Raw genomic sequence first — 56501 nt, forward strand, 5'->3', positions numbered from 1 at the left:
CGCGCGGGCGATGGTGCGCACCGAAAGGCCGGTCCCTCCCACATCCTCCCACAGTCCCAGAACTGCGTCTATAATTCGATCTTTCGAGGAATATTGCGCCTCCATGGAGGGCGCCAACCGGTCGTGCATCAGGATCTCCCTGGCGCAGCATAGCAAGACCCCGACCAGGAGAGGAGGTAAAAAATACCCGATACAGATGTAACATGAAAGACATACAGCCGTTCTAATTGGCCGCCGACTTATGAGGGGACAGCATATGAAAAAGTCGGTTGGAAAACTATTTTACGCCTCGGCATTGGCCGGAAGCGCGCTGTCCGCAGCGCTGGTTCCCGGCATGGCCTTGGCCGATACATCCGCTATAGCGGCGGCCCCGGCGGCCGACGCCATGGGGGACGCAGGATTGGCCGCGATCGTGGTCACGGCGGAAAAGCGGCAGACCGATCTGCAGGACACGCCGATCGCCATTGCGGTGATGAACGCCGACGATCTGCGCAACCGCCACATCCTGTCGCTGGAGGATCTGGGCGACGGGTCGATCCCCTCGCTCCGCATCGCTCCCTTCTTTTCGCGCAAGTCGGCGTTGACGCTGGGCATACGCGGCGTCGGCGCGCTGGGCGACGCCAATCAACCGGCGCGCGACCAGGGCGTGGGCGTCTATGTCGACGGCGTCTATATGGGCCGCGCCCAGGGCCTTGGCGCCGCGCTGTTCGACGTCGAGCAGATCGAAGTGCTGAAGGGACCGCAAGGCACGTTGTTCGGCCGCAATACCGAAGGCGGCGCCGTCAGCATCGTCACTCGCAAGCCGAGCGGCGCGTTCCATATGAACGCCACCGCCGGCGTCAGCAATTATGGCGGCTATGAAGGCGTCGTCCATCTCGATCTGCCCAGTTTCCACAATATCAGCGTCAAACTGGACGGACTGGTGCAGCGCCGCGGCGGGACGGTGGACAATCCCATGTCGGGCGAGGCCGATTTCAACAGCTATGACCGGCGCGGCCTGCATGTCGCGGTCAAATGGGAGCCGACGTCCACCTTCACGGCGCTCTACAGTTTCGACACAAGCTATGACGCGACCACGCCCTATTATCTGCAATTGCTGTCCAAAGGATCGCTGGCGCTGGCGCCGATCCTAAAATTGCAGCCCGATCGCGCCAAGACCGCCAATGTCGGCGTGCCGTTGCAGGAAAGCGTCGGCAAGACCTGGGGCCATCAGCTCAACCTGGACTGGGAGGTCGCCGATAATCTGACGCTGCGATCGATCAGTTCCTATCGCGACCTGACGCAGAGCCAATATGACAATGGCGCCACCGTGCTGTCGGTCTTCTCGCCCAACGCCAATTTCAGCCGCTACAGCCTGGCCAATTTCGATCAATATCAATATAGCCAGGAGTTCCAGGCGATCGGCGAATTGGCCGACATCACTTATGTCGCTGGCCTATTCTATTATCATGAACATGTCAGCGACGACGCCTGGTCGCCCAATACGCTGAAGTTCAATGCCGACGGCACAGCCTACACCGTGCTGCCGTCGCCGACCGCCTCGACCATCTTCCCCGATCGCGCCAGCACCGCGACCACCGACAATCTGTCCGCTTTCGGACAGTTCACCTGGTCCCCGGCCGCGCTGGACAATCGTTTCCACCTGACGATGGGCGGACGGTACAGTCATGACAAGAAGAAGGGCGAGTTGACCAAGGTCAATGGCGCAACGCCGACCGTCAACGGCGTCACCGGCGACGTGCCGATGGCATTCAAGTCCGATCGTTTCGATCCGCTGGTCACGCTTGCCTATGATGTGAGCCGCCATATCAATGTCTATGGCAAGTGGAACACCGGCTACAAGGCGGGCGGCGCCAATTCGCGCTCGCTCACCTATCGCAGCTTCGGGCCGGAATCGGTGTCCAGTTTCGAAATCGGGTCGAAGATGGACCTGCTGGACAATATGGTCCGCCTCAACCTTGCGGCCTATACGACCAAGTATAAGAATGTGCAGATCGATTTCAACGCGGTGACGCCGGGTGTCAACCGCACCACATTGGAAACGGTCAATGTCGACGGGTCGGGCCGGATCAAGGGGTTCGAAGCGGACTTGACGGTGGCGCCAGCGACCGGCCTGACGCTGACCGCCAGCTACGCCCTGACCGACATCCGCCTGCCCCAGGCGCATAACCCCTTCATTGCCGGCAATCCGCTGGTCACCGTCTATCCGGTCTATGTGCCCAAACACTCGTCCAGCGGCGCGATCGATTACAGCCTGCCGGTCGCCGGGGACGCGAAGATCCTCGCGCATCTCGACGCCAATTTCGCCAGCCGCCAATATAGCAGCGCCAGCGATCCCACGCTCAACGACCGCACCTTCCTGGTCAATGGCCGACTGTCGCTGGCCGACATCGATTTGGGCCGGGACAATGCGAAGCTGCGCGTGTCGCTATGGGCGCGCAACCTGCTCGACAACCAGTTCGTGTTCCTGCGCAACTACAGCGCCGCGCTGGGCACATACGCCATCTATAACGAGCCGCGCACATTCGGCGGCGAAGTGAACGTCCAGTTCTGAACGAGAGGATAGAGCTATGAAGAAAATCATTCTGGCCCTGGCCGGCCCGTCCCTGATCGTCCTGTCTTTCGCCGCCATGCCTGCATCAGCCCGCGTCGCCGATGCGACGGCGGAGCGGCTGGCCGGCGACAAGATGCAATTGCGCTGGTCGGGCGCCGCCAAAGTCGACGTCTATGCCGCCGATCGGGCGGATGCGGACATCGCGTCGGCGCGACTGCTGTCGGCCGCCGATGTCGACGGCGGCGAGATCGTTCCGGTCGATGCAGTCAAGCGGCCCTATTTCCTGCTGCGCGACCGGGCCGACAACAAGGTCACGATCCTGTCCGAACGATTGGTGCCCTTGGCGCAGGGGTCCAACTTCCGCGATCTGGGCGGGTATCGGACCAAGGATGGCAAGCAGGTCAAATGGGGCCTGCTCTATCGGTCGGGCGGATCGGCCATGCTGACCGCCGACGACAAGGCGCGGGTCCAGGCGCTGGGCCTGCGCAACATGGTCGATCTGCGATCGGACGAGGAACGGCAGTTCGCACCGTCGCAGATCGACGGCGTCCCCTACTCCACGATAGGCTATTCAATGGCGGCGATGATCAAGGGCGACCTGCGCAATGGCGGTGCGCTCTATCGGAACTTCCCTGAACAGCTCGCGCCGCAACTGCGCATCCTGTTCGACATATTGAAGCGCAACGAAGGGCCGGTGGAATATAATTGCTCCGCCGGGCAGGACCGCACCGGCTTTGCGAGCGCGATGATCCTGTCCGCCCTTGGCGTGCCCCGCGACGTCATCCTGGCGGATTATCATCTGTCGACCAGCTATCGGCAGCCGCAATATGAGGTGCCCCCGATCAATGCGGCGCTCTACCCGGACAATCCGGTCGCCCAGATGTTCGCCCGCTATCAGAGCAATCCCGCCTATGCCAAGGCGCAACCGCTCAAGGATGCCGACGGCAAGGCGTTTCTGGCCAGCGCGTTCGAGGAAATCGACGCCCGCTGGGGTTCGGTCGACAATTATCTGAAGCAGGAGATCGGCGTCACCGCCGTCGATATCGCGGCATTGAAGCGCGCCTATCTCCAGTAACCGGGCGCATCGCACCGATGGGCGGGCAGGATATGGACCGTTCGTCCATCGGGGCGCTTCCGGTGTTTACGGGCCGGGGCGGTCGGCGCTAGAGCGCGTCGATGACCATCATTGCAACGATCATGAACAGCGCCACCGGCCAAGCCATCCAGAAGATGAGCTTTGGCCGGATGCCCAAGCCGTGGGCGACATTCCACCTGGAAACCGGTGAGCGGGTCACCGCCGACCGCATTCATGTCGGCAAGCCCGCGCCCGGCAAATTCGTCGCACCGGTCGAGATATGGGTCACGCCCAAGGGCTGAAACGTCCCATTGACGGCCCGCGCCCCTGGCTTGACCCGGCGCGATCAACGCTGCGCGAAGCGCACCGCGGGCTTGTGGCTGATGGTCAGCCCCGCCTGCGCCCATTCGCTCTTGCTGCGGCACTGGGTCACGGGGATCAGCGATCCGGTCACCACCTGCTTGAAACAATAACGGTCGGTCTTGACGTCATAGCGCACCTTGGCGGCGCCGAAATTGCCCTGGGCCTGAGCGAAGGCGGGCGTGCTGGCGGCCGAAACGGCGACGGTGGCGACGGCAATGGCGGCGATGAAAGCAATGGTCTTCATGATGATGTCCTTCCCTGAGTATGTGGCCCTGAGCGTCTGGCCCTGAGCGTCTGGCCGAAACCTGCTCGCAGGCTCTGTCCGCCATATTGCAGAGAGCGTGCCAGTTTGCGGAAAGTGCTGAAATCCAACCCTATCCCGGCCGCGCGCGGGATTGTCGCCGATAAATAATCCCGCTTATTGGGATTTTTCATCAACCATTCGGGAATATTGCATGGATTGCGGCATTTTGGCCGTCAGGCGACCGCCCGGCCCTCATCCTGCACATCTTCGGGACCGCAAAATTGCACCTGCGCCTTTCCCTTGGCCTTGGACCGATAGAGGGCCGCGTCCGCACATCCCATCAGCCTTTCCATGTCGAGGCCATGTTCGGGCGTCAGGGCGATGCCGATACTGACCGAAATGCGCATGGCGACGCCGTCAATGACATAGGGTTCGCTCAATTGCCGGATCACCCTGCGCGCGAGCAGTTCGGCCTGATCGGCATGGTGCACATGGGATTGGATCAGGAGGAATTCATCGCCGCCCAGCCGCGCCGCGACATCCTGCGTTCGAATCGCCGACGCCAACCGATCCGCGACCTCCACCAGCATCCTGTCGCCGACGGGGTGGCCATATTGATCGTTGATCGCCTTGAATCCGTCCAGGTCCAGATAATGAATCGCCAGCTGGCTGGTCGCATGGGCGGATTTGAGCTTGGCCTGAAAGGATTCGCGCAGGAGCAGTCGATTGGGCAGGCCGGTCAACGGATCGAAGCGGGCGAGCTTGCCCAGATCATGTTTGGCGGTGAGATGTTCGACGGATGCGCCATAGAGATGCCGCGCCGACGCCAGGCTCATCAACCCCACCGTGATGAGGAGCAGGGCTTCGAGCGTGAAAAATTCGGTGTGCAGCCTCTCGCCATCATCGCTTGCGGCATGAACGAACATCGCGAACGCGACGGGCAGCACCGCCAACGACACGCTGATCGCGCATAATGTCGGCCGACCGGCGTTGCGCGACACGATGCCTGCGCCAAAGGTGAAGACCAGGCTGACCGTCGCCAGATGGACGAGTGGTTCGTGCGCCATCAGGACGCACAGGTTCAGCGCGGCGATCAGCAGCGCGAAGGCATAAGTGAGGATGGCGTAGCGCCCTTCCCAACGCCCCAGGCGCGCAACGTCCTGATCCGCGCCGCCGGCGCGATGATAGGCGCGGATCAACAGGACGCGCCCGATCGTCACCGCAATCGCAATGCCGGTCAGGGCGGCGATCCAGCCATCGTGCCACTTGATGTAGATGAGCGATCCGACCAGCGCATAGAGGATGCCAAATCCCGCGATCGGCGCAGTCATGGTGAAGAGGGCGGAGACGAGGTCGCGATAGACCGCATCGGGCAAGGCAGGCGCGGCGGCGCGGTTGAACCAGGTCCGCACCGGTCGTCCGCCGTCAATCTCCTGCCTTCTCTCCATGGCGCCTTTCTTCGACAGGAAAGTTAACAGTTCCCTATCGATGCGACGAGACGAGGCGGACGCCGGCCATGGAGACAGCATTCCCCCGCTCTGCGCAGCGATAGCCCTAGCCGATGGCGATCTGCTTTGGTGGCATTTTGCGCGCAGTCGTGACGCCACAGGCCGATCGTGCCGATCCACGATATTGCCCCAAGCCGGTCAAGCGGCACCGCGCAGCGCCCTCCCCCTGGCTGCTAAGCGGTTTCGGATCGATCAAGCCGTGCTTAAAAGCAGTCTGCGCCCAGCGCCATGATCGACGCTTCGCCAGCCGCGATGCTGACCGCCAGGCTCTGCGCCTGCGGCAGCATCCGCTGGGCGAAGAAGTCGGCGACGATACGCTTGCCGGCGTGCAACACATCGTCGCCCTGCGCCGCCACGGCCATGCGCGTCCACATCCATCCCATCGAAACCAGCGCGAAAAGGCGCAGATAATCGACCGCCGCAGCGCCCGCAGCATCCCCATGCGCGCCTTGCAGCGATGCCGTGGTGGTACGCAACAAAGCCAACGCCGCGCGCGTCTTGATCGCGATATCAATAGCGCCGGCCGCGTCCACATCCGCCGCGATAAGGTCGAAATAGCCGTCAACCACGGCGCCGCCCGCCATCGCCAGCTTGCGCCCGACCAAATCCATCGCCTGCACGCCATTGGTGCCTTCATAGATTTGCGCGATGCGCGCATCGCGCACATATTGCTCCATGCCCCATTCGCGGATGTAGCCATGGCCGCCGAACACCTGCTGCGCCTGCACCGCGCTGTCGAAACCGAAATCCGTGAAGGCGGCCTTCACGACCGGCGTCAACAGCGCGACCAGCGCGTCGGCCTTCGCCCGCTCGGCGGCGTCGGGATGATGATGCGCCCGATCGAGTTGGAGCGCGGTCCAGCCGCCCAATGCCCGCCCGGCCTCGACAAAGGTGCGGATGTTGAGCAGCATCCGCCGCACATCGGCATGGTCGATGATCGCCACCGGCCCACGCGCACCATCGGCGCTGCGTCCCTGGAGCCGCTCCTTGGCGTAACCCGCGGCCTGCTGATAGGCCGCGCCGGCGACGCCGAGTCCCTGGATGCCGACCATCAGCCGCTCCGCGTTCATCATCGTGAACATGGCGGCCAGCCCCTTGTTCGGCGCGCCGACCAGCCAGCCGGTCGCTTCGTCATAATTCATCACGCAGGTCGGCTGGGCATGGATGCCCATCTTCTTTTCCAGCGCGCCGACCGACATGCCGTTGCGCATCGTGAATTCGCCGTCCGCGTCGGGCAGATATTTGGGCACCAGAAACAGGCTGATTCCCTTCACCCCGGCCGGTGCATCGGGCAGGCGCGCCAGCACGAGATGGACGATGTTGCCGCCAAAATCATGGTCGCCCGACGAAATGAAGATTTTCTGTCCGGTCACGGCAAAGCTGCCATCGCCCTGCGGAACGGCCCTGGTCTTGAGCAGGGCGAGGTCGGTGCCTGCGCCGCTTTCGGTCAGCGCCATGGCGCCGGTCCATTCGCCGTTCACCATTCGCGGCAGATAGACCGATTTCAGCGCATCGTCAGCATGGGCCGCAATCGCTTCGCAGGCCCCGCGGGTCAGGCCGGGAAACAGGCCGAAGGACAGGTTCGTCGCCGACAGCATCTCGTCCAACCAGAGCTGGAGGATGAACGGCAAGCCCTGCCCGCCATGGGCCGGATCGGCCGACATGGATGCCCATCCCGCCGCCACGAAATCGCGCCATGCGTCAGCGAAGCCGGCGGGGGTGATAACGCTTCCATCGACCAGGCGGCTACCTTCTTCATCGCCATGGCGGTTGAGCGGGTGTAGCCGATCGGCGCACATCCGCCCCGCTTCCTCCAGCACCGCGACCGCCAGGTCGGCGTCGACCGCCTGACCTGTCTCCGCCATCGCCGCGTCAAAGCGCAGCACCTGCGTCAGCAGGAAGCGGTAATCGTCGATCGGCGGAACATAACTGAACATCGGGCCTCTCCTCAAAGCGCAGCGCCGCAACTACACCAAACATGTGTTACAGTCAATTCCAATGGGCCGGACAGGATGGCGGGTTTACAGCGAACACCCTATTCGTGCCGGAAGATCGACACGATCTGGGCGGCGATGTCGTTGGGCGCCAGACGTCCTGCGCGATACCAATTCGACGCTGAATTAAGCTGTGACAACAATAGATTGCGGTAGACGGACCGGTCGATATGCGACGGCAGCGGCAGGCCCGCGACCAGCGATCGGAAAACCTCTTCGAACCGATCACGCCGCGCAATCAGCTGTTGGCGCACCGCATCGGGCACTTCGCGAAAATCGTTCATCATCGGCATCGTCAGCGAATCCGGCGCCAGCTGGATTTCCAGCAAGGCCGCGCAGGCCGCCGCCAGCCTGGCCCATGGATCGTCCTGCGCGCGGACAGCCTGGGCGATGCTGCTCTCGGCGGCGTCCAGCGCGGCATTGTGCAATTCGACGAACAGCGCGTCCTTCGATTTGATATGGTGATAAAGCGACCCGCCCAACACGCCGGCCTGCTCGCCGATGTCGCGCATGGATGTCCCGCGATATCCCTTTTTCGCGAACAGTTGCGCCGCGATCTCCAATATCTGGCGACGGCGCCCCGATCCCTCGTCGTTCGAACCGCTCGCTGGATCATGCTTCTTCATCAGGACGCGCTAGCATAACTTTTCGTGGCGTCGAAGCCCCGTCCCGCAGATCGATCGATCTACCAAATCCCATGTAAAATAGCGATTTGTATCCCTTGGCAGACATTTTGTGGATGCACGGCGATGTCGGGGGTAAAAGACGATGATGCCGGGCGATACGGTGATAAAACAGGGAGAGAGATGATGTCGAAACTGCGAAAGCATATGTCTATTTCGGCGTCTGCGATGGCGCTGGCCATGGCGCAAGCCACGAAATCATCGTGACCGCGCAAAAGCGCGCGCAGTCGTTGCAGGATGTCAGCGTCGCGGTATCGGCGGTGAGCGCCGTCCGTCACCTTCGGCAACGACTTCGACCAGGCGAAGGTCTTTATCCGCGCCGTGGGCGCAAATACGTCCACCACCGGCAGCAGCACCGGCGTCGCGCGCCTTGCGCCGCTTTGTCCGGCCGGTATCGCGACCAAACCCCGCGACCTGGGCAGCGATGAACCGCCGTCGGTCAATAGCAAGAGCCAGTCATACACGGCGACCTTCAACTGGGAATTGAGCGACGCCTTTTCCATCACCAACGTCGCCGACTACCGCGATTTCAAGACTATGGCTTCCCACTCGGCTACCGCTACTGATCAGCGTGGACCGAACGAAGGCGGGAATGGGATTTCGATCCTGCCCCCTTTCTCGGTGTCCGGAAATCCGCCGTCCTGGCGCGCGGACGGGCCGGTCCATGAGAATGCCGGGAAGCTCTCTGGCAGGAGCGCAGAGCGCCAATCGAGCCGACGCGCATTTTCGCCCGACAGCGCATGATGCATCGGCCGAAGCGCTAAACTTCACCTTCTATGCCCTCAAGTCTTTCACTATAGCGCTATGGCGATCGATCGACCATTAGCGCATCGGCTGGATCACATCCGCGCTAAAAAAAGAGGGGGAGGAAGCCAGAGTGAGAATAGGTGCACCCAAAGAAGTGGCGCAAGGCGAGGCGCGCGTCGCGCTGACGCCCGACAGCGCTCTGCAATTGCAGAAACTGGGCCATATATGCCTTGTCGAAAGCGGCGCGGGCCAAGCAGCCGGCTTCGACGACGACAGTTATCGCGCTGCCGACGTGCAGGTGGTTGCAACCGCTGGCGAATTGTGGGCGGCATCTGACGTCATCGTCAAGGTGCGTCCGCCCGAAACAGAAGAGGCCGCGCGCCTTCAACCGGGCAAGTCCCTCATTTCCTTCTTTTATCCTGGACAGCGCAGCGACGAGCTGGCCGCGATCAGCGCGACTGGCGCCAATGTGCTGGCCATGGACATGGTGCCCCGCATCTCGCGCGCGCAGAAGATGGATGCGCTGTCCTCGATGGCGAACATTGCGGGCTATCGCGCCGTGATCGAAGCGGGCGCCAATTTCGGACGCTTCTTCACGGGCCAAGTGACCGCAGCGGGCAAGGTGCCGCCGGCCAGGGTGCTGGTGATCGGCGCGGGCGTCGCCGGCCTGGCCGCGATCGGCGCGGCGACGTCGCTTGGGGCGATCACGCTGGCCTTCGATGTCCGGCCGGAAGTCGCCGAACAGATTGAATCGATGGGCGCGCAGTTCGTCTATCTCGACTTTTCGGAGGAACAGCAGGATGGCGCGGCGACCGGTGGCTATGCCGCCCCGTCCAGCCCGGAATTTCGCGAAGCGCAGCTCAAGAAATTTCGCGAACTGGCCCCGAACGTCGATATCGTCATTTCCACCGCGCTCATTCCGGGGCGCGATGCCCCGGTCCTTTGGACCAAGGACATGGTCGAGGCCATGCGCCCTGGATCGGTCATTGTCGATCTGGCGGCGGAACGCGGCGGCAATTGCGAGCTGACGGTCACGGACGAGAAGATCGTTTCGCCAAATGGCGTTACGATCATCGGCTATACCGATTTCCCCAGCCGGATGGCAGCGCAGTCCAGTTCGCTCTACGCCAGCAATATCCGCCACATGCTGTTCGACCTGACGCCGGGCAAGGATGGCGTGATCGTCCATAATATGGAGGATGACGTAATCCGGGGCGCGACCATCGCCTTTGAAGGCGAGGTCAGCTTCCCGCCGCCACCGCCCAAGATCAAGGCGATCGCGGCCCAGAAGCCCAAACCCAAGGCGGAGGAACTGACGCCCGAACAGAAACGGGCGAAGGACGTCGCCGCCTTCAAGGCGCAGACCCGGTCGCAGGTCACGACTTTGATCGTCGCCGCGATCGTGCTGATCGCGGTCGGCGCCGTGGCGCCCGCCAGCTTCATGGCCCATTTCACGGTCTTCGTGCTGGCCTGTTTCGTCGGCTTTCAGGTGATCTGGAATGTCAGCCATTCACTGCATACGCCACTGATGGCGGTGACGAACGCGATTTCGGGCATCGTCGTGGTGGGGGCCATGCTCCAGGTCGGGTCATCCAGCACCATCATTCTGGTTCTGGCGACGATTTCGATCCTGATCGCGTCGATCAATATCGTTGGCGGCTTCCTGGTCACGCGCCGGATGCTGGCCATGTTCCAGCGGTCCTAAGGGGGTGGATTTCATGTTCGATACCGGTGTGGTGTCCGCAGCCTATCTCTCGGCCGCGGTCCTTTTCATTCTGTCGCTGGGCGGCCTTTCCAATCAGGAAAGCGCCAAGCGCGCCGTATGGTACGGCATTGCCGGCATGGCCCTGGCCGTGTTGGCGACGCTCTTTGGCCCTGGCGCGGCCAATCTGCCGATCGTGGCCGGCACCTTCGCCGTCGCAGCCGTCATCGGCTGGATCGTGGCGATGCGAGTCCAGATGACCGAAATGCCCCAGCTTGTCGCCGCGCTGCACAGCTTCGTGGGGCTTGCGGCGGTCTTCATCGGTTTCAACGCGCATTTCGAACTGGAAACGGTGAATGCGCTCGATCCGGCCGCGCGTGAAGCGCTCACCGGCTTTGCCGGCCTGCTCGCGCACAAGACGCCGGTGGAGATCAACATCCTCAAGGTCGAGGCGTTTCTCGGCATCTTCATCGGTGCGGTCACCTTCACCGGATCGATCGTCGCGTTCGGCAAGCTCGCGGGCAAGCTGGACGGCAAGGCGAAGAAGCTGCCCGGCGGCCATGTCCTCAACGCTTCCGCCCTGCTGGCGTCGTTGGTTCTGATGGTGATGTATGTCGGCGATATCGGCGTGGAAGGCCGCGAACTGACCGTGCTGCTCGCCATGGCGGCGCTGGCGCTGTTCATCGGCTTCCACCTCGTCATGGGCATCGGCGGGGCGGACATGCCGGTCGTCGTCTCGATGCTCAACAGCTATTCCGGCTGGGCTGCGGCCGCAATCGGCTTCACCCTGGGCAACGACCTGCTGATCGTCACCGGCGCGCTGGTCGGGTCTTCGGGCGCGATCCTGAGCTATATCATGTGCAAGGCAATGAACCGGTCCTTCGTATCGGTGATCCTGGGGGGCTTCGGCGGCACGACCGGCCCGGCCGCGGAAATCGAGGGCGAGCAGATCGCGATCGACGCCGATGGCGTGGCCTCCGCGCTCAACGATGCGGACAGCATCATCATCGTGCCGGGCTATGGCATGGCGGTGGCGCAGGCGCAGCAGAGCGTGAGCGAACTCACCCGCAAGCTGCGGGCCGCGGGCAAGAATGTCCGTTTCGCCATCCATCCCGTTGCGGGCCGCTTGCCGGGCCACATGAACGTGCTGCTGGCCGAAGCCAAGGTGCCCTATGACATCGTGCTGGAAATGGACGAGATCAACGACGACTTCCCTTCGACCGACGTCGTGATCGTCATCGGATCGAACGACATCGTCAATCCGGCGGCGCAGGATGATCCCAACTCGCCGATCGCGGGTATGCCGGTGCTGGAAGTGTGGAAGGCCAAGCAGGTTTTCGTGTCGAAGCGTGGTCAGGGCACCGGCTATTCCGGCATCGAAAACCCGCTTTTCTACAAGGACAATACAAGGATGTTCTACGGCGACGCCAAGGTCGCGGTGGACAGCCTGCTCGGCAAACTGGCCTGAACGCGCCTGTCAGGGAATATGTCGATGGTTTCGGCATATTCCCTGGACGCCTTCATCAGGATCGCGCCATCCGCGGGGTCACCCCCTACGCACCATGGTCCAGGTTATGCGCTCTGGCGCCAGATGATCCGCCAAAGTCGCAAGCGCCGCCGCCGAATCATGGCGCGCGCCGCTTAGAAAAATGTCGATGGCGGCATAGCCATGTTTGGGCCAGCTGTGGATCGACATATGCGATTCGGCGATCAGCGCGGGCTGCCAGCCGGTCTGGCTGAACAGGCGGGTCAGGACACGCCGCCAGCGCACCGACATAGTCGAAGGTCCGGGCATTATGTCATATCCGGTTACCGCACGCTGGCTTTTTCCACGGCTCAATCGTCAATAATTCGATTATAAGGCCCGAATATTCAACATGGCCGCGATCTGTTCTTCGGCCGCGGTTGCTTCAGCGACGAGCAGGCGCAAGGCCTTTGCCGTGTCGTCCAGAAGACCGGCGCCAATAGGTCGCTCGCCATTTATGAAGCGGCGAATGGCCCTCTCGTCTATCCCAAGGCGCCGCGAAAAAGCGGTGACGCCACCAAATAGTTGAACGCAATAAGCGAAATGCTCACGTTGTTCATCCTCGGAAATTGACGCAGCCATTATTTCCCTCTTTGGTTCATGGTCTGCCGCCATAATCTATCTTGGCGATGAAACGCAATCGACCCGGCCACACCCTCTTAAATTCAACGGTCGTTCAGTGGCCCCGTCCGCCCTCCACCGCCCGGGCACCGAAGTTTATGTTGATTGAGAGGGGAGCCGACAGTCGGCTTCGTCCCCACTATGACAAAATTCGCCCCGCAGATATGCCCCTGAGGTCTTCGGGCACATCAATGTCGAAACCAAGGCCCTCAGTCTCAACGATCGCCGCCTGCAATCGCTGGCTCCGATGACCGGCAAGACTGTTCGGACCAAAGGCGAACGCAAACGGATCGACATCGGCCAAAGCTACAGCATTGGTCCCCTGGCCATGGCGATCCGGCGCGAAAGCCGCGCCGGCATCTTCCGCGGCCGCCAGAAGACGCGCGATGTCGCCAGCGACCAATTTGGGCAGGTCGGCATGAACCACGACGAAACGAGATGTCCCGAACCGAAGGCGCGCCGCAGTCAGTTCGCGGTTCAATCCCCTTCCTTCATCCCGCACCCAGGCGCATGGCCAGTCAAGGGGAGCGGCCGGCGCCAGAAGGCGCACCATCCCCACCGCTTCGACTTCCGCCACGCAACCAACCACGCGCCGGGCCATATCCGCCGCCAACATCATCCTCTGTCGCGCATCTAGCACACCGCCCAACCGCGACTTGGTGTCGGGCCCTTGCTTCCAGGGGATGATCACATTCCATTGCATCAGGCGCGCAGCCGGGTCGCCAGGTCCAACGCCGCCTGCGCCACCCGCATTTTATCGGCAAGCGTCGTCATCAATGTGGCGCACCGCGCAATGGCGATGTCCGTCCCATCGCACGGATCGCCGCTGTCGATCAGCATGGCGTCGATCAATCCGGCATAATGCTGCGCAATGCTGTCATTATCGACAGGCATGTGCAGTTCGCCCATCAGTTTCGCCGTCGGCCCCTTCACCGCTTTACCATTGATCAGCGGGGAGACGGCGACGACCGGCGCAGACGTCCGCGCCAACGCCGAACGCACGCCCGGCACCGCCAGCAAGGGGTCAACGCTCAAAAAAGGATTGGAGGGCGCGATGAGCACCGCGTCGGCGGACAGGATCGCGTCCACGACGCCGGGAGCGGGCCTCGCCTTTTCAGCGCCCTCGAACAGGATGGCGCGGACGACCGGCGCGCACCGCTGTTCGACAAAGTAGCGCTGAAATTCCATCAGGCCGTCATCGGTGGCCAGCATCGTCGCAACGGGATCGTCGCTCATCGGCATGATGCGGCTCGCAATATTCCATCGGGCGGCGAAGCTGGCCGTAACCTGGGACAGGGATTCGCCCTGCGCCATCCTATGCGTGCGCAACACATGCAACGCCATGTCGCCGTCGCCCAGCGCGAACCAGTCCGGCCCGTCCAATTCCCGAACGGCCGCCATGAAAGCCCAGCTTTCCCCTTCCCGCCCCCAACCCTGCGCCGCATTGGCCTTGCCCGCCAGCGTGTAGAGCAAAGTATCAACGTCGGGCGACACATGGAGGCCCAGATGACGAAAATCATCGCCTGTATTGACGATCGCGGTCAAGGCGCCGTCGGGCAGGATATGGGACAGGCCCAGGGCCAGCTTGGCTCCGCCTACCCCGCCCGTCAGAACCACGATCTGTGTCATGCAAACAGATCCTCGTGCACCGGGCGGACCAGATCGGCGGCAGGTCGGGCCATGCCCCGCAGCGGATAGCCCCGGATCACCGCAGCGGGAATACCCTCCGCCCCCTCGCCCGTCGCCAGGCAAGCGGCGGTCGCGATAATATCGCCCAGCGCGATCTGGGTGACTTCCAGCGTGCGACCGTCGCGATCCATTTCACCCCGGCGGTCGTCGAGCGCGGGCAGTCCCGCCGCGCCGATGGCGACCGCGACCACACCCATGCGCCATGGTCGGCCAAAACTGTCCGATATGACCACCGGCATGTCCAGTTGCCGGTGCAACAGGGCCGCCGTTCCATCCGGGTCGACCGGCAGGAGCAGCGCGCGATCGCCGTTCCCTGCGCCGATATTGGACCGGTCGATGCCTGCGTTCGCCATGACATGGCCCAACCGGTGGCGGGCGATCAGAACATGTGGCACGGCCCGCAAGATAGCCGTGGATTCGTCCAGCACCAGCTGGACCAGTCGCGCATCCTTGCGGGTGATCGCCGCCAGCCGCTGCGCCTCTTGCCCCGGCACGACGTCATCCAGAACGACGAAACGCCCCTGCGCCTTCGAAACGATCTTCTGCGTGACGACCAGCACATCGTCATGATGGCGCTCCATGCCGCACCGCTGCATCGCGGCCAACAGCAAAGCCGCCAGATCATCGCCCGGACGAACCTCTCCAATCCCCGTCAAGGGGGTGATTTCTATCATGCGCGGCTATCCTTCGGCGTCACGCCTTCTCGTGCGACGCCACGGCCTCTTCGTCAACCTCGACGATGACGGGACTCACCCCCATTGCAGGTGCAGGTCGGGGACGTGCAGGATGTTGCCGACGAAATAGGGCACCTTGAACCCGTCCTTGACCCGGAATTGCGGCAACATGCCGACAAATTCCTCTACCGCGATCTGCAATTCCAGTCGCGCCAGATGCATCCCCAGGCATTTGTGAATGCCGCTGCCCAATGACATATGCGGCGCCTTGCGGTCGAACCGGATCGCCTGCGGATCTTCATAATAGGCCGGGTCGCGGCCGATGACCGGCGAACAGAAGGCGACATAATCGCCTGGCATGATCGTCTGCCCGTGAATTTCGATCACCTTGGTGGCGATGCGGAACGCCGTGACCGGCGCGAAGGCGCGCAGAAACTCCTCCACAGCCAGCACGATCAGCGACGGGTTGGCGCGCAATTCATCCTGCTTGTCGGGGTTTGCGGCCAGATAGTTGAAGATATTGCCCAGCAGCGACGTGACCGTGTCCAGCCCGCCGATATAGAGGTTGAAGCAATGGCCCAGCACCTCGTCGTCGTTCCACAGGCGGCCGTCCACCTCGAACGTCAAGATCTTGCTGATATAATCGTCGCGCGGCGCGACCCGGCGCGCCTCGATTTCCTCCATCAGGTAATTTTTGACGCTGCGCACGGCATTGCCGCGCACTTCCCAGTCATTGCTGTGGAGCAGTTCCTTTTCCCATTTCAGGAATTCTGCCATCCGCTCCTGCGGCAGGCCCAGCAGGTCCAGCACGATGAAGATCGGGAATTTCTCGGAAAAATCGGCGATGAAATCGCATTCGCCCTTGTCCTTGAATTCCTCGATCAAGGCGCGGGCGCGTTCACGCACCTGTTCCTTCATGGCGAACATCTTTTGCGGAGCGAAATGGCTATTGAGCGCCTTGCGATAGCCGGTATGGACCGGCGGATCGGCCTCGGTCGGGATCACCAGCCAGTTTTCACCGATATTCTGCGCCCATTTGCCCATGCCGTTCTTGGTGAAATTATCCGCGTCGCGCAGCATCGCCTGCACGTCGTCGGCATTTTTCAGCAGCCATCCGGGCTGGTCGCCGGGAAAGATATTGGTGACATAGGTGATCGGCGGCAATTCCGCGTGCATTTGCGGGATCAGCACGTCCTGCGGATTGTCGTAGGTCACCTTGCGCGCGAACAGCGGCAGGGCCATCGCCAGATGCGCGGGCACATGGTCCGGCAGGGGCTTTTGTGCGAGTGCGGTCATATAAATCTCCGAACGGGAACGGGATGAAAAATGTCCTTGCCAAAGACAGGTGCGGCACATGCCGCCTGCCCCAATCTGGCCGCGACGCGGATGGACCGCGACGACAGGAGGCGATGGACATGAACGAGGCAGCGACGCTGGATCTGGAACAGGCGATCCGCGACAATTACCGATTGTGGAACGAGGGCAAGCGGGACGAACTGGACCGGCTGTTCGCAGCGCTCGGACCGGACGGCTTCACCATAGAATATGTCGGCACCCCCGCGGTGGACGGACCGGCCGCCATGACCGATATGTGGACGCAATATGGCGGCCAGTGCACGACCGATCCGGTCGAGGTGATCGTCAACGGGTCGGAAGGCGCGGCCTATGTGCTCAACCGGCTCCAGACGCCGGACGGCATCGTCACCCTGCCGAGCCTGGAAACCTACAAGGTCGATGGCGGGCGGCTGACCATCCGCTATTTCCACCGGACCGCGCATTAGGGATCGGCAGGCGGCGGCCATGGTCAGTCCGCCGCCTGCATGAAAGCCAGCAGGTCGGCATAATGGGGCTGATGCACCAGCCCGCCGCCGGAAATCGAGATATTCTCTCCCGTGATGTAGCGCGCTTCGTCCGACGCCAGGAAAGCGACCAGCGCGGCTATATCTTCCGGCGTGCCGAATTCGGGCGTCAATATGTGCCGCTTGATGATGTCCTTCAGGCCCGGCACCGTCTTTTCCAGCGCCGGGGTCAACACCACGCCCGGCGCAATGCTGTTGCACCGGATATTCTGCCGTCCATGCTGGGTGGCGACATATTTGGTCAGGCCGATGATCGCGGCCTTGGACGATCCATAGGCGATGCGCGCCAGGTCGCCCGCCGTGCCCGAATTGGACGCGGTGTTGATGATCGATCCGCCACCGCCCGCAACCATATGGGGAATCGCATATTTGCACCCCAGCAGATAGCCGGTCAGGTTGACGTCCAATATTTCGCGCCAGATGCCGATGGGAATGTCGACGGCGGTGGTGTCCTGCGGGCTTTTGGCCGGGTCGGTCATCGCCGCATTATTGTGCAATATGTCCAGCCGCCCGAAATGATCGACGCAACGGTCCACCATCGCCTTGACCGACGCCGGGTCGGCGGCGTCGAACTGCACCGCCAGCGCCTTGTCGCCCAGCGGCTGCGCGGCGCGGGTAGCGGCATCCTCGAACAGGTCGGCGATCACCACGCGCGCGCCTTCCGCGACCATCCGCATGGCCACCGCCGCGCCGATGCCGCCGCCCCCGCCCGTTACGATCGCGACCCTGTTTTCCAACCGCTTCATATACCGACAATCTCCGTGTGCGAGCGTCCGGGAGAAGGCGATTGCGTCAAAGCCTTCTCCCATAGCCCCCTTTTATCCGATCAGCCGTGGCCGATCAGAATCTGAACGTCGTTTCCACGCCATAGGTGCCCGGCTGCCCGACATAGGCGGCCGCGATGCCCAGCGTCCGATAGAGATCGGGGAAGCGGCGCAGCAGATATTTCTTGTCGCCGATATTGCGGCCATAAACCGCGATTTCGACATTGGGATTTTCCAGCTGGAAGGCGATACGGCCATTGAAGATGCCGTAGCCTGGCACCCGACCCAACCGGTTTTCGACATCATAGGCCGCCTTGGTCGCCGCCGACGCCTGATCCGCCGCCTTCACCGCGTCGAAATGCTGTGCGCCGATATAGGCATAGGCACCCGTCACGGCCAGCGTGCCGCCGCCCAGCGGGATTTTCTGCGTCGCGCTGATGTTCAGCTGCTTCTTGGGCGTCTGGAGCAACGGCAGGCCGCTCAGATCGACGACGCAGCCATTGACCACGCCTTCGGGATTGGTGCAGCCGCTGCCCGCAATGACCTGAGTCTCGCTGAATGTCCCCTTGACATATTTGCCGTCCTGCAAGCTGCCATTGACGCTCAGCGTCATGCCTTCCCATGGCACGACGGTCAGTTCGTTTTCGATGCCCCAGATTCGGACCTTGCCGTTATTCTGGATATATTGGGTCACGCCGATGCCAGGGACGAAACTGTTGACGATCGCCTGATTGTCGTCCTTCCACGTATGGAAGATGGCGGTATTGAACCGCACCCGCCGGTCGAACAGGTCGATTTTCAAACCGGCTTCCACGTCCTTGACCTTTTCCGGGGCGAAGGCGGGCAGGCCGCCGGCGCGCAAATTCCATCCGCCCGCCTTGGCCGCACCACGGGTGGCGGCATAGAGGAAAATATTGTCCGCCGCCTGCCAGTCGATGCCCAGATTCCAGGCGGGATAGTTGAACTTGGCGTTCTGCACCTGGTTACAGGTCGTGGCGGTCACTGGCTCAGACGGCGTCACGGTGCAATTGATGCCGGTGGGCGTGCCCGCGACCGGGACATCATAGGGGCGACCCAGAACCTGCGCATTGTGCAGCACGCTGTCGCGCGTGTCCCAGGTATAACGGAAACCGCCGACCGCACGCAGCGTCGGTGTCAGCTCATAATAGGCTTGGGCGAACAGGCCGAACGTCTTGTTGGTGACGTCCGCGTTGGAATCGCGGATCAGACCGCCGAAAATCTGCGACCGGCTGAACTCATAGCCGCTTTCCTTGCCCGCATAGGCGCCGGTGATGAAGCTAAGGCTGTCGGTGATATTGCCGGAAATCTGCAATTCCTGCGACACATAATAGGAACCCGAACCGGCGAAGGTGCCCAGCAGCGGCACGGCCGTGCCGTCGGTATCGCTCAGGCCATAATTCATCGAATGGCGATAGCCGGTGATGGATTTGAGGTTCAACCCACCCAGTTCGACATTGATCGTCCCGGAAAAGCCATAGACTTCCAACGTGTTGAACGGCTGCACTCCGTAAAGCGCCTGCGCTTCGGGGGTCAGCGCGCCGATCCCCGCCGCGATCGACGTGCCGGTCGCGGTATTGTCCCACCAGTTCGCCTTCTTGAGCAGCCCGGCGGTCAGGCCGGGCTGGAACGGCGCCGGAACGATCGCGGGGTTGAAAGTCCACAGCGCCGTCTGCTGACCCTGGTTGGTCTGGCGATTCCAGTCGGCCGACAGCGTCACATCCCAGCCATTGCCGTCATATTTCAGCTTGCCGCGCAGGAATTTCGATTTGTTGTCCGAAAAATCGCGGTTATTGAGCGGGTTGGTGCCATAGCCTTCGCGGTCGTTGATCGCGCCGCTCACGCGGATCGCCAGATCCTGCGCCAAGGGCACGTTGACGCTCGCCGACACGCCCAGATTGTTGTAATTGCCATATTCGGCCTTGAACATGCCGCTCAGCTGATCGTCGGGATCGCTGGTGATGATGTTGATCGCGCCGCCGGTCGTGTTGCGGCCGAACAATGTGCCCTGCGGCCCGCGCAGCACTTCCAGTCGCTGAATATCCTGAAGATCGGTCATGCCAGTCGACGGACGGGGAATATAGATGCCGTCGATATAGGTGGCGACTGCCGGATCATTGGCCAAAATCGGCTGGAGGTTGCCCTGACCGCGAATGGCGACGAACACGATGCCGTCGCCGCCTGCAGAACCGCGGCCGATAACCAGGCCCGGCGCGGTGCGCTGAAGATCGACGACCGTCTCGACTTTTGCGGTGGTCAGCGCTTCGGGGTTGAGCGCCGTGACCGCGATCGGCGTGGTCTGAAGGCTTTCCTCGGTCCGGCGCGCGGTGACGACGATGTCCTGGATGCCGCTGACGGCGCCGGTCTGCGGCGCCTGCGCCAGCGCGGGCTGCGCCAGTGCGGCGATCAGCGCGCCGGTGGCGACAGTTCCCAAAGTGACAGATTTCTTCATAAATCCTCCCTGATTATTTTTTGTCGAGCGATGCTTGTGCAGTCTGGTGTTGCGAGCAGCGGTTTAACGGGGTGCGGTTTGGCCTGACAGGGACCGCATCCTGATTGACTGTGCGGCGACAGATTTTGGCCGCCGTCCGATATTTTGCCTGTCAGTGCACCTGCGTGGGCTGGCAGCGATAATCTTTGGGCGTCTGGCCGGTCGCCGCGCGAAATGCGGCGGAAAAGGCGGACGTGCTGCTGAAACCGCAGCGCCAGCTGACTTCCTTGATCCGGCTGCTGTCGCCGCGCAGCAATTCCTTGGCCAGCGCGATGCGGCTGCGCGCGACGAATTCGCCCAGGCTGACGCCGGTGCCGTCCTTGAACACGCGCGCGACATGGCGCACGCTCATATTGCATCCGCGCGCGATGTCGGCCACGCCCAACGGACCGGACAGATTGTCCATCACATAATCGACGATATGGCGCACCTGCCGCCCGCACCGCGACGCGCCGCCGCCCAGATCCTGCGGTCCCATATGCCGCACCAGTTCGACCGCCAGACCCATCATCATGGATTCGATCAGCGTCTGGCTGGCAAAGCCGGGCGAACGCAGTTCCGCCGCCAGCCCCTCGAACATCCGGCGCATCGCGATATTCTGCACATCCGCGCACGGGTCCAGCCCCTGAAGCGGGCGCCGGCCCTCGAACAATTCCTCCAGAAACATGTCGCCCAGCGCGACGCAGACCAGATGTCGTTCCTGCAAGGCGGGTTCGCCGACATATTGGCGGTGCGGCGGCATATAGAGGATGTCGCCCGCCGCCGCGCGCCGGTTCGGCCCGCCCATGCTGACGATGCTGCGGCGCGGCTGGCTGTCGAGCGAATAGTCGAGATAATGTTTTTCCGGGCTGAACACGCCGGTGCACGGCAAGACCCAGTTGAAGTGGCGCACGTCCACCCGTGCGTCACCCATCGTCGCCATCGCCTCGATATAGAAGTTGTTGACGCCGAACCTTTGCTGGTCGGTCCAGTCGCTCTCCGGTCGAAACATGGTTTCCTCCGTCCGTTTCTATTCTGTCTTTCCCCTTCACTAGCCGATCATCGCTGCTCGGCCTCTATCTTCGGGTAGGTAGGACCATGGCCCATATGCGACATGATCTGGCCCATCGACGGCACAGCCCCCGGTGGCGTGCACCCGCCAGCCAGTTAGGCTGCACCATTCAAAAAAGACGGAGAGGCCCGCCATGCACATCCCCCCTATCCAACGACGGTGCGCGGCATGAAGGCGCGGATGGAAAAGCCGACCGCCATGGGCCGCTATCCCTGGTATGTGCTGGGCATATTGACCCTGGCGCAAACCTGCCATGGCATCGACCGCGCCATCATCGGGCTGGTGCTGGCGCCGGTCGGGCGTGAATTTGCGCTGACCGACGGGCAATTGGGTATCCTGGCGGGCTTTGCCTATGGCATCTTCTTCGCGCTTGCCGCTTTGCCCTTCGGCATGGCCGTGGACAGGTGGAACCGGCGCAACCTGATGGCCGCGGCGCTGACGTTGTGGAGCGGGGCGACCGCGCTGTGCGGGCTGGCGACCGGCTTCTGGACGCTAGTCATCGGCCGCGCCGCCGTCGGCACCGCAGAAGCGGGCGGGTCGCCCACCGGCATGTCGCTGCTCAGCGACTATTTCGGGGAAGACCGGCGCGCCACCGCCATCGGCATCTGGTATCTGAGTTCGGGCATCGGCCTGGCCATCGCCTTCGTCGTGGGCGGGGCGATCGTCCAGAACGTCGGCTGGCGCTGGGCCTTCGTCGCGGCGGGCGTGCCGGGACTGCTGCTGGCGCCCATCCTGCTGCTGACCGTGCGCGAACCCAGGCGCGGCGCGCTCGATGCGCCCGCCCCGGCGCAACGCGACGATCCCGCCGGCCTGATGCAGCGCATCGGCCTGCTCGCCGCGCGGCCGGGTCTGCTCTACTGCATCGGCGCGATCGTCCTGATCGCGGCGGGCATTTACGGCATGAGCACATGGCTCACCACCTTCCTCATCCGGGTCCATGACATGCCGATCGCGCGGGCAGGCACACTGATCGCCATCGCCTATGGCGGGCTGGGGTCGCTGGGCGGGTTCCTCGCGGGTTGGGTGATCGACGCGATCAACCGGCGGCGCGGCGGGTTCGATCCGGCGCGCACCGCCCTGTTCGGCGCGTTCATCCCGCTGCTGACCGCCGTCACCGGCATCGCCACCATGCTGGTCCAGGACTTGCAACCCATGCTGGTCCTGATGATGGCCTGCGGCTTCCTCAGCGCCTCCTATAATGGTCCCATCTATGCCGTCATCGTCACGATTGCCGGGCCGCGCCTGCGCGGGCTGGCCGTGTCTGTGGTGCAACTGGGCGCCAACCTGATCGGCGTGGGCGCTGGCACCTATCTGATCGGCGCGGTCAGCGATTATGTCGGCGGCAATGAAGGCGTCGCCTGGGGCATCGGCACCGCCATGCTGTTCACCTTCGCCGGTGGCCTGATGCTGCTGATGGCGTCGCGCGCCATCCGCCGGTCGCCAGCGCCCGGCGCATGAAAAACGGCCCGGTCGTGTCCGACCGGGCCGCCCCTTTTTCTGTCATGGCCGCTGGCTTATTCGCCCGCCGCTTCACGCTCCGCGCGCCGCGCCTTGGCCGCCTCTATCCCCCGGAACACCGTGGTCGTATTGCCCGCCCCGGCGTAGAACAGCAGGAACAGCGGCATGAAGTCCAGTTCCTCATCGGTAAATTCGCCATTGATAAGCGCGCCGTTCATCTGGATTTCGACCAGATCGGCCCGCCCCAGCATCGCCGTGGCGCCCAGTACCAGCAACCGCTTTTCGCGCATCGACAATATGTCGCTGGCCCATAAATTCGCGAACTGGTTGCCCACGATTTCCTGGTTGAAGGCGGAATCGCGAAACGGCAGCGTCATTGCCGACGTGCCCGGTCCATAGACCTTGTCGAAAACCTCCAGACCCTTCTGCCACTGTGCTTCGTCGACCTTCATGCCTTCTCTCCCATCACATCGGCCATGCCCACGACCGCCTGGTCGGTGCGGCGCGTCAATTCGATCAGCGGCAATGTGATGCCATAGCTGCGCGCCAGGTCGATCGCCGCGTCCAGATCCTTTATCATCAGCGCGCGGGTATATTCGCGGATCGCCGCTTCCTGTTCACTCGACGCCGGATCGTCGCGCACCGCCAGCATCAACGGCCCGCCCACGCTGTCGGAACTGGCGTCGATCACCTCGCTCAACTGGCGCACGTCCACGCCCGCATTGCGGCACAGGATCGCGGCTTCATAACCCGCGCGCAGCCCGCCGAACACGATGACGTTGCGCGCGATCTTGGCCGCCATGCCCGCGCCCGGTCCGCCCATATGCGCGACCAGCTTGGCAAAGCCGTCCAGCACGGGGCGCACCCGCGCGACGCTCTCGTCCGTACCGCCGACCAGGCAGACCAGGCCGTTTTCGCGCGACTTGGGACCGCCGGTTACGCCGCAATCGACCAGGTCGACGCCCGCCGCGTCGGTCAGCGCGCGAATCGCGTTCAGATCCTCGATCGAAACGGTCGCGACCAGCACGATGCTCATCCCCGGCCGCGCCTGCGCCAGCACGCCGTCGGGACCGGACAGGACATCCACCGTCTGCTTGGCATTGACCACCGCGATGATGACGACATCGGCCTGCCGCGCCAGTTCCGCCGGGCTGGCCACCACCGCGGGCACGCCGTCCAGCGTGTCGGACGCATCGGCCCGCACGTCATAGACCGCCGCCAACTGGCCGCTGCGCGCCAGGCAGATGGCGACGCCCGCCCCAATCTGTCCCAATCCGATTACGCCTGCATTCTTCATCCTCAACATCCTTTCCGTCGCTTGTTAGCGATACTGTGGTCGTGATGGCGACAGCCTGACACAGCCATGGCCCCGGCGTCATCCCGCACCGAACGCGGTGGCCGAACATCGACAGCTTTGCCGCCAATCACGACGCATTTGCCGCCCGTGGCAACCGCCGCGCCGCCAGCAGATAATGGCCCACCGCCAGCAACAGCACGAACGCGGCCAACTGCATACTCAACTGCAACCCATCCGCCGCCGCGCTCAGACAGGCGGGCGCGGGCTGCCCCGTCCGGCAATCGGCGGCATAGTCGCCGGCATAGAGAAAGACGGCCAGCCGGTCGCTCAGATAACCCAAAATCACAGACCCCAGCCCCAGTCCGGCGACCGTCTGCCCGAAACTGTGCAGCGCGGCGGCCGACGCGCGCATCCGTGGTTCCACCAGCGACTGCGTTATTGTCATGATCGCGGGGATGAACGCATAAAGCAGCGCGGTCGCGACGAACAGGAAACCGATCAGCCAGCGCCAGTCGGACTGCTGTATCGCCAGCAGGTAGAGCGGCAACGCGATTCCCACCGCAATCGCGGGCGCCCACCCGCCCCAGCGCATGTCGCGGCGAATCAGATGGCCGATCAGATAGCCGCCGCTCACCTGTCCCACCATCGTCGCCAGGCTGAACGACAGGGCGAATATCATCCCCGCCTGCGCCAATGGCAGGTCGTATCGCCGCACCAGCAGCGGGATCAGGAACAGGTTTGTGCCAAAACCGACCATGCCGACGAAACCACTGCCAAAGGTCAGATGCAGGAAAGCGGGCGACCGGCCCAGACGCCGCAGCACCGCGCCGAAGGGCGGTGTGTCCGCCCGGTCGCCCGCGTCGGTACGGGCAGGTTCCGGGATGGTCAGGAACAGCAGCGCCGCCAGCAACAGGCCCGGCGCACCGACCGCCACCAATGCCATGCGCCAGCCGAAATGCTGCGCGATCGCGCCGCCGCCGATCGCCGCGATCGCCCCGCCCAGCGGCACGCCCAGCGCGATCAGCGAAAAGACGACTGCGCGCCGCCCGGCGTCGAATCGGTCGGAAATCATCGACACCAGCGCCGGGGTGAAACCCGCTTCCCCCACGCCCACCCCCATCCGGCACAATAGCAACTGAATATAGCTGCCCGCCATGCCCGTCAGCGCCGTCATGAATGACCATAGCAGCGTCACCGCCGCGATGATCCGCACCCGGCTGTAGCGTTCGGCCAGCCGCGCCAGCGGGATGCCCAGAATCGCATAGAAGAAGGAGAAAGCCAGCCCGCCCAGCAAGCCCAGTTGCAGGTCGCTCAGTTGCAGGTCGTGACGGATCGCTTCCCCCACCACCGCAATGATGGTGCGATCGATGAAATTGAACATATAGATCGCGCCCAGCAACAGCAGAAACCAGCGGTCGCGTGCGCCAAAACCCGTCATTTTCATCCTCGCCCCTGCTTTGGCCATCATCGGGCCTTATCCTGTATCAGTACAGATAGAACAGAATCTTTCCTATGTGTATTGGTTTTCTCTTGAAACTGTCTCCGGCCTGCGCCAACAGGTCGATAGAATCGACAAGAGGATATTGGACATGAAGATGATAATCACGCTCGCCGCCCTCGCCATGGCTACGCCCGCGCTGGCGCAGGCGCCCGCTGTCGATCGCAACGCAGCGATTTTTTCCGCCGAAGGGACCAAGATCGGCAAGGTCGACAAGGTTGTGACCGCCGACGATGGCGCGCTTGCCGCTGTCCGCGTCATCTATCGCGGCAAGTTCATCACCATCCCCGCCGCGACGCTCAGCACCGGGGAAAAGGGCGTGACGACCAGCCTGTCGAACGCCGACCTCAAGAAATTCTGATCCCGCTCGACGGTTGCGCAAAGGGCGGCGGGGGATGCTTCCCCCGCCGCCCTTTTGCCTGGCATCGACACATAAACAAGACTTGTTCATTTAATCGTTAGCCTGCTAATTAAATCACGCCTTTGTCGCCATGACTGTCCATCTTGCTGTCTACTAATGGCGCCCGCCCGATCAGGCCGCATCCTCCTCCACCGGCGTCAGATTCTTCATGAACGCCACAAAATCCGGGCCGAATTGCGGCACCGGCAGGCCCAGTTTTTCCGCCAGATATTGCGTCATGAAATTGTCGTTCAGCGACTTGTTGGTCGCCGGAATGTTGCCGATCCCGACCTGCCGGTCGAACGCGCCCACCGCAACCAGCGCCATGCGCAACGCAGCCACAATATCATAATAATCCAGATGCCGGGCCTTCTGCCCGGACGCCGCTTCCCAGATCGCGACCGTCTCGTCCCGGCTCGGCAACCCCTCCAGCCGGGTGACGCCGAAACGCCGCCCGAACAGGTCGTCGAAATAAAGCCACCAGGCCAGATCCAGCTCCGCCGGGCCAAGCGCGGCCAGTTCCCAGTCGATCAGCGCATTGACGCTGCCGTCCGGCGCGAACATCACATTCGACGGCGTGGGATCGCCCCACAGCACATTGACTCCCGCATCGTCGGGCATGTTCGCCCGCACATAGGCCATCGCCGCATCCACGATCGGCATGGACCGGCCCCGGCCCGCCGCCCTGTGCCACGCCTCCAGCGCGCCGACATATTGGTCCAGCCCCGGCTGGCCATTTTCGGGCTGCGCCAGAAAATCGAACCCGTCGCGCCAGTCGATCGTCGCCATGCTGGCAAAGGCGGAAATGGCGTTGGTAAAGCTGGCGCGGCGCTGGTCCGGCGTCATCTCCACCAGCCAGCCGTCCAGATTATAATTGGGCTTCTGCCTGGCGCACTCTCCCTCGACCTTGCCCATCACCAGGAAGGGCAGGCCAAGAATGTCGGACTCCAGATACATGCCGATCCACGGCGGCACGGGCAGGTCGCCCCGCGCATAGAGCGCGGCCATCATCTTGCCCTGCAACGCCAGGCTGCTGCCGAACACCACCTCCAGGTCCATCGGCTGCCGACGCACCACCAGCGTCTGGTTCTGTGTCCCGGCGGGGTCGACATAATCGACATCGACAAAGAAGATATCGGCGGAAAATCCTGCCCCCAGCGTGACGTTCAGCGGGCGGACGACAATGTCGCGCCAGTCGGGTTTTTCATTGGCCAGCCAGCCCTGCAACTGGGTGGTGATGCGCTCCGGCGTCAGAAACTCCATGACTTACAGCCCCTTCGCCGCCAGCGCGCGCTTCAGTTCGCTGGTCAGCAGAGCCATGTCCTTGGGCGATGATCCATGCAGCAATATCTCGTCCGCGCCAGCGTCCAGATAGGCCATCAACTGATCGGCGCACTGCGCCGCCGTGCCGACCGCCGCGCCCTCGTCCAGCCATTGCTGCGGGATCAGCTTGCTGACATCGACCAGTTCCTGCCGCGTATAGGCCTGATCGGCGGGCTTGCCGTTCAGGCTGGCGATCTTGGGATGGGCGCGGATCTGCTCCAGCACGCCCTTGTCCCAACCGTTGATGTCCACGATCAGGTCGCCGAAACCGGGCAGTTCGAAATAGGTGATGGCGCGGCCACCGACGACCGCCTCCTCCTCATCCTTGGGCAGGTCGGGCGCGACGATGATATTGTGGTAGATGCGCACCGCCATCGGATCGCGCCCCGCCTTTTCCGCAGCGTCGCGCACGATCTTGACGCTGTTCTTCACCCCCTGCGCCGATACGAAGGGGTGCAACAGCACCCCGTCGCAATGTTCGCCGGCAAATTCCAGGCTCTTGGGACCGATAGCGGTAAAGATGATCGGCGGCGGCGTGCCGCCATGGCGATCGGTCAGGCTGATCGCGGGGAATTTTCCCAATATGCCGTCATAATCCACCTTCTCCCCCGCCCACAGGCGACGGCAGATGGAAATAAGGTCGGCCAGCCGCTCCATCGTGATCGGCGGCGATCCCAGCATCTTCATATAGGCCGGGACGGCGCGCGCGAACATCAGGCGGAATCGATCCCCGCTCATCGCCTGCATCAGGTCCGCGACGCTGGCGGTGACCAGCGGGTGACGCATCGTGGCATACATGGTGCCGGTGATGCGGATCTTCGACGTCGCCTGCGACACTGCGCCTGCCAGCACGGCGGGTTCCTTCAGCGCATAGCGTTCGGAAATCCATACGCAGCCCAGGCCGATCCGCTCGGCCTCCTGCGCTTCCTCTATCCCCCGGCGCGGATCGCTGACCCGTCCGGGCAGGATATAGGTGCCGAACTTGTCGAACAACGCCTGCGCGCCGGGTTCCATCGCTACCGTCATATCCTGTCCTCTCAAATCCATGGCGGGCAGGATTGCCGCGCGGCGAACGCTCCGCAACCTGTCAAAGGACAGGCGCGGGATGCACTTCGACATAGAGGCGGGTCAGCTTGAGGAAGGCGATCTTCCACGCCCCATCCACCCGCACATAGCGTTCGGTATAATGGCCAAAGCCAGTGATCGACTGGCCTCCGGGGATCGGGCATGTGCCCGGCGCCCATACTACCTGGTCCTGCATCGCGGTGACAACTTCGGCACTGTCGCCGTGCAGGGCGATTTCGGACGAGTGGACCTGATGCGCGCTCTGCGCGTCGATGACGGCGGAACGCACCTGTTCCAGGATCGCGGCATGGCCGCTGATTGGGGGATGGCCGGTATCCTCCTGCACGTCCATCACCGCGTCCGGCGTGAACAGGGCTATGAAGCCATCCCAATCCTTCGTATCGAGCAGGCGGCAATAGCGCGCCTTCACCTGACGGATCGCCTCATAATCCAGCAGCATGGCCAGTGCGTCGCTCATGATCGCCTCCTCCCTCACCAGATGACGCGCATCTGCGCGCGCAATGTCCGTTCGCGGATCGCGGCGTCGCGCGCCTGTGGCGTCACCAACATGGTGTCGGCGGGCAGATGCTCACGCACCTCGGCCAGCTTCACCTTGCGCATCGTCGGCGTCGGGCGCGCGTCGCTGTTGAACCAGCGTCCCTGCACCGCGCCGCTGGCATAGCCTGCGGTATCCAGCCAGTTGTGAACGCCCGGATCGCGCGCGGAAATGACCGCGCGGAAGATGCCGTCGCCATCGACCACCGCCTGTGCATCGTTCAGACTCGACTGGTTGTGATACCAGTCGGTCGTCTCATAAAGTTCATTGGTCAGGATCAGCGACCAGTAAGCGACATCGGCCGGAATCCGCACTTCGGTAATCAGCGCCTCATCCTCGGCCAGATCATAGGCGCCCTCATAATAGGACTGGCGGGCCAGCCCCGTCATCTGCGAAAAATCCACGACCTTGAGCGTGTTGACCAACCCTTCGTCACGCAGTTTCTGCACCTTGTCGGGGAAGGCCAGCGCACAAACCGCCGCCGTTGTCGGTATCTCGGCAAAGCGATGGGCCAGTTGCGCCAGCGTCGGCCGCCCCTTGGCGGCGCGTTCCGCGTCCAGCCGGACGATGCCGAAACGCGGCTCCCGCTCCACGCCCCAGTCGCACCCGACGATCCGCACCATCAACTTTTCGGTGTCCGGTTTCAGTTCCCACCAGTCGCCGCTGTAGCCATCGGGCCGGGCGGGCGAGAGGATCACATCGAACCCGCCATCCGCACCGATCGCCAGATCGTCGAAATCATTGGCGTCCTGCGCGGGATGATGCTGCCCGGTGCGCAGCGTGTCGGGGCCAAGCTGGGCCAAAATCATCATCCGCGTTGTGCCCCGGTCGCCCCGGATGCGATAGGTGCCGCCCTTCTCGATCAGCGCCGCCTTGTAGATGGTGTCGGCATTGGGCTGAAAGATATTCTGGCAGATATTGAGTTCGGGCACGAACATCGGATGGCTGCGATCGTGCATGATCGCGTCATTGGCGGTGCGCAGCACGCCCGCCAGCAACAGTCGCATCGCTTCCTGCATCACCTGCGCATCGTCATGCAGCCGCGGCGGAATCCGGTCGCGCATCTGCTGGCCCAGCGGGCGCAACTGATCGAGCAACTGCTCCCATTCGTAAATCGCCATGTCCGTCATGTCATTCTCCGCCCATAACAAGAAGCTGCCGCAGCGCGTCGCGTCGCGCCGCATCCACCCCCGCCGCCTGGAAATAGTCGTCGATCCCGCCCCATTGCGTCCCCACCACGTCCAGCGCACGGTTCAGGAAGTCGGCATGAACACCGATCAGCACAGCGACCATTGCGTCGGGGGGGACGAAGCCGAAAGTCTTTTGCAGATCCCGCTTCAAATGGCCCGACATGACAAGATTCTGGCCGAACACGTCGGACCGGGCATAGTCGGCGCCAATGACGTCGCGCGGCACGCCCAGCAGGTCCAGAATCAGCGCGATCACCACCCCGGTGCGGTCCTTGCCCGCGGTGCAATGGACCAGCATCGGCGTATCGCCCGCCAGCAACGCATCGACCATCGGCGCGACATGGGGCAGGAACGCCTGCGGCATCAGGCCGTAATTATGGGTCATGACCGCAATGGCCCGCGCCTGCGTCGGATCACGCCCCAGCGTCATCCACATTTCCTCCCCCTGCGCGCGCAGATCGGTGTTCATGTCGAGGTCTAGGATGCGGCAATCGGCCCCACACCAGTCGTGCGGCGCCTTGTCCCGCTCCATTTCCGACCGCAGGTCCGCCACCGCGCGAACGCCCAGTTCGGCCAGCTCGGCATGATGTTCGGCGACGAAACTGGCCGGACCTTCGGACCGGAACAGGATGCCGGGTCGCACCTGTCCGCCATGGATCGTCGGCAATCCGCCGATGTCGCGAAAGTTGAGGCGGGACAGCGCGATCGTCATGCCGCGTTCTCCACCGCCGGATAGGCAGGCACGATAGCCCCCATCTGCGCCAGCAGGTCGGGCGACATCCACACATGCTCGACATAATGGCCCAACGTCGCGCGCTCGTCAGTATAGATGAAGCGCAGCATGTCACCCACCGCCCCTTCGAACACCACCGGATGCGCCGCAAGGTCCAGCGAGGCGACATGCGCGTCCCAATGCGCCATCGGTCCCTCGATCCGGCTGGCGATATGGTGGAAGCAGATGGCCAGTCCCTCCCGGTCGGGCAGCACGTCGCTGAACAAGGGCGCGGTATCGCCGACCGGCTCGATCAGTTCGATTTCCACCCCGCCGACCACGGCCAGCGCGATCTTGAGCACCGGCTTGCCGGCCGGGTCTTCGCCCGGCTGGATGTTCGACATTTCGAAAAAGCCGGGCGTCCCATAGTCGGCCGCCAGCCGCGCCATCGCGGCCTCCATATCGTTGGTGACATAGGCGATCTGGGAATGGTGACTGTTGGGCCGGGCAAACATGCGCTTCTCCTGTGGGGCGTGCCGGATCAGCCGCATCGCGACCCGCCGGGCACCTGCCGGACGATCAGTTGGCGAACAGCTTGCCGCCATCCACGACCAGCGTGTCCCCGGTATGATAGGACGCCATGTCGCTGGCGAGATAGACGACCGCCCCCTCCAGGTCGGCGGGTTTCCCTGCGCGGCCCAATGGAGCCTTTGCCGCAACCATGTCGGCGAGCATCTGGCCGACGGCGGGGTCGGCGAAGGTCATGTCGGTTTCGATAAAGCCGGGCGCGATGACGTTGCAACGCACACCAATCGGTCCCAGTTCGGCGGCCAGCGCCTTGGCCAGCGAATTGAGCGCGCCTTTGGCGATGCCATAATGGGCCATCGTCGGCACGCCCTGAAAGATCGACCCGCTGCCGCAGATGATGAGCGACCCGCCCGGATCGCCCGCCTCCGCCCGCGCCTTCATGTGCCGCGCGCCTTCGCGCAGGGTGAACACCGCGCCGTCCAGATTGACGTCGATCAGCTTGCGGTATGTCGCAACGTCCATGTCGGTAAAGGCGACCTGACTGGCAATTCCGGCATTGGCGACCAGCGTGTCAACCCGGCCCATCGCGTCGAGCGCGCGGGCGAAACCGGCGACGATCGCCGGCTCGCTGGCCACGTCCACACTGTCGGCAAATACCCTGACCCCATATTGACGCAGCGCCTGTGCCGCTTCTTCATTCCTGTCGGCGCGCCGCCCCCACAGGATGATGTCGCTGCCCGCGCGCGCCAGCCCACGGGCATAGCCGAAACCCAGTCCCGAATTGGCGCCGGTGACCAGCGCCACCTTTCCCGTCAGGTCGAACAGATTTTCCGGCATTGCGCTTCTCCTGCTGGCCGCTCGTCATGGGGCGACGCTTTGGCGCGACAGTGCGGGCGAAGGCGAGCGACGACAAGGGGGCGGACTTGCGCGGTTGCGCCAATGCCATCGCCAAACTGCCCTGGTCCCCAACACCCTGGCGCCAAATTACCCGAACGTCAGTGCAGCATAGATTCGCGGAACTGCCGGGGCGTCAGGCCGGTCGCCTTGCGGAAGGCTGCGGAAAAGGCCGCCGCGCTGTCGAACCCACATTCCCACGCGACCACCTTGATCGCGGCGCTGTCCTGCCGCAGCAACTGCCTCGCCCGTTCGATCTTGCGATCTGTCACATATCGGGTCAGCGTCTGCCCGGTGGCGGCGCGGAACTGGCGAAAGAAATGCCGGGTCGAAAGGCCACATTCCGCCGCCAGCTCCGCAACGGCAGGCGCCTTGCCCGGCTGTTCGATGCGATCGGCGATCCGCCTGATCTGCCCTCGCGACAGGCCGCCCTGCGTCCCGCCATCCTCTGCCGACTGACGCAGATAGCGTTGCAGGTCGATCGACGCCTGCATCCAGATCGCCTGGGTCAACATCTCGCTGCAAAACCCCGGTTCGGCAATCTCTCCGGCAATGCGCCGCAGCGCGTCGCGGACCACGGGGCTGCGCACATTGAGCGACGCCTGCAAGGCGTCGTCCGACAAATGCAGCGCATCGCCATCGAACGCCGTCCCGTCGAAACCGCAACAGATCGACATCTGCTCCCCCTCCCCCCATGCGGTGTGCAACGGATTTCCCGCCGGAATGAAGATGATGTCGCCCAGTGCGCTGGTCGGGCCATGATAGCCGCCGCAGGGCTGCCCCGGCCTTGGCGACAGCGCCAGATCGAGGAAGCTGCGCGGCGAGGAGAAGACCCCGCCCTGCGCCCCGCGAAAACGATAATGATGCAATTCCATCACCACGCCGGGCAGCGCGATCCGCCCCTTGACCGTGCAGTCCATGGCGGGCGTGACCGGCAGGTCATAGACTTGGGAAACAGCGTCCATCCATCCTCTCCGCTTGGCTCTTTGGCGGCCCTGTGGCGCGATGACGCAGCAATTGGCGCAGCGGCGATGGCCGCGCACCTTGCCGAAGACAGGGTGGCCGCGATTAGATGGCGCATCAAGACAGGAGAGCATGATGGGCAGTCCCGCGCAGGAAGCGGCCGCGCGCCGCAATATCATAGACATTACCGACCTGCATCATCCGGTGCTGACCGACATCCAGAAACAGGTGATCGCCGGGGCGCAGGCGGCAGCGGACCAGATCGTCTTTCAGCCCGCGATCATCCTGGACGCGGCACAGGCCCAGACCGGCCTGTCCGATTTCGGCGCGGACGATTTTCGCGAAAGGCTGGCCGTCTGGTGCCAGGCGATCGAGGAGGACGTCAATGCGTCAGCGGTCGCCCGCGCCAATCTGTTCCAGATGATGATCCGTTTCGCCGCGACCCGGCTGCGGATCGAGGATATGGTCAGGCGTCATCCGGAAATACTGGACATACAGATCGAACGGCCGATCATCGTGGCGGGCCTGCCCCGGTCGGGGACCACGCATCTGCTGGGGCTGCTGTCGGCCGATCGCCGCTTCCGCTCCCTGCCCTGGTGGGAGGCGATCGCGCCGGTGCCCGCGCCCGACGAGCAGCCGACGCCGGGCGACGCCAATCCCCGCTGGACCAAGGCCGAACAGGGATGGCGGATGATGGAGAGCATATTGCCCTACATGGCGATCATGCACGAATTTTCGCCCGACCATATCAGCGAGGATATCGAACTTCAGGGACCGGATTTTTCGTCCTACCTGATCGAATGGCTGGCGATGGTGCCACGCTGGCGCGATTATTATCTGAGCCACGACCAGTCGGGCACCTATGCCTATCTGAAAAAATCGCTTCAGGTGCTGACATTTCTGAACGGGCCGAACCGCTGGGTCATCAAATGCCCGCAGCATATGGAGCAGTTGCCCGCGCTCCATAAGACTTTCCCGGACGCGACGTTCGTCATCACCCATCGCGATCCTGTCGGCTCGATCCGCTCGCAACTGACCATGTACAGCTATGCCGCCCGCATGTTCCGAAAGTCGATCGATATACGGGAGCCGCTGGGCTACTGGCCGGACCGTTACGAAAAATTGCTGCGCGCCTGCGTGCGCGATCGCGACATATTGCCGCCCGATCAGACGATCGACGTCTATTTCCACGACTGGATCAAAAATCCCGATCCGATCCTGAAAGAGATTTACCGCATCGCCGACATTCCCCTGACCGACGAGGCGCTGGCCGACCTGCATGTCTATCTGGCCGAACATGGCGAGCAGACGAAGGGCAAGATCGTCTACGACCTGGAGCGGGATTTCCACGTCACCGGGGACGAATTGCGGCGCCCCTTCGCCTTCTATTTCGATCGTTTTCCAGTGCAGGTCGAAGTGAGATAGCGTCGCTCGCGCCCTGTCTTTCGGCAGGCAGGGCGAGGGGCGGGCCGCATTAGGAGCGCCTATCCCTTCCGATTTCCAGCCGAGGACCATCATGCCCGAACTCAACGTCATTACCCGCGACGGCACCTGCAAGACGATCGACGCGCCTGCGGATGTGTCGGTGATGGAAGCGATCCGCGATGCGGGCTTCGACGAATTGCTGGCGCTGTGCGGCGGATGCTGCTCCTGCGCTACCTGCCATGTCTATGTCGATCCGGCCGTCGCCGCGACGTTGCCGCCGGTAACGGAAGATGAAAGTGACCTGCTCGACGGTTCGTCCCACCGCACCGAACAATCCCGCCTGTCCTGTCAGCTGATGATGTCTCAAGCGCTGTCGGGCATGACCGTCACCATCGCACCCGAAGATTGACCGCAACGCGGGTCAGCGAATGGGCGGAAGCAGCGCGGCGAGAAGAAATCCTGCCAGTCGTTCGGCTTGCGCGGTGGCGTGGATGGCATCCACTTCCCGCCCCGCACCGATCCGCTGCTGCATCGGCACCGCACAGAAATAATAGCCTACCCCCTGCACCAGCAGCGCCATGAGCGCCGCGGTAGACAGGTCATGCACAGGCCGTTGCCGCTTCACTGCGTCCAGCAGGTCGTCCAGGCGGCGCTGGAACGGCAGCACGAAGCGTACAACGATATGGTCGAGTCGCCAGGTCGACCGGCACCCTTCGACATTGGTAAGCGACACAATGTCTCCGTTGCTGGTCGCCCACAGACAAAAGCGCTGGATCAGATGGCGCAGCCTGACTTCGGGATCGGCCGGCTCGTCGAAGGCCGCTTCGACGAAAGGGGACGCCTGCGCCATGCGCCAGTCGACAGCGCGCACCCACAGATCCTCCTTTCGCCCGAAACGGACGTTGAGCAGATTGTGGCTGACGCCCAGCCGTTTCGACAGGTCGCGCAGCGTCGTCCCCTCATAACCGCGTTCGGCGAAGGTAGCGAAGGCCAGGCCGAGCAGCCGGTCTTCGTCCACAGCCTGAATAGCGTTGAGTGCGGGGCGGCCGCGGGCGCGCTGGGGTCGATCGAGCATCTGCTGATCCATAGTGAAAAGACGTTGACATATAAATTGTCATACGTCAATTTAATCGCAGGAGAAGGAAATACCGCTATGAGTCTCGCTACTGATCTTTGGTGGGCCGTCGCACGGTCGGAGGAAGTGACTTCCAAAAAGCCGCTGTCGGTCGATATTGGCGACCAGCCGGTCGTGCTGTGGCGCGACAATCAGGGGATCGCCCGCGCGCTGGAGGACCGTTGTCCCCATCGCCGCGCGCCGCTTTCGCTGGGCTGTGTCCGCGACAATGGGCTGATCCAGTGCGGCTATCATGGCTGGAGCTATGACGGCGAAACGGGGCGGTTGAAAGAAATCCCCAATATGAAGGATCAGCAGAAATTTCCGCCGATCTACAAGGCCAATGCCTTTGGCGTCAGCGAACAAGCGGGTTTCGTGCGCGTATGCCTCAATCCCAAGGCCGAAGCGCCGTTGAGCGCCGATCCCAAATATACCTATGTCGGCACCGTCAACGTCAGTTGCAGCCATCAGGAATATCTGAACGCCCTGTATGACGACCCTGCGCTGGTCATCGCCATTCGCGGCGTGCGATTCAGCCCTTATCTGATGGCCGAACTGCATGAAGAAGGCGGGATGTTGGTGATGGAGCGCAATTGCCAGTGGAATCCGCTGCACTGGCCTTCGCATTTCGTCGCCGAATTTCCGCTGACGCTTCTGACCCGCACGCATCCATCGACCGGCGAGACGCAACTGACGCTGCGCGACGATCAGTTTAATGATCTGCTCCATGCGGTGCTGTCGCCGGTTCCGTCGGCGCGCGGCGTGACCGCCGTTCGCTGGCGGGCGGAAATGGGGGTGCGCCATCCGGGCGTCCGCGGCGCGATCTTGCGCGGTATCAACCCCCTGTCGGTCCTTGCCACCATCGACGGGTCGAAACTGCGGACCACCAAGCCGACCGTATCGCTGCATGGCGAAGATTTGCGCGCCACCATGCTCGACGCCTCGCATAGCGCCCAAGACCAGACCCAGGCCGCCTGAAGGAGGATTTGAAGATGTTGGAAGTCGCCGACCGCCCCGTCTCGCCAGACGACAATGCCCCAGCCTCAACCGGGGGCAGCCCGATTGCGATGAATGTCGTCAATCGTTGGGTGCCGCACAATATCGTAATGCTCGACAGCTGGTTTCCGGTCGCACATGACTATTCCGTGAGCGGCAAGCCGGTCCGCCGCGCCATCTATTCGCACCCCATTTTCCTGTGGCGTGACAATGGCGTAGCAGTCGCCAGCGAATTTCACCCCAATGAACGGATCGCGCGCGACAAGAGCGCGCATACCGATGCGCGCGGCCGCTACCCGGTCATGGAACATTATGGCGTTGTGTGGGTGTGGTTGGGCAATCCGCTGGCCGCCGATCCGCGCCATTTGCCCAGCCTGCCCTTCCTGCCGCCCCAGGGTGGACTGCCTCGCCACATGACGGCGACGGTCCGCTTCGAAAGCTCCGCGCCGATCAGCCTGGAAAATCTGATCGACCTGACCCATGCCGATTTCCTGCACGCCGACGTGGTGGGCGATGAACGGTCGGACAGCGAGACGGTGGAAACCTATTATGATAGCGAAACCGTCACTATGGTGCGCACCTGCGTCAACAAATCGGTCGCGCCGGTGATGAAATTCTTTAGCGGTATCAAGCAGCCGACCCAGAATGTGCGGCAGGTGATCCGAATCTATCTGCGTTCGCATTGCGCGATCGCCTATGGCCGGTTCAGCCCCGGCGACGATGTGCCGCTGTTCCATCCTTGCACCCCCGAAACGCGCGATCGCACCCGGATGGAGATGGTGATGAACACCAGCAACGCCGGGCGGATGTTCCGCCATGTCATGCCCAAGGCCGGGTATAAGGTGTCGCGGCAGGACAGCTATATGACCTCCCCGCAAAGTCCCCGCTATATGCGCCATACCGACCGCAAGGATCTGCACAGCAAGTTCGACCAGGCCGGGCAGCGCTATCGCATGGCGATGATGGAACTGGCCGAGCGGCAGGCGAAGGGCGATTTTGCCTATCGCGACAATGTGAGCGACGATTGCAGCGAAATCATCGGCCTGCGTAAGGAACTGTTCCAGTTCTGATACCCCCCTCCCCCCTGAAGGGCGGACCCTCTGGTCCGCCCCGCTTTTTTCAGGAACAGAGATGACATATCCGGTCAATGCCGTCGGTGGCGAGCGCCGCTGGTGGGGCGTTATGCCGACCCTGCCCGCGCCGATGATGGCCGGGATCGGTCAACAGATGGAGCAGGTCGGTTTCGAAGGCTGTTTTTCGCTCCAGATTTACGGCCCGCCCTTCGTGCCGATGGCGGCCACGGCTGCAACAACCAGCCGTCTGAAGGTCGGCACCGGCGTCGCGATCGCAGGCACACGCAGTCCGGTCGAAACCGCCTATGCGGCAATGGATGTCGACCGGATTTCGGAAGGGCGCTTCGTCCTTGGTCTTGGTTCCAGCATCAAAAGCTGCGTCACGGGCATGTATGGCGAGCCCGAACGCAAATTGCTCACCCATCTGCGTGAAAGCGTCAAGGTGATCCGCTATGTCATCGCGAACGCGCATAAGGGACTCGATCCGATCGCGGGCGAATATTTCACTGCGGATTTCGCCGAAATGATGGTCACCGCGCCACCTGTTCGCACCGACATTCCGATTTGGATCGCCGCCTTGCAGGACAAGATGACGGCGCTGGCGCTGGAGGTCGGCGACGGGCTGATGGTCCATGCGCTGTGGTCGGCGGCCTATACCCGCAGCAAGCTGCCCTTTATCGAAGCGACCCTGGCGCAACACGGGCGCGCGCGCAGCGACATAGAAATTAACGCCTGGCCATGGATCGCGGTCAACGACGACAAGCAGAAGGCGATTGACGACAGCCGCGCGACGGTCGCGGCCTATTCGGGCTACAAGGAATATGAGCCGTTCTTTGAGGCGATTGGCTTTGGCGACCAAGCCCGCGCCTGCCAACTCAGCCTGGGCGAACATGGCGACATCGCCAATGTGGTTGGCAATGTCCCGGACGAGATGGTCGAAGCGTTCGTGACCTGCGGCCCGGTGGACGAGGTGCTGGAAAAGATCGAACCTTTTTGGGACGTTGTGGATTCGCTCTGTCCGATGACGCCCTATCGCGATCTGACGATGGAGCAGATGACGCAATATAATGCGGGTCTGTACGCGCTGGTCGCCACGGCAAAAGCGCGGGCCGGAGCAGTCGCCGAACCAGTTTGAGAGGCGGATAAGTAACAGGCCCGCGCTATTACCGATAGCGCGGGCCTTGCCTTGTGCCGGTCAGGCGGGAACCAGCGCCTCGGCCCCGAATGCGGCCATCGCCTGCCCGGCGATATAGCCGGTGACCATGGCCGGACCGACATTGCAGCCATGGGCGGGCGACTTGCCCCGCCAGATCGAATTGGCGTCGAGGCCTGCGGCATAAAGGCCCGCAACCGGCGCGCCACCGGTGCCAATCACCCGACAATGCGCGTCGATCTTCAAGCCCACCGTGGTCGATCCATCACCGGGATGGATCTTGATCGCATAGAAGGGCGCCTTCTCGACACGGCCCAGGCACGGATTGGGTTTGTGCTTCGGATCGCCGATTTCGATGTCAATCTGGGTGTCGCCCTTGCCGAAATCGGGGTCTTTGCCTGTTTCGGCATAGCGGTTCATCTTGGCCACGGTCGAAAGCAGGCCGTCGCCATCGACACCGATCTTGTCGGCCAGTTCGCGCAAAGTGGGTGCCTCGATCACATAGCCTGCCGCGATCAGCTTTTTGAGGCCGCCACCACCCGGCAGCACCATCCCCATGCCATAGGTTTTGACGAAATGCGCGTCGCCGATGATGTGGGCCGGCACCGTGCCGGTGGCGTGCATCGCCTCTACGAAATGGACCGAGGCTTCGTTGCCAAAGCGCTCGCCCTTCGCGTTGACGGCGATGCAGCCGGGTTTCGACATGTCGATCAGATGGGCGTAGCGGGCGACATAGCCGTCTGGCCGGGTCATGGTCGATACGACCGCCCAGACCGCGTTGACGAGGTTGTCGCCGTCCAGCGACGCGCCAACCTCCAGGCCCATATTCATGCCGTCGCCGGTATTTTCATAGGGCAGGATCGAGACATGCTGCTCCGCAAACGGAATATAGGCTTTGCGCAATTGTTCGCTGGCGGAAAAGCCGCCCGCCGCCAGCAGCACGCCGACCCTGGCCGCGATCTCTTCGCCATCCACGCGCACGCCGGTCACGCGGCCATCACTGACCAGCAGGCGATCGACCGCCGCGTCCTTGCGCAGGGTGATGCCCGCGTCGAGCGCCGAGCGCAGCAGCCGCGCGACGAGCGCATTGCCCATGGTCAGCCGCGTACCGCGCGGGTAGCGGCGCAGCTTGTCGGCACCGAACTTCGCGGCCAGCTTACCGAAATGGAACAGGGATTTGGGTGATGGCATCGTCGCCAGATAGGGCAGATCGAACAGGTCGATCATGAAGCCGCCGGGGGAGTTGAATTCCTCACGCGCGGGGCGCAGGTCGGCGAAATGCGCGCCGAGCAACTTGCCGTCATATTCCTGGGGCGAGAGGAGACGGCCCTGGTCGGCGGCCCCTGCGATGTCGGGATACCAGTCGCTGCTGGGCGGGGAAAGGAGGAAGCGGACCGCGCTGTTGCGTTCCAGCCAAGCGACCATGGCCGGTGCCGTATCCAGATAGGCGTCGATCAGCGCCGGGTCGGCGCTCGGCCCGATGACGTCGAGCACATATTGGCGGGCAACCGCCGCGCTGTCATCGACGCCGGCGGCCTGCGCCTGCGGGCTGCCCGGCACCCAGATGCCGCCCCCCGATATGGCGGTCGTGCCACCGAAATGCGCGGCCTTTTCCAGCACCAGCACCGACAGGCCCGCCGCAGCGGCCCGCAGCGCCGCCGTCAGGCCCGCCGCGCCCGATCCGACGACGACCACATCATATTGGGTCATGATCTACTCCGATTCAGTATGCGGGTGGGCAATGCTCACACCTTGGGCATGATCTCTTCGGCCACCCAGTGCAGCCGTTCGATATATTCGGTGAGGCCCGTCATGCCCGGTGGCAGCGGCACGATCGTTTCGTTCACGCCCAGATCCTTCAGCCAGCCGATCTGGTCGATGATCTTCTGCGCATTACGGGTGCCGGGCGCGCGGGGATCGTCCATGATTTCGTGATGGGCGCCGACATTGAGCATTTCGAGCGCGAAGAACAGGTCGATCGGGCGGCCATCATAGGTCGGCTGGGTGCGGATGAGGTCGAGGCATTGGGGGAATTTTTCGGGCGGGGTGCGGAAAGGCGACCAGCCGTCGCCGAATTTCGCGACACGCTTCAAGACCGGTTCCGCGTCGCCGCCAAACCAAATCGGCAGGCGCGGCTGCTGCACCGGCTTGGGCGCGAAGCCGACATTCTTGAAAGAAACAAATTCGCCCTCGAAGGTCGGCGTGTCGGACGTCCACAACTCGATGATCGCGGCGACATATTCGTCCGCCATGCGCCCGCGATTGTGGAAATCGACGCCCAGCATGTCGAATTCCTCCTTCAGCCAGCCGACCCCGAACAGCGCGGTGGCGCGGCCGCCGCTCAGCCAGTCGAGCGTGGACCAGGCCTTAGCCTGCACGATGGGGCTTTGCAGCGGCAGAATGGAGACGGACGAACTGACCCGCATTTTCGCGGTGCGCCCGGCAAGGAAAGCCAGCGCAACGGTGCCATGGACATAATGGTCGCCCGACAGCGCGACATGTTCCTGCGGGATGATGAAATGCTCGCCCAACATACATTTGTGAAAACCCAGATCATCCGCGATCTTGAGCACATGGCCTATGTCATCGCCGGTCAGCGCATGTTCCCATGGTTGCGTCATCGCCGCGACGTGCATCGAATTGGGCACACCGATGTTGAGCTTCATTCCTCTATCCCCTTGGTCACTTATGCCGGACAAAATGGCGCACCCGGCGCCACCCTCGCACCTTCCGCCCGGAAGGGGGCGGTCAATCGGCGGGCGGGATCAGGTCGCCGGTGATGCGGATGCCAGCGCCATCTACCTTGTAGGTCTTGTTGAGAAAGATGAGGATGGACGTCAGCGCTTCGGCCGCGGCGGCATTGCACAGCGCGCCGCCATGCAGGCCGCGCAGGCCCATCGCGTCGGCCAGCGCCACGACCTGACCACGCGCCGCCTTGTCATCGCCGAACACCAGCACGTCGCAGCCGACATCGACATCCTTGGCCAGCTTGTGCGCGGCGACATTGTGGAAGGCCGACACAAGCGTCACGCCCCCGCCCAGCGCTGCCTGCGCCCGCAGCGCAGCGGAGCCTTCGGCGGGAAGCTGCACGCGCATCACCTTGGGCGGGACCAGCGGGACCGTGGTGTCCACGACGATCTTGCCCGCGACATGGGGCGCGATGTCGCGCAACGTCGCGTCCTGCGCGGCAAAGGGCACGGTGACGATGACGATGTCCGCCCCCGCCGCCGCCTCGATATTGGTCGCGCCCGAAAGGCCGTGGCCAAGCTCTGCGGCCGCCTTTTGCGCGCCGTCGGCGCTGCGCGACCCGATGACGACGGGATAGCCCGCGCGGGCGAGGCGCCAGGCGATCGCCGCGCCCAGATTGCCGGTGCCGCCGACTACGGCGATAGCAGGAAGGCTCATGCCGGTGTCCCCGTCTGCATCGCGGCGAAGCGCATCATGTCCGCATAGACCGCCGAATGGGATGTGAAGCCGCCATCGGCGACGATCGACGCGCCGGTGACATAGCGCGCCTGATCGGACGCGAGGAAGGCGACGACTTCGGCGATATCTTCGGGGCGACCCAGATAATCGACCAGATTATGTTCGGTCATCAGCTTCTGGGCCTCCAGCGGCATATTGTCATCCAGCGCTTCCGTCATCACCAGCCCGACCACGACCACGTTGGAGCGGATGCCCTGCTTGCCATATTGGGTGGCGATATATTTGGAGAGGCCCAGCATCCCGGCCTTGGTCGTGCCATAAGCGGGATAGTCGAGGTCGCCCGCCAGCCCCTTGCCGGAGCCTGTGAAAACGATCGACCCGCCGCCTGCCGAAAGCAGATGGGGAATGGCGTGCTTGGCGCATAGCATCGACCCGCGCAGGTTGGTGGCGAAGGTGCGGTCCCAGAAAGCGACGTCCATGTCCGCGATCAGCGCGTCTTCGTGCATCAGGCCGGTCTGGGCGGCGTTGCTGTGCAGGATATGGAGACCGCCGAAATGGTCGACCACCCTGGTTATGCCCGCCGCGATCGAGGCTTCCTCCATCACGTCCATGGCGACGGCCAGCGCCTGCCCGCCTGCGGCGGTGATTTCTTCCACGACATGGGCGAGCCGCGCCTCGGTGCGTCCGGTGATCGCGACCTTCGCGCCGCGTTGCGCCATCATCAGCGCGGTGGCGCGGCCGATGCCGCTGCCGCCGCCGGTGATGATCGCCACCTTGTCCTTCAGGGGGTGCAACAGATCGGTCATAGAGACTCCGTGATGTGGGTTTGCCGGGGCAATACCGGCTCGTAAAGGGTGGTGCGCTGACGCACCGGGCGGCCGACCGAAGCGGCCAGCGCGCGCATTTCCGCCGGGCCAAATTCCTGGCCGTTGACGCCGCCCGCCGCGCGGGTGATCGATTCATCCATCAGCGTGCCGCCCATGTCATTCGCGCCCGCATTCAGGATCGCCGCCGCACCCTCCGGTCCCATCTTGACCCAGGACACCTGGATATTGGGGATCAGCGGGTGCAGCACGATGCGGGCGATGGCATGCATCAGCACCGCCTCGCGATAACTTGGTCCCGACCGGGCCAGCCCTTTGCGCCAGATCGGCGCTTCCATATGGACGAACGGCAAGGGTACGAATTCGGTAAAGCCGCCGGTCTGTTCCTGCAAGGCGCGGATGCGCAGCAGGTGGCGCGCCCAGTGGCGATAGCCCTCGACATGGCCGAACATGATCGTCGCGGTGCTGCGCAGGCCGATGCCATGGGCGACGCGCATCACCTCGATCCACTCGTCCGCGCTGACCTTGTCCGGGCAGATCAGGGCGCGGATTTCGGGGTCGAGTATTTCGGCCGCGGTGCCGGGCAGCGTGGAGAGGCCCGCCGCCTTCAACCGCGCCAGATAATCCTCCAGCGGCAGGCCCAGCGTCTGCGCGCCATGGGTGACTTCCAGCGGAGAGAAGGCGTGGATATGGATATCGGGCGCGGCGTCGCGCACGGCCTTTAGCACCGCCAGATAGGTGTTGCCGTCATAGTCGGGATGGATGCCGCCTTGCAGGCAGACTTCGGTCGCGCCGCGATTCCAAGCTTCCGCCGCGCGCCGCCCGACCTCGGCATAGTCGAGCCGGTAGGCGGGACCGCGCATCGCCTTCGTACTGCCCTTGGAAAAGGCGCAAAAGCCGCATTTGTAGAGGCAGATATTGGTATAGTTGATGTTGCGGTTGACGGCATAGGTCAGCGTCTCGCCAACGCTCTCCTGCCGCAGCCGATCAGCTTGGGCGACGATGGCGGCAAGGTCATGGCCCTCCGCATCGAACAGGGTTACGATGTTGCGCTCGCTCAGGCGCATACCCGCTTCGGCGTCGCGCAGGATCGCCTGCACCGATACCGACGCCTGGCCGGCATCGCCTCCGGTCAGCGCAGGCGCGGCATCGCCATGTCCGGCCGCCCAATCGTCGGGCTTGGGCAGGCCACGTCCGTCGATAGCGCGCAGGATGTTGGTCGCGACCGCGGGGGCGGCCCAATCCCGTGCCGCCAGCGCATAGCGTGGCCCGATGGCGAGCCGCTGGGCCAGCGTGCGGCCAGCGGCGCGGGTAGCCTGCGCCAATGTCTCCAGATGCGGCCAAGGCGCTTCGGGGTTCACATGGTCGGGCGTCACGGGCGACACCCCACCCCAGTCATTCACTCCGGCCCGGATCAGAGGGGCGAGATCGACCTGGTCGTGCAGGTTGGGCGGCGCCTGGATCGTCATCTCCGGCCCCAGGATCAGCCGCGCGGCGGCGATCGCCCACAGATGGTCGTCGAGCGCCGGTTCGGTATGATCGGCCATCCGCGTGCCGGGCTTGGCTCGGAAATTCTGGATGATGACTTCCTGAATATGGCCATATTGGCGATGTAGATCGCGGATGGCGACGAGCGCTTCGACCTGTTCGTCGCGGGTATCGCCGATGCCGATCAACAGCCCGGTCGTGAAAGGCACTTTGGCGCGGCCCGCCTCGGCGATCGTGGCCAGGCGACGCGCGGGCTCCTTGTCGGGCGAGCCGAAATGCGGCCCACCGCGCGCGCACAACCGATCGGCGCTGCTTTCCAGCATGATGCCCATGGATGCGGCATGAGGCCGCAGCAGGGCATAATCGGCCGCATCCATCAGGCCGGGGTTGAGGTGGGGCAGCAGGCCGGTCTCTTTCAGGACCAGTTCGGCCATTTCGGCGAGATAGGACAAGGTCGAAGCGTGGCCCAGCCTGGCAAGCGCCTCGCGCGCAGCCCCGTAGCGGTCTTCGGGTCGGTCGCCCAATGTAAACAAGGCTTCCCGGCATCCCGCCGCGACACCGGCGCGCGCGATCGCCAATACTTGCTCACGGTTGAGATAAGCGTCTCCCGCCTGCGCGGGGGTGGTAGCAAAAGTGCAATAATGGCAGACGTCGCGGCATAACTTGGTCAGCGGGATGAACACTTTGCGCGAATAGGTGACGCGCGCGCCATGCCCCTCCACCGTCAATGCCTGTGCGGTCGTCATCATCGCGTCCAGACTAGTAGCACGCAGAAGGGCGCTGATGTCACCAGCGCCTGCTTCCCAGCGATGAAGATCGTCCAAAGTCACATCCTACTCCGCGCTTATGCTACCCCATCGCGGCGGCGGAGTAGAGCCTGTCCACTCCGCCGCCCATATTCAGAACCGATATTTCGCGCTGACGCCCCAGGTCCGCGGTTCCCCGGCATAGACCGAGCTGAGCGGGAAAGAGGCGAGTAGCACACTCGACGCGGAGAAATATTCCTCTTTGAAGAGATTTTTGACGAATACACCCAAGTCCAGGCCCGTTCCACCGATACCGCGCCAGTCGAGCCGGGCGTTGGCCAGCTTGTATCCGGGCAGCTTCTCACCGTTCTGACCACCGAAATCGTCGGTCATGAACAGATCGGCGTTGAAGGCGAGGTCGCCATCGGCTGGCCTGACGGGCAGGATCCAGCTGACGCTGGCGGTGCCGGAAAAGGTCGGCGAATAGGTGTTGATCTGAGCCTCGCCCACGGTAACCGCAGCCGGCAGGCCGGCGGGAACATCGACCTTTTCGACCTTCACGTTAGTATAGGCGGCATTGAATGCGACGGTCAGGTTGCGGCTGGGACTGATCGACGCTTCCAATTCCACACCCCAAATCCGCAGATCGGCGACATTCGCCGCCAGCGAACCGTTGGTCGGCGAATCCGGCGTACCATTGGGTACGATCGTCTGGGTGTTGAGGAATTGCAGCGCATTCTTATATTTGCTGTAATAGGCGGCCAGGTTCAACCGACCCCGCGCCGACCCGATATGATAGTCATATTTCGAGCCAACTTCGATGTCCGTGATCGTTTCTTCGTCGGTCTTCTGAAACGGGCGCAGATCAGGGCATATCCCGCCCGTAGCCGCGCAGGCAGCGTCGGTCCCGCCGGTCGTGAAAGGGGTTTCGAACAAGGGCGTGTTGATATTCACGCCGCGATACCCCCGGCGCGATGAAATATAGAGCAACCAGTCGGGCGTCGCCTTATAGTCCAGGCCAATGGTCCAGCTTGGCTCCTTACCCTTGTTGGATACGGTGCCGACGCCGTCGGCCAGACCCAGATTCGCAGTCGCAAGACAGGTATCTTCGTCTACATAGCTGGTACCGATTGTGCCGCCACAAGCCGACACCTTGTCCCAGCTGTAGCGCGCGCCAAGGTTCAACTTGAGCTTGTCGGTGATTTCGTAGCCGATCTGACCGTAGACCGCCCAATTCTTGTTACGGACATGGGCGCTAACTGCCGGGGCAGGCACGCCCCCCACCGAAAAGGCGGTAAATTGCGATCCGGTCGGCCCGGCGGACCTGTCGTCATTATAGAATATGCCGGTAATGAAGTTGAACGATCCGAAATCGCCCAGCAATTGCGTTTCGTTGGTCAGATATTGACGATCCAGCACGGATGCGGCGTTGAACAAAGTAAAGGGGACCGCCGCCGGGAACGGCGCGGGCAATCCGGTCGGGATCGACAGGTTCGGCAATGCGCCGGTGTTGATGAGCTGGTCGCTGAAATTCTTGCGGAAACCAAAGATATTGCGCAGAGTCAGATCGCCGAAGCTGAACGAGGTGTCGTTGGTGATCGACGTGGTCTTGCGGAATGCCCGCCCGCCATTGATACCGCCGTCGAACGAACCCCGGCGATTGGCGCGCTGCGTCTGGAGCGCCGCCTGCGCCTGCGGATCGAGCACGCCCAGACCAAAGGCGGCCAGCGGAAAATTCTGACGCAGCAGATATAACCCGCCGGCCAGTTCATCGCTTTTGAAATATTCGTAGACGGTCGTGCTTTTCAACCCCTCAACCGGCTCCAGCAGCAGCGAAAGGCGGAAGGCGTCCTGCTTGATATTGTCGAAGCCCGGCCCACCGTCGAACGCGATCGTCCGCGGATCCTGTCGCCGGATCTGGCCGGCCGCGCGAAAGGCGACCTTGTCCGCAATGATCGGAATGTTGATCGCGGCTTCCACTTCGCGATAGTCGAAACTGCCGTAAGTGCCCTCGACATAGCCTTCAAATTCATAGGTCGGCTTCTGGCTGCCGATCACCACCGCGCCGCCCAGCGTGTTGCGGCCAAACAGCGTCCCCTGCGGACCTTTGAGCACCTGTATGCTGCCGATGTCATAGGTCGGCACGTTGGAGCCGACGGACGGCAGCGGCGTATCGTTGAGATAGATGACCACGCCCGGCGTCACTTCACCCAGCGGCAACTGGCCGATGCCGCGCAGCGTCAGCGCCACATTGTCCTTGCCCCCTTCGGACGAGAAGGTGAAGCCCGGCGCGATCGTCTTGATGTCGCTGACCGTCTGGACCGTGCTGCGTTCCAGCGCTTCGGTGGAAAAGGCAGCGATGGAAACCGACACGTCCTGTAACCGTTCTTCGCGACGACGCGCAGTCACGACGATGTCGCCGCCGCTTGCGCTTTCGGCCTGCGGCGCAACGCCAGCGGCATCCTGCGCCCAAATCGGAGTCGCCATCGGTGCTACGGTCGACAAAAGGGCCAGTTTAAAAAAGCCGAATTTCATTCTCTCTCTCCCAGGATCATTGGGACCACCTGTTCTTTGCGCAGGCATCGTCCCGACGGAGCATAGAGGCCTTTGCGGCCGTTTTTCTCCACCTACCTTTCGGCAGGAATCATTGCACAGTTACAAACAAATCTGTCTATCGTTGTATTTATGGCGCAGCCGTCACAGATCGCTCAGGCCCAGCGGCGGACAAGGTCGGCAATGTCTGCGACCGCCGGTTCGGCGATCGCGCCCGACGTGCGATCAAGCCGTGGCGCAGGCGCGGGCTGGGCGCTTCCTCCGCGTTGGACAAAAGTGCCGCGCGCTCGATTGTGCGGATGTTCCGGCGCTTCGCCCATCGCCAGAACAGGGGTGACGCAGGCATCGCTGTCCGCAAAATGGGCGGCCCATGCGTCGCGCGGCCGCGTGGCGAAGGCGGCTTCGAAATCGGCTTGCATCGCGGGCCAGCCCGCCCGGTCATTCTGGTCGTACCGCCGATGGCCAAGACCAAGACCCTCAACCATCTGTGCGAAGAATTTGGGTTCCAGACAACCGACCGCGACATGCCGCCCATCCGCGCAGGCATAGCAGCGATAGAAAGGCGCCGCGCCATCCAGCAGGTTCGAAGCCGGTGCGTCCGTCCAAAGCCCCTTGGACTGCCATGCGTAAAAAAGGCTCATCAACGACGCCACACCGTCCGTTATGCAAGCATCGACCACCTGCCCCTGCCCGGTCCTTTGCGCCGATAACAGGGCGCTGAGCAGGCCGAAAATCAGGAACATCGCTCCGCCGCCATAGTCGCCCACCAGATTAAGCGGCACAAGCGGCGGCGCCCCTTGCGCGCCCATCGCGTGCAGCGCGCCGGTGATCGACAGATAATTGATGTCATGCCCCGCCCGCATCGCCATCGGACCAGATTGGCCCCATCCGGTCATACGGCCAAACACCAGCCGGGGATTGCGCGCCAGGCAAATGTCGGGACCCACGCCAAGCCGTTCCATGACGCCGGGCCGATAGCCTTCGATCAATCCATCAGCGCACGCGATCAGGTCGAGCAATCGTGCGCGGTCATCCTCCCGTTTCAGGTCCAGATAGGTGACGGTGCGGCTGCGATGCAGAATGTCGCCGCCGACATCCTCCCAATCGCCTACGCCCGCAGATGGCGGGCGCGCCACGCGCACGATTTGCGCCCCCATGTCCGCCAGCAGCATCGCCGCCAGCGGCACCGGGCCGATCGCGTCGATTTCGACGATACGGATACCCGCAAGAGGTCCGGATGGCTGCGTCATCAGATGCTGGTCCGATCCGCACCCTTGAGGTCGAGAATGGCGCGCGCCTCGTCCGGGGTAGCGATTTCCAGCCCCATGCCTTCGATGATCTGCCGCGCGGTCGCGACCTGTTCCGCATTGGTCCGGGCCAGGCGACCGGGACCGCCCCATAGCGAATCTTCCAGCCCCACGCGCACATTGCCGCCCATCGACGCGGCCATTGCGACGATGCTCATCTGGCGCGCGCCTGCGCCCAGCACCGACCATTGATATTGATCGCCAAACAGCCGGTCGGCCGTGCGCTTCATGTGCATGATGTCGTCGGGATGGCTGCCGATGCCACCCAATATGCCAAAGCAGGTCTGGATGAACAACGGCGCCTTCACCAGTCCGCGATCGAGGAAATATTTAAGGTTATAGAGATGGCTGGTGTCGTAACATTCAAATTCGAACCGCGTGCCGAGCGGCGACAGCGTCGCCAGCAGATGCTCGATGTCCGCATAGGTATTTTTGAAAACCAGATCCCGCGACGCTTCGAGCGCGGCAGCTTCCCAGTCATGCTTGAAATCCTTGAACCGGTCCAGCATAGGAAACAGGCCAAAGCCCATCGTCCCCATATTCAGGCTGGCGACTTCGGGGGCGAATGTCTGGGCCGGGCGGATGCGTTCCTGCACGCTCATGGACGGATGGCCGCCGGTCGTCAGGTTGAGCACCGCATCGCTGCGCTGCTTGATAACCTGAAGGAAGGGCGCGAACAGGTCGGGATTCTGGTCGGGGCGCCCGTCGACGGGATTGCGGGCGTGTAGGTGGATGATCGCCGCCCCGGCCTCCGCCGCGCCGACGGCCGATTCCGCGATTTCCTGCGCCGTCACCGGCAGATAGGGCGACATGGACGGCGTATGGATTGCGCCGGTGATGGCGCAGCTGATGATGACTTTACGTTTGGCCATGATGGTTCCTTTCACGCAGCAGCGCGATGGCAGGCGCCCTGAGGCGCGCAATCTATCCTTCGATAGGCGCAGGACAAGCGATCAGGGCAGGATACCCAACTGGCGCGCGCGCAGCACCGCCTGCGGCCGCCGCCGCACGCCCAGCTTGTCATATATCTGCTGCATATACCATTTGACCGTGCCTTCGGTCAGTCCCAGCCGGTCCCCGATTTCGCGGTTGCGCAAACCGCCGCTGACCATGGTCAATATGTCAACTTCGCGATTGGCGAGGCGGCCGGTCAGGCCGAAATCATCCTGGTCATCCTCATCCGTTTCGATCTGCGGACCACTGCGCATCATCGACACCAATCGCACGGCGAAACGGTCAGCCGGGGTTTCCAGTTCCGGTCCCTGCGCATAGGCTTCGGTCAGTAGCGACGCGATCACTTCGCCTTCGTCGATGAAGGTGCGGACCCAGCCCGCCGGTTCGGCCATTTCCACAGCGGTGCGAACCGCCCGACGCGCTTCGGACCGATTGCCCTGCAACACGGCGATTTCAGCCAGCAGCAGTTCGAACGTGACCGCCGATCGCACAGCGCCTGCCCGCTTGACGAATTCCAGCCAGCGATGCGCGACCTTGCGCGCCCGGCCAAGCCGATGCCGCTGCATTTCGATCCGCAGCCAGGCGATCGCGATACTCTCGTTGCGACGGGTGGGGTGCAGCGTGGGGACCGGTTCGCCATCCAGTTGCGGATCGCCCGCCGCGAAATGCTGCTCTGCTTCCTCGATCTGCCCCGCCTTGATGAGCAAACGGACTTCTTCGGCCACGATGAACGCCCGCATCCGGTCCAGCCCACATTCGATCGCGACCAGATGCGCGTCGTTGAGCGTCGTGAGCGCGCCGGGCAGATCGCCACGCGCCGCGCGCAGACGGGCGTTGACGATATAGCCCGACGCCATCTGGTCCGCAAAGCCCCATTGCCGCACGACCGGCAGATGGCGTTCGACCAGATCGGTCGCACTGTCCATATCGCCAGCATCATAGAGAAGTTCCGCCATCGGCAGCGCGGGCAAGGCGGCAAGGCCCGATCCTTCGCCGTGTATCTCCCTGGCCAGCGTCAATGCCTCGTCCAGAAAACGATGCGCCAGTTGGGTCTTGCCCTGGGCCATCAATGTCGGGGCGACCGATGCCTTGAGCGCGATCGAAGCAAAGTCCGATCCCGGACGGGACAAGGCGCGCCGGGTTTCCGCCTCCAGTTTGAGCATGTCCTGAAAATGATAGAGTTCGCGGCGCGCCGACATCAGCTGCGCCAACAATGTGCAGCTCAGATAGGCATGGCTTTCGGCCATTTCGGCCAGCAGCGGCTCGGCCTCCGCCTCCACATTGACCATGTCGTCGCGCGCCGCGGCCAGCATCACGAGCCGATGTCGGATCATCAGGTCAAGCTGTTCGCTTTCATGGGCGGACATCGCATCGCCCTGACTGCGCGCATCATGGATCGAGCGCGCCGTGGCAATCAGCCGGTCGGCAGCGGCGAAGGATAATTGCCGTATCCGTCGCCACGCCAATGCCAACAACAAATAGGGATGCTGCGCCAGCACACTCCAGGGCAGATCCGCGCTCAGTTCGTCAATTCGGTAGAGATAGCCCGAATAGGTCAGCCGTTCGGCCAGCCGATCCAGTTGCGCGGCCAGGAAGCCCTGGTCCCCGCTCAAGCGCGCATGTTCGATCGCCGTTACGATGTCGCCGGTCTCCGCGAAATGGTTGCTCGCGCGGCAGTGCGTCATCGTGGCGCGGGCGGGCGCACGGTCCATCAGGCGACCCAGCACCATCTCGCGGAACAGGCGATGATAGGCGTAGCGGCCATGTTCCTGATCGACGGCGTTGAGAAACAGTCCCTGACGAAAGACATGATCCAGCATCACGCGCGCGTCTTCGTCTCCGGTGACCGCTGCGCAGGCCGACGGGGTCAGTTCGTCGAGGATCGACGTGTCGACCAGAAAGCGTCGCACATGGTCCGGCTGAAGGCCCAGGACTTCCTCGTGGAAATATTCCGCAAACTCCGGGCGCAGGCCGGTCAGCCGCAGATTGCCGCCGCCCTGCATCCCGCGCCGGTAGAGGTCGCACGCGATGACGACGCCCGACACCCATCCCTGCGTATCTCGCACGATGTCCTGCAAATCGCGCGAATCGATCGGCGCGCCGATGCTCTTAGTCACCAATTGGGTAGCTTCAGCCAAGGTGAAGGACAGATCGCTGTTGCCCACTTCGACCAGAAAGCCGAGCGCCCGCATCCGCGCCAGCGGCAGGCCGACGACGCCGCGCGCCGCCACGATCATCGTCAGCCCGTCGCGCGCGCTTGACGACAGTTGCGCGATGAAGGCGATGGTCTGTTCGTCGAGCAATTGGGCGTCGTCGATGATGATGACGGGCCTGGGTTCCACGACCGTCGATAACGTCCTGAGCCAGACCGCGTCATCGGCATCCCCGGCAAGGTCGGGCCAGTCGAGACGCAGAGCATTCCCCGCGGCCTTGAGCGCCAGCAGGAAGGATGTCTTGTTGCCGATGCCGGCCCGCGCCGCCAGCCACAGCACGGGCCGACCTTGCGCCCGCAGCCTTTCCGCCCAGTAAAGCATCGCCGTCGTCTTGCCGCTGCCAGCGGGGGCGGACACCATGGTCAGACGCGCTTGGGCGACCTTTTCGGTCAGGGCGGCCAGCGCCGGACGCTCGATCAGCGTCGGCGTTATCCGGGGCGGCAGGACGATCGTTGGGACCACAGCCATCATTCTCTCCTGTTCGTGCTGCGTGGCACGATTCGTTTTATCGTTCTAAATATATTCTGACCTGTGAAATCCTAAATGCAATCCCCTTTTCCTATCCTCAGATAGGTCATCATTCGCGCCAGATATTGTCCTGGGGAAACCTCAAGGCTGCGTCGCACACGCGCCGTCCATGAAAAAGGCAGGCGACCCGAACCGCCGGGCCGGCACATCAGGAAAGGTTGACCATGAAGGCCCTGTATCTCGAAAAGATCGACGGACCCGATTCCGTCGTGGTGGCGGACGTCGAAACGCCGGTGCCGGGGCCAGGCGAGGTCCGCGTCGCGATAAAAGCCGCGTCGGTCAACCACCGCGAATTGTTCATAACCCATGGCCAATATCCCGGCATGACCGTGCCCGTCACGCTGGGTTGCGACGGCGCGGGTGTCGTGGACATGATCGGAGAGAGCGTTTCAGGCGTCAGCGAAGGCGACGAGGTCGTCCTCTATCCTGCGCGCAATTGGGGTTCCAACCGCCACGCGCCCGCCGCCGATTTCGGCCTGCTGGGGATGCCCTTTGCTGGCACCATTGCCGAATATATCTGCGTGCCGGTCGAAAATCTGGCGCCAAAGCCTGCATTCATGAGCTTCGAGGAAGCGGGCGCCATGCCGTTGACGGCGCTCACCTCGTGGCGGGCGCTGATGTTCAAGGGGCGGTTGCAGGCGGGCGAAACGCTGCTCATCAGCGGCGTGGGCGGCGGCGTCGCCACGTTCGGTCTTGCCTTCGCGGTCGCCAAGGGCGCCAATGTCTATGTCACGGGCGAAAGTCAGGATGTTATAGACCGCGCCATCGCCATGGGGGCCAAGGGCGGCCTGCTCTACACCGATCCCGACTGGCGCAAACAGGTCGGCAAGCTGACCGGCGGCATCGACGTAGTGCTGGACGGCGCACCTTCGCCCAGCTTTTCGAACTATGTCCGCGCCATCAACCCAGGCGCGCGCATCGTCATCTATGGTTCGACGGCAGGGAACGAGATCAAGTTCAACGCGACCGACATATTCCTGAAAAGCGCCAGCATCGTCGGCAGCCAGGTCGGCGATCCGCAGGATTTCCAGGACATGCTGGCCTTTGCGGATGAACATAAGATCAAGCCGGTGATCGAGGCGTCCTATCCTTTGGCGCAGGCCAAGGAAGCGCTGCTCCACCTGCGCGACGCGCATAAATTCGGCAAAGTCGTGGTGACGATGTGAGCGACCTGTTCAGTCTTGCAGGCAAGCAGGCGCTCGTCACCGGCGGTGCGCAAGGGCTTGGCCGCATGATCGCCGAGGGGCTTCTGCGCGCGGGCGCAACCGTGGCGATCACATCGCGCAAAGCCGATATTTGTGAGGCCGCGGCCAGCGAAATGTCGGTACTGGGAAGGTGCATCCCCCTGCCTGCCGATCTGTCTACGCCGGAGGCGGCGGTCGATCTGGTGGCGCGCTATCGCAATACGATCGGCGCGTGCCACATCCTCGTCAATAATGCTGGCAAGACCTGGGGCGGCGATATAGACAATTTCCCCGACAAGGCATGGCCAGGCGTGATGGCCGTCAATGTACAGACCCCTTTCACCATGGTGCGTGAATTGCTGCCCGAATTGGGCGCCAGTGCGACTGCCGACGATCCTGCACGGATCATCAACATCGGTTCGGTCGCGGGCATGAAGACGGAGCGCTTGAACGCCTATAGCTACGCCGCCAGCAAGGCCGCCGTTCATATGATGACGCGCGACCTGGCCGGGGATTTGGCCGCGCGCAACATTACCGTAAATGCAGTCATTCCAGGCTTTTTCCCCACGAAGATGACGGCGCATATGCGCGACGACGACAATGTCGATCCGGGGCTTCTAGCCCATATCCCGCTGCGTCGCCTGGGCAAGCCGGACGACATCGCCGGTATCGTCATATTTCTGTGTTCGCGGGCAGGCGGCTATGTGACGGGCGCGCAAATTCCCGTGGATGGCGGCGTGGTCGGTTGCGGCTGAATTGAAAAGAAAGAGAGGGGGCGGTCGCGATGCCGGTTCGCCGCCCCCTTCCTCCCTATAATTGCCAGCCGCCACCCGCAACGATCACCTGGCCGGTGATATAATCGGCTTCCGGCAGGCACAGCAGATAGACAGCGCCCGCCGCTTCCTCCGGCGTTCCGGCACGGCCCAGCGGAATACCTTTTTCCATCGCTTCGAGAATTTCGTCGCTGACGCCGGCCTTGATGTCCTTGCCCTTGACATTGATGGTCGAACTGCCGGCCTCCCCTGCGGTCATCCGCGTCATGATCGCGCCGAAAGCAACGGCGTTGACCGTGACATTATAGCGCCCCCATTCCTTCATCACGGTCTTGGTCAGGCCGACGATCCCGGCCTTCCCCGCGGCATAGCCTGCCTGCCCGGCATTGCCCCCCAGCCCCGCGACCGATGAGATATTGACGACCGTGCGACGCTGCGCACGGCCATGTTCGGCAATTTCCGCCTTGGCCGCAGTGGCGATAACCGGTTGCGCGGCGCGCAGGATGCGGAACGGGGCGCTCAGATGCACGTCCAGCATCGCCATCCATTGTTCGTCGCTGGTCTTTTGCAGCACCGAGTCCCAGGCGTAACCGGCATTGTTAACGATGATGTCGATCGTGCCGAAGGCATCGACCGCGGCGGCCACAAATTTTTCGCCGAAATCCGCCGCCGTCACATCACCCACGCACACCACGGCACGCACACCCAGCGCCTCGATCTCCGCCGCAGTCGCCTGTGCGACATCATTGTCCAGGTCGTTGACTACGACATGCGCGCCATTGCCCGCCAGCTTGAGCGCGATCGCCTTGCCGATACCCCGACCGGAACCGGAAACCAGCGCGATCTTACCGTCCAATATTTTCACTTTGCTTCCCGTTCTTCTTCAAAATCCGGCGACGCACGCACGTCCGCCATCCATTACCACGACGCTGCGGTCGGGGATGCTTGCCCGAAACAATATGTTATCGCCATCGCGCCAGATTTCGGTCCGCACCGTTTCGCCCGGCCAGACAGGTGCGGTGAAACGTGCACTCATCCCGGTCAGCAGCGCCGCTTGGCCGCCGCAGCACAAGTGAACCAGCGCCCGGCTGACCAGCCCCATCGTCGCCAGCCCATGCAAAACGGGTCGATCAAACCCTGCCGATGCCGCCGTCCCTGCATCGACATGCAGCGGATTGCGATCCCCGGTCAGGCGATAGAGCAGCGCCTGATTGATCGCGGTCGGCAGATCGAGCAAGGCATGGGCCGGTTCGTCGGGCATCGTCGTCGCCATTTGGCCCGGCAAATCGCGCGGACCG

53 protein-coding genes (2 of these 53 cut by a window edge) are annotated in these 56501 nt (G+C 63.2%); 15 read left to right on the forward strand and 38 right to left on the reverse strand.

Annotated features, from left to right (window positions below):
* Nucleotides 1-129: the 5' portion of a TetR/AcrR family transcriptional regulator gene (locus tag sphantq_RS19060; protein ID WP_272800447.1), read on the reverse strand. The gene continues 1101 nt to the left of window position 1, outside the view; the window shows 129 of its 1230 coding nt (coding positions 1-129); its start codon is at nt 127-129; the stop codon falls past the left edge of the window.
* 127 nt (nt 130-256) lie between these two features.
* On the opposite strand from sphantq_RS19060, the gene sphantq_RS19065 reads away from it, so the two are divergent.
* From sphantq_RS19065 to sphantq_RS19075, 3 genes are all read left to right on the forward strand, one after another.
* Nucleotides 257-2554, forward strand: coding sequence for a TonB-dependent receptor (locus sphantq_RS19065; RefSeq protein ID WP_272800448.1), 2298 nt, complete (start codon nt 257-259; stop codon nt 2552-2554).
* A gap of 16 nt (nt 2555-2570) precedes the next feature.
* Nucleotides 2571-3629 (forward strand): tyrosine-protein phosphatase, encoded by a 1059-nt coding sequence (locus sphantq_RS19070; protein ID WP_066607905.1) that lies wholly within the window; start codon nt 2571-2573, stop codon nt 3627-3629.
* Nucleotides 3630-3730: 101 nt separating this feature from the next.
* Entirely contained in the window at nt 3731-3931 is a 201-nt protein-coding gene (locus sphantq_RS19075; RefSeq protein WP_082679187.1) for a hypothetical protein, read from the forward strand.
* Between the two features lie 44 nt (nt 3932-3975).
* Here the strand turns inward: sphantq_RS19075 and sphantq_RS19080 are convergent, their stop codons facing one another.
* The 5 genes from sphantq_RS19080 to sphantq_RS19100 form a co-directional block, all read right to left on the reverse strand.
* Complete coding sequence (locus sphantq_RS19080) at nt 3976-4236, reverse strand: hypothetical protein (protein WP_066607902.1); 261 nt, start codon at nt 4234-4236, stop codon at nt 3976-3978.
* Between the two features lie 233 nt (nt 4237-4469).
* Nucleotides 4470-5684, reverse strand: coding sequence for a GGDEF domain-containing protein (locus sphantq_RS19085; RefSeq protein WP_272800449.1), 1215 nt, complete (start codon nt 5682-5684; stop codon nt 4470-4472).
* A 263-nt stretch (nt 5685-5947) separates the two neighbouring features.
* Nucleotides 5948-7681, reverse strand: coding sequence for an acyl-CoA dehydrogenase (locus sphantq_RS19090; RefSeq protein ID WP_272800450.1), 1734 nt, complete (start codon nt 7679-7681; stop codon nt 5948-5950).
* A 98-nt stretch (nt 7682-7779) separates the two neighbouring features.
* Complete coding sequence (locus sphantq_RS19095) at nt 7780-8364, reverse strand: TetR/AcrR family transcriptional regulator (protein ID WP_129926271.1); 585 nt, start codon at nt 8362-8364, stop codon at nt 7780-7782.
* Nucleotides 8365-8423: 59 nt separating this feature from the next.
* The gene (locus tag sphantq_RS19100; RefSeq protein WP_272800451.1) at nt 8424-8924 is read right to left on the reverse strand and encodes a hypothetical protein; all 501 of its coding nucleotides are present in this window, start codon (nt 8922-8924) and stop codon (nt 8424-8426) included.
* A 374-nt stretch (nt 8925-9298) separates the two neighbouring features.
* Between sphantq_RS19100 and sphantq_RS19105 the strand changes: the two genes are divergently transcribed.
* Together sphantq_RS19105 and sphantq_RS19110 are read left to right on the forward strand one after the other, a co-directional pair.
* On the forward strand, nt 9299-10873 hold the full coding sequence (locus sphantq_RS19105) for a Re/Si-specific NAD(P)(+) transhydrogenase subunit alpha (RefSeq protein WP_129926270.1): 1575 nt from the start codon (nt 9299-9301) through the stop codon (nt 10871-10873).
* Between the two features lie 13 nt (nt 10874-10886).
* The gene (locus tag sphantq_RS19110) at nt 10887-12338 is read left to right on the forward strand and encodes an NAD(P)(+) transhydrogenase (Re/Si-specific) subunit beta (RefSeq protein ID WP_066607887.1); all 1452 of its coding nucleotides are present in this window, start codon (nt 10887-10889) and stop codon (nt 12336-12338) included.
* A 78-nt stretch (nt 12339-12416) separates the two neighbouring features.
* Here the strand turns inward: sphantq_RS19110 and sphantq_RS19115 are convergent, their stop codons facing one another.
* From sphantq_RS19115 to sphantq_RS19140, 6 genes are all read right to left on the reverse strand, one after another.
* Nucleotides 12417-12665, reverse strand: coding sequence for an S-adenosylmethionine decarboxylase family protein (locus sphantq_RS19115; protein ID WP_272800452.1), 249 nt, complete (start codon nt 12663-12665; stop codon nt 12417-12419).
* 60 nt (nt 12666-12725) lie between these two features.
* Nucleotides 12726-12977: a hypothetical protein gene (locus tag sphantq_RS19120; RefSeq protein ID WP_066608717.1), complete on the reverse strand. Its 252-nt coding sequence runs from the start codon at nt 12975-12977 to the stop codon at nt 12726-12728.
* Nucleotides 12978-13155: 178 nt separating this feature from the next.
* A complete protein-coding gene (gene cofC / locus sphantq_RS19125; protein WP_272800453.1) occupies nt 13156-13719 on the reverse strand; it encodes a 2-phospho-L-lactate guanylyltransferase in 564 nt (187 codons plus the stop codon).
* The gene (gene cofD / locus sphantq_RS19130; protein WP_066607879.1) at nt 13719-14645 is read right to left on the reverse strand and encodes a 2-phospho-L-lactate transferase; all 927 of its coding nucleotides are present in this window, start codon (nt 14643-14645) and stop codon (nt 13719-13721) included. Before cofD ends, cofC begins: the two co-directional genes overlap by 1 nt.
* Nucleotides 14642-15379, reverse strand: coding sequence for a coenzyme F420-0:L-glutamate ligase (cofE, locus tag sphantq_RS19135; RefSeq protein ID WP_129926265.1), 738 nt, complete (start codon nt 15377-15379; stop codon nt 14642-14644). The genes cofD and cofE overlap by 4 nt, the downstream gene beginning before the upstream one ends.
* A 75-nt stretch (nt 15380-15454) precedes the next feature.
* Nucleotides 15455-16675 carry a cytochrome P450 gene (locus sphantq_RS19140; RefSeq protein ID WP_066607874.1) on the reverse strand — a complete coding sequence of 407 codons (1221 nt, stop codon included), beginning with the start codon at nt 16673-16675 and terminating at the stop codon, nt 15455-15457.
* A gap of 119 nt (nt 16676-16794) precedes the next feature.
* On the opposite strand from sphantq_RS19140, the gene sphantq_RS19145 reads away from it, so the two are divergent.
* Nucleotides 16795-17160, forward strand: a complete 366-nt coding sequence (locus sphantq_RS19145) for a nuclear transport factor 2 family protein (RefSeq protein WP_129926264.1) — start codon at nt 16795-16797, stop codon at nt 17158-17160.
* A gap of 23 nt (nt 17161-17183) precedes the next feature.
* Here the strand turns inward: sphantq_RS19145 and sphantq_RS19150 are convergent, their stop codons facing one another.
* The 3 genes from sphantq_RS19150 to sphantq_RS19160 all read right to left on the reverse strand — a co-directional run bounded on the left by sphantq_RS19150 (nt 17184) and on the right by sphantq_RS19160 (nt 21502).
* The gene (locus tag sphantq_RS19150) at nt 17184-17984 is read right to left on the reverse strand and encodes an SDR family NAD(P)-dependent oxidoreductase (RefSeq protein ID WP_066607871.1); all 801 of its coding nucleotides are present in this window, start codon (nt 17982-17984) and stop codon (nt 17184-17186) included.
* Between the two features lie 94 nt (nt 17985-18078).
* Complete coding sequence (locus sphantq_RS19155; protein WP_066607868.1) at nt 18079-20472, reverse strand: TonB-dependent receptor; 2394 nt, start codon at nt 20470-20472, stop codon at nt 18079-18081.
* Nucleotides 20473-20623: 151 nt separating this feature from the next.
* On the reverse strand, nt 20624-21502 hold the full coding sequence (locus sphantq_RS19160) for a helix-turn-helix domain-containing protein (protein ID WP_066607864.1): 879 nt from the start codon (nt 21500-21502) through the stop codon (nt 20624-20626).
* Nucleotides 21503-21742: 240 nt separating this feature from the next.
* Between sphantq_RS19160 and sphantq_RS19165 the strand changes: the two genes are divergently transcribed.
* Nucleotides 21743-23020, forward strand: coding sequence for an MFS transporter (locus sphantq_RS19165; RefSeq protein ID WP_272800454.1), 1278 nt, complete (start codon nt 21743-21745; stop codon nt 23018-23020).
* A gap of 56 nt (nt 23021-23076) precedes the next feature.
* On the opposite strand, the gene sphantq_RS19170 is transcribed toward sphantq_RS19165, so the two are convergent.
* From sphantq_RS19170 to sphantq_RS19180, 3 genes are all read right to left on the reverse strand, one after another.
* The gene (locus tag sphantq_RS19170) at nt 23077-23472 is read right to left on the reverse strand and encodes a carboxymuconolactone decarboxylase family protein (RefSeq protein ID WP_272800455.1); all 396 of its coding nucleotides are present in this window, start codon (nt 23470-23472) and stop codon (nt 23077-23079) included.
* On the reverse strand, nt 23469-24317 hold the full coding sequence (locus sphantq_RS19175; RefSeq protein ID WP_066607857.1) for an NAD(P)-dependent oxidoreductase: 849 nt from the start codon (nt 24315-24317) through the stop codon (nt 23469-23471). Before sphantq_RS19175 ends, sphantq_RS19170 begins: the two co-directional genes overlap by 4 nt.
* Before the next feature lie 127 nt (nt 24318-24444).
* Nucleotides 24445-25755 carry an MFS transporter gene (locus tag sphantq_RS19180; RefSeq protein ID WP_165363585.1) on the reverse strand — a complete coding sequence of 437 codons (1311 nt, stop codon included), beginning with the start codon at nt 25753-25755 and terminating at the stop codon, nt 24445-24447.
* A gap of 151 nt (nt 25756-25906) precedes the next feature.
* On the opposite strand from sphantq_RS19180, the gene sphantq_RS19185 reads away from it, so the two are divergent.
* Nucleotides 25907-26176 (forward strand): hypothetical protein, encoded by a 270-nt coding sequence (locus sphantq_RS19185; RefSeq protein ID WP_066607853.1) that lies wholly within the window; start codon nt 25907-25909, stop codon nt 26174-26176.
* A gap of 171 nt (nt 26177-26347) precedes the next feature.
* Here the strand turns inward: sphantq_RS19185 and sphantq_RS19190 are convergent, their stop codons facing one another.
* The 8 genes from sphantq_RS19190 to sphantq_RS19225 all read right to left on the reverse strand — a co-directional run bounded on the left by sphantq_RS19190 (nt 26348) and on the right by sphantq_RS19225 (nt 33448).
* Entirely contained in the window at nt 26348-27478 is a 1131-nt protein-coding gene (locus tag sphantq_RS19190) for a phosphotransferase family protein (protein ID WP_129926260.1), read from the reverse strand.
* A 3-nt stretch (nt 27479-27481) separates the two neighbouring features.
* Complete coding sequence (locus tag sphantq_RS19195) at nt 27482-28564, reverse strand: TIGR03857 family LLM class F420-dependent oxidoreductase (RefSeq protein WP_272800456.1); 1083 nt, start codon at nt 28562-28564, stop codon at nt 27482-27484.
* Nucleotides 28565-28625: 61 nt separating this feature from the next.
* Nucleotides 28626-29081, reverse strand: a complete 456-nt coding sequence (locus sphantq_RS19200; RefSeq protein ID WP_272800457.1) for a nuclear transport factor 2 family protein — start codon at nt 29079-29081, stop codon at nt 28626-28628.
* Between the two features lie 14 nt (nt 29082-29095).
* Nucleotides 29096-30289: a DUF1214 domain-containing protein gene (locus tag sphantq_RS19205; RefSeq protein ID WP_272800458.1), complete on the reverse strand. Its 1194-nt coding sequence runs from the start codon at nt 30287-30289 to the stop codon at nt 29096-29098.
* A gap of 1 nt (nt 30290) precedes the next feature.
* Nucleotides 30291-31061: a tyrosine-protein phosphatase gene (locus tag sphantq_RS19210; RefSeq protein WP_066607836.1), complete on the reverse strand. Its 771-nt coding sequence runs from the start codon at nt 31059-31061 to the stop codon at nt 30291-30293.
* Complete coding sequence (locus tag sphantq_RS19215) at nt 31058-31576, reverse strand: VOC family protein (RefSeq protein ID WP_129926257.1); 519 nt, start codon at nt 31574-31576, stop codon at nt 31058-31060. The genes sphantq_RS19210 and sphantq_RS19215 overlap by 4 nt, the downstream gene beginning before the upstream one ends.
* Nucleotides 31577-31640: 64 nt before the next feature.
* Nucleotides 31641-32426, reverse strand: coding sequence for an SDR family NAD(P)-dependent oxidoreductase (locus sphantq_RS19220; protein WP_066607833.1), 786 nt, complete (start codon nt 32424-32426; stop codon nt 31641-31643).
* A 158-nt stretch (nt 32427-32584) separates the two neighbouring features.
* Nucleotides 32585-33448, reverse strand: coding sequence for a helix-turn-helix transcriptional regulator (locus tag sphantq_RS19225; protein ID WP_066607830.1), 864 nt, complete (start codon nt 33446-33448; stop codon nt 32585-32587).
* 130 nt (nt 33449-33578) lie between these two features.
* Here sphantq_RS19225 and sphantq_RS19230 point away from each other — a divergent pair, with 130 nt between their 5' ends.
* Together sphantq_RS19230 and sphantq_RS19235 are read left to right on the forward strand one after the other, a co-directional pair.
* The gene (locus sphantq_RS19230; protein ID WP_242495991.1) at nt 33579-34871 is read left to right on the forward strand and encodes a sulfotransferase family protein; all 1293 of its coding nucleotides are present in this window, start codon (nt 33579-33581) and stop codon (nt 34869-34871) included.
* A gap of 91 nt (nt 34872-34962) precedes the next feature.
* Nucleotides 34963-35280, forward strand: coding sequence for a 2Fe-2S iron-sulfur cluster-binding protein (locus sphantq_RS19235; protein ID WP_066607827.1), 318 nt, complete (start codon nt 34963-34965; stop codon nt 35278-35280).
* A 12-nt stretch (nt 35281-35292) separates the two neighbouring features.
* On the opposite strand, the gene sphantq_RS19240 is transcribed toward sphantq_RS19235, so the two are convergent.
* Nucleotides 35293-35946: a TetR/AcrR family transcriptional regulator gene (locus sphantq_RS19240; protein WP_272800459.1), complete on the reverse strand. Its 654-nt coding sequence runs from the start codon at nt 35944-35946 to the stop codon at nt 35293-35295.
* A 78-nt stretch (nt 35947-36024) separates the two neighbouring features.
* Here sphantq_RS19240 and sphantq_RS19245 point away from each other — a divergent pair, with 78 nt between their 5' ends.
* The 3 genes from sphantq_RS19245 to sphantq_RS19255 all read left to right on the forward strand — a co-directional run bounded on the left by sphantq_RS19245 (nt 36025) and on the right by sphantq_RS19255 (nt 39189).
* Nucleotides 36025-36963 (forward strand): Rieske 2Fe-2S domain-containing protein, encoded by a 939-nt coding sequence (locus sphantq_RS19245; RefSeq protein WP_272800460.1) that lies wholly within the window; start codon nt 36025-36027, stop codon nt 36961-36963.
* A 14-nt stretch (nt 36964-36977) separates the two neighbouring features.
* Complete coding sequence (locus sphantq_RS19250) at nt 36978-38051, forward strand: aromatic ring-hydroxylating dioxygenase subunit alpha (RefSeq protein WP_066607822.1); 1074 nt, start codon at nt 36978-36980, stop codon at nt 38049-38051.
* A 61-nt stretch (nt 38052-38112) separates the two neighbouring features.
* Nucleotides 38113-39189, forward strand: a complete 1077-nt coding sequence (locus tag sphantq_RS19255) for an LLM class flavin-dependent oxidoreductase (protein ID WP_066607820.1) — start codon at nt 38113-38115, stop codon at nt 39187-39189.
* Between the two features lie 60 nt (nt 39190-39249).
* On the opposite strand, the gene sphantq_RS19260 is transcribed toward sphantq_RS19255, so the two are convergent.
* The 9 genes from sphantq_RS19260 to sphantq_RS19300 form a co-directional block, all read right to left on the reverse strand.
* Nucleotides 39250-40917, reverse strand: a complete 1668-nt coding sequence (locus tag sphantq_RS19260) for an FAD-dependent oxidoreductase (protein ID WP_272800461.1) — start codon at nt 40915-40917, stop codon at nt 39250-39252.
* A 35-nt stretch (nt 40918-40952) separates the two neighbouring features.
* A complete protein-coding gene (locus sphantq_RS19265; RefSeq protein WP_066607816.1) occupies nt 40953-41873 on the reverse strand; it encodes a TIGR03619 family F420-dependent LLM class oxidoreductase in 921 nt (306 codons plus the stop codon).
* Nucleotides 41874-41955: 82 nt separating this feature from the next.
* Complete coding sequence (npdG, locus tag sphantq_RS19270) at nt 41956-42612, reverse strand: NADPH-dependent F420 reductase (RefSeq protein ID WP_129926253.1); 657 nt, start codon at nt 42610-42612, stop codon at nt 41956-41958.
* On the reverse strand, nt 42609-43439 hold the full coding sequence (locus sphantq_RS19275) for an SDR family NAD(P)-dependent oxidoreductase (RefSeq protein ID WP_129926252.1): 831 nt from the start codon (nt 43437-43439) through the stop codon (nt 42609-42611). The genes npdG and sphantq_RS19275 overlap by 4 nt, the downstream gene beginning before the upstream one ends.
* Complete coding sequence (gene cofH / locus sphantq_RS19280) at nt 43436-45775, reverse strand: 5-amino-6-(D-ribitylamino)uracil--L-tyrosine 4-hydroxyphenyl transferase CofH (RefSeq protein ID WP_129926251.1); 2340 nt, start codon at nt 45773-45775, stop codon at nt 43436-43438. Before cofH ends, sphantq_RS19275 begins: the two co-directional genes overlap by 4 nt.
* A 69-nt stretch (nt 45776-45844) precedes the next feature.
* The gene (locus sphantq_RS19285) at nt 45845-48178 is read right to left on the reverse strand and encodes a TonB-dependent receptor (RefSeq protein ID WP_207212375.1); all 2334 of its coding nucleotides are present in this window, start codon (nt 48176-48178) and stop codon (nt 45845-45847) included.
* Nucleotides 48179-48399: 221 nt separating this feature from the next.
* Nucleotides 48400-49494: a CaiB/BaiF CoA transferase family protein gene (locus sphantq_RS19290; RefSeq protein ID WP_129926249.1), complete on the reverse strand. Its 1095-nt coding sequence runs from the start codon at nt 49492-49494 to the stop codon at nt 48400-48402.
* Nucleotides 49494-50423 (reverse strand): 3-keto-5-aminohexanoate cleavage protein, encoded by a 930-nt coding sequence (locus tag sphantq_RS19295; RefSeq protein ID WP_129926248.1) that lies wholly within the window; start codon nt 50421-50423, stop codon nt 49494-49496. Before sphantq_RS19295 ends, sphantq_RS19290 begins: the two co-directional genes overlap by 1 nt.
* A gap of 81 nt (nt 50424-50504) precedes the next feature.
* Nucleotides 50505-53189, reverse strand: a complete 2685-nt coding sequence (locus sphantq_RS19300; RefSeq protein WP_242495989.1) for a LuxR C-terminal-related transcriptional regulator — start codon at nt 53187-53189, stop codon at nt 50505-50507.
* A 221-nt stretch (nt 53190-53410) separates the two neighbouring features.
* On the opposite strand from sphantq_RS19300, the gene sphantq_RS19305 reads away from it, so the two are divergent.
* Nucleotides 53411-54412: a quinone oxidoreductase family protein gene (locus sphantq_RS19305; RefSeq protein WP_066607798.1), complete on the forward strand. Its 1002-nt coding sequence runs from the start codon at nt 53411-53413 to the stop codon at nt 54410-54412.
* Nucleotides 54409-55185 carry an SDR family oxidoreductase gene (locus sphantq_RS19310; RefSeq protein WP_272800462.1) on the forward strand — a complete coding sequence of 259 codons (777 nt, stop codon included), beginning with the start codon at nt 54409-54411 and terminating at the stop codon, nt 55183-55185. Before sphantq_RS19305 ends, sphantq_RS19310 begins: the two co-directional genes overlap by 4 nt.
* Nucleotides 55186-55240: 55 nt before the next feature.
* Here the strand turns inward: sphantq_RS19310 and sphantq_RS19315 are convergent, their stop codons facing one another.
* On the reverse strand, nt 55241-56068 hold the full coding sequence (locus sphantq_RS19315) for an SDR family NAD(P)-dependent oxidoreductase (RefSeq protein WP_066607793.1): 828 nt from the start codon (nt 56066-56068) through the stop codon (nt 55241-55243).
* Between the two features lie 18 nt (nt 56069-56086).
* On the reverse strand, nt 56087-56501 hold the final stretch of the coding sequence (locus tag sphantq_RS19320; RefSeq protein WP_272800463.1) for a MaoC/PaaZ C-terminal domain-containing protein. 440 nt of this gene lie beyond the right edge of the window; only the last 415 of its 855 coding nucleotides appear in the window; its start codon lies beyond the right edge, outside the window — the gene reads right to left on this strand; its stop codon occupies nt 56087-56089.

Source organism: Sphingobium sp. AntQ-1, assembly GCF_028538045.1.
Taxonomy (GTDB): Bacteria; Pseudomonadota; Alphaproteobacteria; order Sphingomonadales; family Sphingomonadaceae; genus Sphingobium; species Sphingobium cupriresistens.

Coding starts and splice junctions, on each gene's coding strand:
- sphantq_RS19065 (WP_272800448.1), top strand. CDS start 257: ATGAAAAAGTCGGTTGGAAAACTATTTTACGCCTCGGCATTGGCCGGA.
- sphantq_RS19070 (WP_066607905.1), top strand. CDS start 2,571: ATGAAGAAAATCATTCTGGCCCTGGCCGGCCCGTCCCTGATCGTCCTG.
- sphantq_RS19075 (WP_082679187.1), top strand. CDS start 3,731: ATGACCATCATTGCAACGATCATGAACAGCGCCACCGGCCAAGCCATC.
- sphantq_RS19080 (WP_066607902.1), bottom strand. CDS start 4,236: ATGAAGACCATTGCTTTCATCGCCGCCATTGCCGTCGCCACCGTCGCC.
- sphantq_RS19085 (WP_272800449.1), bottom strand. CDS start 5,684: ATGGAGAGAAGGCAGGAGATTGACGGCGGACGACCGGTGCGGACCTGG.
- sphantq_RS19090 (WP_272800450.1), bottom strand. CDS start 7,681: ATGTTCAGTTATGTTCCGCCGATCGACGATTACCGCTTCCTGCTGACG.
- sphantq_RS19095 (WP_129926271.1), bottom strand. CDS start 8,364: ATGAAGAAGCATGATCCAGCGAGCGGTTCGAACGACGAGGGATCGGGG.
- sphantq_RS19100 (WP_272800451.1), bottom strand. CDS start 8,924: ATGGAAAAGGCGTCGCTCAATTCCCAGTTGAAGGTCGCCGTGTATGAC.
- sphantq_RS19110 (WP_066607887.1), top strand. CDS start 10,887: ATGTTCGATACCGGTGTGGTGTCCGCAGCCTATCTCTCGGCCGCGGTC.
- sphantq_RS19115 (WP_272800452.1), bottom strand. CDS start 12,665: ATGCCCGGACCTTCGACTATGTCGGTGCGCTGGCGGCGTGTCCTGACC.
- sphantq_RS19120 (WP_066608717.1), bottom strand. CDS start 12,977: ATGGCTGCGTCAATTTCCGAGGATGAACAACGTGAGCATTTCGCTTAT.
- cofC (WP_272800453.1), bottom strand. CDS start 13,719: ATGCAATGGAATGTGATCATCCCCTGGAAGCAAGGGCCCGACACCAAG.
- cofD (WP_066607879.1), bottom strand. CDS start 14,645: ATGACACAGATCGTGGTTCTGACGGGCGGGGTAGGCGGAGCCAAGCTG.
- cofE (WP_129926265.1), bottom strand. CDS start 15,379: ATGATAGAAATCACCCCCTTGACGGGGATTGGAGAGGTTCGTCCGGGC.
- sphantq_RS19140 (WP_066607874.1), bottom strand. CDS start 16,675: ATGACCGCACTCGCACAAAAGCCCCTGCCGGACCATGTGCCCGCGCAT.
- sphantq_RS19145 (WP_129926264.1), top strand. CDS start 16,795: ATGAACGAGGCAGCGACGCTGGATCTGGAACAGGCGATCCGCGACAAT.
- sphantq_RS19150 (WP_066607871.1), bottom strand. CDS start 17,984: ATGAAGCGGTTGGAAAACAGGGTCGCGATCGTAACGGGCGGGGGCGGC.
- sphantq_RS19155 (WP_066607868.1), bottom strand. CDS start 20,472: ATGAAGAAATCTGTCACTTTGGGAACTGTCGCCACCGGCGCGCTGATC.
- sphantq_RS19160 (WP_066607864.1), bottom strand. CDS start 21,502: ATGTTTCGACCGGAGAGCGACTGGACCGACCAGCAAAGGTTCGGCGTC.
- sphantq_RS19165 (WP_272800454.1), top strand. CDS start 21,743: ATGGAAAAGCCGACCGCCATGGGCCGCTATCCCTGGTATGTGCTGGGC.
- sphantq_RS19170 (WP_272800455.1), bottom strand. CDS start 23,472: ATGAAGGTCGACGAAGCACAGTGGCAGAAGGGTCTGGAGGTTTTCGAC.
- sphantq_RS19175 (WP_066607857.1), bottom strand. CDS start 24,317: ATGAAGAATGCAGGCGTAATCGGATTGGGACAGATTGGGGCGGGCGTC.
- sphantq_RS19180 (WP_165363585.1), bottom strand. CDS start 25,755: ATGACGGGTTTTGGCGCACGCGACCGCTGGTTTCTGCTGTTGCTGGGC.
- sphantq_RS19185 (WP_066607853.1), top strand. CDS start 25,907: ATGAAGATGATAATCACGCTCGCCGCCCTCGCCATGGCTACGCCCGCG.
- sphantq_RS19190 (WP_129926260.1), bottom strand. CDS start 27,478: ATGGAGTTTCTGACGCCGGAGCGCATCACCACCCAGTTGCAGGGCTGG.
- sphantq_RS19195 (WP_272800456.1), bottom strand. CDS start 28,564: ATGACGGTAGCGATGGAACCCGGCGCGCAGGCGTTGTTCGACAAGTTC.
- sphantq_RS19200 (WP_272800457.1), bottom strand. CDS start 29,081: ATGAGCGACGCACTGGCCATGCTGCTGGATTATGAGGCGATCCGTCAG.
- sphantq_RS19205 (WP_272800458.1), bottom strand. CDS start 30,289: ATGACGGACATGGCGATTTACGAATGGGAGCAGTTGCTCGATCAGTTG.
- sphantq_RS19210 (WP_066607836.1), bottom strand. CDS start 31,061: ATGACGATCGCGCTGTCCCGCCTCAACTTTCGCGACATCGGCGGATTG.
- sphantq_RS19215 (WP_129926257.1), bottom strand. CDS start 31,576: ATGTTTGCCCGGCCCAACAGTCACCATTCCCAGATCGCCTATGTCACC.
- sphantq_RS19220 (WP_066607833.1), bottom strand. CDS start 32,426: ATGCCGGAAAATCTGTTCGACCTGACGGGAAAGGTGGCGCTGGTCACC.
- sphantq_RS19225 (WP_066607830.1), bottom strand. CDS start 33,448: ATGGACGCTGTTTCCCAAGTCTATGACCTGCCGGTCACGCCCGCCATG.
- sphantq_RS19230 (WP_242495991.1), top strand. CDS start 33,579: ATGATGGGCAGTCCCGCGCAGGAAGCGGCCGCGCGCCGCAATATCATA.
- sphantq_RS19235 (WP_066607827.1), top strand. CDS start 34,963: ATGCCCGAACTCAACGTCATTACCCGCGACGGCACCTGCAAGACGATC.
- sphantq_RS19240 (WP_272800459.1), bottom strand. CDS start 35,946: ATGCTCGATCGACCCCAGCGCGCCCGCGGCCGCCCCGCACTCAACGCT.
- sphantq_RS19245 (WP_272800460.1), top strand. CDS start 36,025: ATGAGTCTCGCTACTGATCTTTGGTGGGCCGTCGCACGGTCGGAGGAA.
- sphantq_RS19250 (WP_066607822.1), top strand. CDS start 36,978: ATGTTGGAAGTCGCCGACCGCCCCGTCTCGCCAGACGACAATGCCCCA.
- sphantq_RS19255 (WP_066607820.1), top strand. CDS start 38,113: ATGACATATCCGGTCAATGCCGTCGGTGGCGAGCGCCGCTGGTGGGGC.
- sphantq_RS19260 (WP_272800461.1), bottom strand. CDS start 40,917: ATGACCCAATATGATGTGGTCGTCGTCGGATCGGGCGCGGCGGGCCTG.
- sphantq_RS19265 (WP_066607816.1), bottom strand. CDS start 41,873: ATGAAGCTCAACATCGGTGTGCCCAATTCGATGCACGTCGCGGCGATG.
- npdG (WP_129926253.1), bottom strand. CDS start 42,612: ATGAGCCTTCCTGCTATCGCCGTAGTCGGCGGCACCGGCAATCTGGGC.
- sphantq_RS19275 (WP_129926252.1), bottom strand. CDS start 43,439: ATGACCGATCTGTTGCACCCCCTGAAGGACAAGGTGGCGATCATCACC.
- sphantq_RS19285 (WP_207212375.1), bottom strand. CDS start 48,178: ATGGCGACTCCGATTTGGGCGCAGGATGCCGCTGGCGTTGCGCCGCAG.
- sphantq_RS19290 (WP_129926249.1), bottom strand. CDS start 49,494: ATGACGCAGCCATCCGGACCTCTTGCGGGTATCCGTATCGTCGAAATC.
- sphantq_RS19295 (WP_129926248.1), bottom strand. CDS start 50,423: ATGGCCAAACGTAAAGTCATCATCAGCTGCGCCATCACCGGCGCAATC.
- sphantq_RS19300 (WP_242495989.1), bottom strand. CDS start 53,189: ATGATGGCTGTGGTCCCAACGATCGTCCTGCCGCCCCGGATAACGCCG.
- sphantq_RS19305 (WP_066607798.1), top strand. CDS start 53,411: ATGAAGGCCCTGTATCTCGAAAAGATCGACGGACCCGATTCCGTCGTG.